Genomic DNA, 51,711 nt, shown 5'->3' with positions numbered 1-51,711 from the left:
CACCGCGTCCCACAGCGCGGCGATGCTGACCGCGCCGCCAGGGCTGGCGTCCTTGCGCAGTTGCTCGACCAGCGCCGCCTCGACCTTGTCGCGCAGGCCCGCCGATACCCCGGCGATGGTGAAGTTGACCGGCTGCGGCGTCGGGCCGGCGACATAGACCAGGGCCGTCACCGGGGCAAGGTCCCATAGGTAATCGGCCACCGTCCGCTGGTCGCCAGTCGCCGGGGTGGCGCGGGGCTCATAGCCCGACACGCCGTTGTCGCCGATCGGGAACCCGTCGTTCGCGGCGTTGGCTTCGTCCAGCATGATGTAGACGATCACGGTGCCGATGCCGGCTCCGTTGCGGCGGCACCAGGCGCGGGTGACACCGGCCACCTCCAGCGCCCAGGTGACATAGTCGTCGGCCGCACCGCCCATGGCGGAGCGCTGGTAGGCGCCCAGCATTCGGGTGCGCAGCTCGTCGTCGGTCTCGACATCAGCGCCGCCGGTCAGCACACCAGCGACGCCGGACGACTGCACACCGGCCACCGCGGCGCTGAGGGCCATGATCGCCCCGGCCACGGCATTGCCAGCCGCGCCTGCCTCGGCCGCGATCACCGGCACTGATGCCGTGCCGCCCAGCCCGATGGCGACCGCCTCGGCGGAGGTGTAGGCGACGCCGTCGGCAGCCCGGACCATGGCCGTGCCGGCGGGGATCACCGTCCCGGCCGTGCCGCGCATGACGACGGATCCGGAGGCCGCTGTCGCCGGCTTGCGGGTCACGCCCTTCAGCGCCCCCCAGCCCTCCAGAAACTCGTCGGTGCAGGTGAAGGGCACCGACTGCCGGGCGATCCAGTCCAGATAGCCGTAATGCAGGTGGGCCATGGCGGCCTGAATATCGGACAGCACCCGCAGCACCGCCCGGCGCAACAGGCCGGTCTCGGCACCCACGGAGGCGGTAACGTCCTGCGCGACCTGCGCGCGCAGCTCGGAGAGTGTCGGTCGAAGGAACGGCATGTCAGGCTCCCTGCCAAGCCCAGGCGTAGGTGAGTGCGACGGTGCGGCCGTCGGTCCGGTAGGCAGTCACGCGGGCGCCCAGCGTCGAGCGGCGGCTCCACTCGACGAAGATGTCGAAGCGGGCGACGGCGCCGTCATCGATCAGCCATTGCAGGGCCTCGGTGATGTAGTCCTTGGCCCGCTGCAGCGTCTCGGTGGTCTGCTTGGCCCGCTCCAGCAGCCAGAGGCGCGATCCCAATTCATGGTCGCCCCACCAGCCGCGCCGGTCGGTGGTGCCGTCGGGGATGATGTCGTCCTTGTTGGCCGGCCGGTCGGTGAAGAGCGACAGCAGGATGGCGTTGGCCAAGTCGTCGCCGGTATCGAGGTCGCCGCCGGGCGCAAAGGTCCAATCGCCGCGGCCATCGACCGGCGACCAGATGATGGTGATGTCGGCCATGGGCTATTCCAGTTGATTCGGGACGCTGGTGGAGCCGCTGCCTGTCTGCACGCCGCTATGGGTGTGGGTGTTGTAGACGTCGCGCATGCCCTTCATCGTGCGGGTCTGGCTGTCGCAGCGGTCGATGATGTCGCCGGTGACCTCCAGGCGGTCGGTGACCATGCGGACCTTGGGCGTGTCCTGGATCGTCACCGGCTTGCCGGCACCCTTGATGATGATGCCGGCGCGGGTGATGTGGACCATCTGCCCCTGATCGTCGTAGATGGCGACCTCGCCGGCCGCCAACACCTTGGGCCGGGCATCCTCGTTCCCGGTGGCAATGGCCACACCCATGGAGCGGTCGCCCCCCACAAAAATCACGATGGCTTCCGAGCCGACCGGCGGGACTGAGGTCAGCCCGTATTCGGCGAGCCTTGGCGTTCTGTCGCGGATCTCGTCCTTGCCAAGCTGGACCTGCAGGAGCTGCACGCCGCCAGCGTCGTCCACAAGGGTGATGCTGCCGCGGCCGATAGCCATGAGCAGCCTCGCGTAGAGACGCTCAATTGCACTGATCGCACTTTCCATCATTGCTGCTGCCCCGGTACGACGTCGGAAATGGTTGGCTGCCAGACAAACGGCTGCGGCAGGAACGCCTGAGGCGGCATCAACGTCAGGTCGGCGTGGGTTCCCGCGGTGTCCCGACGGAACGTGACATCGGCGATCAGCCAGTTCGCCTCGGCGATCTTGAGAGCCGGGATCTTGATGTTCACCAAGCGGTTGGGCGTCCACAGCATGCCGTCGCCGTCGCGCCATGTGGACGTTGTGATCTGAACACAGTAGGAGCGCCCAGCACGCCGCGCGGCTTCCCACTGGCCACGCTGCTCCGACAACTTGAAGGCGACGATCCCAGTCTCAGCGATGATTTGGCGCAGGCGGTGCCGCGGAACCTCGGCATCCTTCGCAGTTGCCTGGATGTCGCTTGTCACGTTGTAGCCCGCAGCGTCGCCCGCAGGGCTTATGGACAAAGACCGGACGACGTAATCGCTGAAGCGCAAGTCCATGCCGAACAGCGCTGTCGCCCGCTCAATGTTGATGCCCTGCTCGAATCCGGTCCGGTGCGTCTCCGTTCCCGCCCGCGCAAGAATGATACTGCCGTCCGGAGCGTCGTAGACGAGAAGCGCGCGGAACCGGGCCATGCGCTCGATGATCTGATATGGCGTCTCGCCCCAGATCAGGTTGAACTGCGGGATGGGCTCGCCAACATCGCTCAGCGCTGTGACGCCGATGCCGTATGGCTGAGCCAGCTTCTTGGATATGCTCAGAACGTCTGAGGAGCTGATCTGGTTGCTGGGCCATTCGGCGGAGCAATCAACCAAGTCCTGGCTCTTGCTCCGGCCGGTCACCCGCAGGCTGTGGCGGTGCCGGTCGACCGTGGGCAGGAACCGATCGACATAACCGGTGATCACCAGATCGTTGCCGATCAGCACCTGGCACTCGTCACCCGGCTTCACGACGACGGACTCCGCCTCGCCGGGGAAGCGCTCGGTGAACTCGATGTCGAAGTCGCTGGGCATCCGCTCGATGCCGCGGGTGACGCGCACAGCCTGCCAGCCCGACAGCTTGCGCTTGCCGGTGATCAGCGTCAGGTCGTCCATGGTCGGTTACTCCGCGAGCGCCCGGAAGCTAGTGGGCATGAAGGCGGGATGGATGGGGTTGGCGGCCTGCACCAGCTCGTCGGACCGGGTCGGGTCCTGATAGAGCCGCTGCGCCAGCACCAGGGCCGGCAGCGAGGTGGCGGAAGCGACCGGTACCAGCCGGGCCAGATCAGCACCCCGCTCGGTCAGGTCGGCAACCACCGCCGCCCGCAGCTTGCGCAGGGCCAGATAGGTGTCGTCCTGGCCGGCATCGCCGGAGCGCACGATCTCCGCATCGATGACGTCGCGGAGACGATCGCGCACCAGAACCGCCTCGTCGTAGGACCCCGGCTCCCATGCCGCAGCAGCCCGCGCCATTTCAGCGATGGCCGCGCGCCGGTAGAGTGCCGCCACATGGATGCCGGATCCGACGGTGACGCTGGCATCGGACGCCAGCGGCGCCAGCAGGCGGAGACGGTCGGCCGGCGTCGGCATGGCCGAGGCGGCGGCCGAGACATGGCCGGTGATGGCGTCGGCCGTGGCGCTGACCGTCTCGGTGCCGGTGACCGCCGCGGTGTCGGTGACCTTGATCGCCGCCAGCGAGACCCCGCCGCGCGCCGCCGCGGTGGAGGTCTTCATCGCCGCCAGCGTGGTGCCGGACCGGCTGTTGCTCGGCCGGAAGAAGCGGCCGAACTCGCCGGGAAGGTCACGGATGGCGTTGTAGAGGTTGGTCGCGTCGTTCACGAACCTCTCGACCATCCGCACATAGTAGGACACCACGCTGATGATCTGGCGTAGCGCCGCCCCGCCCTCGCGCAGAAGCTCGCCAACCGTCGACACGAAGTCGACGACGGCGGAGAGGCCCAGCGCGTCCGCGATGCCGGCGATCTCCGACGCGCGGTCGGCGGTGCTGCCCGGGTAGAGCAGCCGTCCGGCCTCGACGAACTGGAAGGCGACCTCGAACACCCGGCCCAGATCGAAGCGCTCGGCGATGCGGAAGCGGAGCAGCGCCACCGATTTCCGGCCGAGGGTCGGGTGGACCAGTTCGCCCTCCCCCTCCCCTTCGCAGGCGCGCTGCAGCTGATCGCGCTGGGTGAGGACGGAGCCGCCGCCATAGACGGCCGAGTCCTCCACCAGGAAGCCGATCAGGCTGATGCGGCGCGGCGCCCGGCCCAGGTCCTCCACCCACACGCTGTCACGATACGGGTATTCGTGGATGGCGACCCGCCGGCCGAACTGGCTGTCGGAGGACAGCACGCCGAAAGGCACCCCCCGAAAGCTGGCGCGCTGCAGCTGGCTGTACCAGGGACCGCCCCCGCTGCCGAAGCCGGCCAGATCGACGCCCAGCCGCTCGGCCGCAGACGCGACCGTCGAGATGCCGTTGGACAGGTTCCGATAGGCGCTGTTGAACGACATCAGGGCCTCGCAAAGCTGGGCATCGCATATTCGATGCGAGCGGGCACGGCGGTGCCGGCGCCGGTCTGGGCGGTGGCGGTGGTGCCTTCGGGCACGTTGCCGCCGAGGGTGACGGTGACGTTGACCTTCTGCTCGCCGCCGCCAGCCGCCGCCTGGGGCTGCTGGCGCTGCATCGCGGCGATGGAGGCGACATAGTTCTGGGTCTCGGACGGCAGGGGCTTGCCGCTGTTGATGTTCTTCTGCACCCGACCAGGGCCGGCGTTGTAGGCGGCGGCTGCCGCTTTCTCGTCGCCGAACCGCTTCATCTGCTCCGACAGGTAGGCGACGCCCGCCTCGATATTGGCATCCGGGTCGGTGATGCCGCCCTTGATGCCGTAGCGGCGCGCCATCTCGGCGTAGGTGCCGGGCATGACCTGCATCGGGCCGATGGCGCCGGCGGAACTGGTCAGCGGGTTGCCGTTCTTGTCATGGGTCCGGCCGCCGCTCTCCTGCTGCATGATCCGGCGGACGAAGTCCGGGGAGACGCCATACTTGGCCGCCATCGCCTCGATCTGCGGGTCCCAGCGCCGGACCCCAGCGCCGACTGCTGATGGCGTGGCCGCGCCACCGGAAGCCGCCTTGTCGACGGCACCCTGCCCCTTCCATACGACGCCCATGTTCGGCAGCCAGGATTGCCACCAGCTCGGCGGCTGATTGTCGGCGGCGTTCGGGCTGGGACTCGCATCGGGGCTCTTGTCTTTGTTGATGCTGACCCACGGCAGCCAGGACGGCCACCACGACTCCTCCGCCGCCTTCTTCTCCTCGGGCGTTTCCTTGCGGATCACCACCTGCTTGTTCTGCTCCGGCGCCGTGGCATAGGCGGCATAAGCCCCTGCCGCCAGGAGCCCCCATGGCCCCGCTGCCAAGCCGCTCAACCTCGCCCAGATCGATCCTTCGCCTGCGAGCTTCGCAAACAGGCCAAGGGCACCGCGAGCCGCCATGATATGGGACGAAAGCTCAATCCAGGTGGCGATGCCTTCCTTGTTCTCAGCAGTGGCTTCCGTCATCCAGTTGATGAGGCTGCCAAACCGCGTGTTGAGGCGCGCCTCCAGAGCGATGCCGACGCCGGAGGCCGCCGCCTCTAGTCGGTTGAGCGAGATCCCCAGCTCTTCCGAGCGCTTCTGGGTTTCCTCGCTGACGCTTGCCAGCCGCTCGATGTCTTTGACATATGCCTGAAATCCCGCCCGCCCCTTGCGGAGCATGGGGAGAAGCGCCTCCACCCCGAACATCTGAGCAATCTTCGCCTGGGTCTGCGGGTTGGTTTGCTTGGCAATGGCGTCGGCGATATCGCCCATCGCTCGCTCCAGGTCCCACGCGCCGCTGGCCGTCCGCTTGGCCGTGATGCCCAGGGTGCTGAGCATCGCCGCCGCCTCGTTGTTGCGGCCGAAAGCGGCGTCCTGAAGGGTGGTTGCCAGCCCGCCCAGGCTGCTGGTCATGGCGTCGGTGGACAGGCCGGCCAAGCCCGCAGCCCCTTCCAGGGTGCGCAGCCGCCCCGCAGCGATGCCAATGCCCTGAGCGGCATTGCTGGCGGCCACCGCGTTCTTGCCCCAGTAGCTGGCGAGCGCCGCCTGACCGGCGATGGAGGTGGCTCCGAAGGCCAGCCCCATCGCACCGTTCAGCATGCCGAAGTTGCGCGCCGCATCCATCGCGACGCTGGCGAGGCCCCAGACGCCTTTGCTGGCCTTCTCCAGCCCCTCCGCATCGCTGAGCTTGTCGAAAGCCGAGCGGATCTTATCGACCACGCCCGGCACCCGTCCAAGACGGGAACCGACGTTGTCGATCGTGGAGGAGGCTTCGTCCTTCGCGCCGATCAGAATGCGGAAGGCTTGAGAGGCCGGGTAGTTCGTCATGGTGTCAGTCCTGCTTGATCATGCGGATGGCCTGATCGTTCCACCACGCCAGTTCAGCCCAGGTCAGCGACCAAGCGTCGCGCGGCCCCCAGTGGTAGAACTTGGTGACCTCGGCAATGACGTCTCGCCAGTTGCCGGGCCAAGTCAGATAAAACCCATGAGGTAATCCCGCGCTTTTTTGGCATCGCGGTAGCCGATCTTTTCCACCGCCGGCTTGGGGATGCCGGAGACGAGAGCGATCAGCACGGTGTCGGACGCAATGCCGCCACCAGCCTTTTCAGCGGTCGCCACCTCGCCCAGCGTGGGCTCCCGCAGGTTCATCTCGGTGTAGACTTGGCCGGTGAATTCCACCGACTTGCGCAGGGGGATCACCAGCTCGTCCGGCTGGGTCTGGGTCCCTTTGTCCATCGCTTAAGCCTCCTCGACCTGGGCGGACTCGAACTTGACGTCGAAGGTGCCCTCCGCCGCCTTCACCTCCTGAACATCGACTGTCCAGGCGTTTCGGGCGGAGACCACCTTGCCGTTGGCCAGCTCGGCCACCACGGTGACGTTGGTCATAGCGTTGAAGGCGGCGACGCTGAGGCTGCCGGCGTCGCGCAGGGTGCCGGAGATGTAGCCGGCGACCGGCGTCTCCTTATAGCCGTGGATCCCGTCCATGCCGGTGATGGTCTCGCGCCGGACGGTGGACGGGGAATAGGCGAGGTCGGCGGACAGCATGTAGGTGGTGCCGTCGACCGTGAGATAGCAGACGCCAGCAAGGCGCCGGGTGGTGTCGGCCATGAGGCGTCTCCTTTACGACAGGCGGAACTGGGCCAGCAGCGCGAAGATGCGCAGCTGATTGATGAGCACCCCTGGCCACAAAACGTCGACCCGGTTCGGGTTGGTGCGGTTCTTCTCGACCACCAACCCGGCCTTGAAGGCGTCGCCGTTCTGGACGTAGCCGGCATATTCCAGCTCGCGGTACTTGGCGATCAGGTCGGCCTTGATGATGGCGGGCGTGACCACGTTCGCCGCCGGACCGAAGCGGGTGCCGTCGGCTGCCAGCTTCACGCGGGCATACTTGGAGGTCACCACCGACTTCAGTTCCCGCAGCACATAGGCCAGCAGGAACATCGTCTCGATCTCCAGATAGCTGTCGTCGGCGGCGCCGAAGCCGTTCTTCTGGTAGGTCGTGATGACGTTCTCCAGCCGGCAGGTGCCGTCAGCCCCGACGTTGAAGGTGCTGATGCCGTCCCACAGCAGCGTGTTGCGGCTCGACAGGTCGAAGCGCGACGCGATCGGCGGCGCCAGCATGGTCGTCAGCGCCAGCGTCTGGAGCGGCGTGCCGGGGTCGGCGCGCAGGCTCACGGCCGAGGTGCCGGCGAAATCCGCCGCCACGATCCAGGCCGGGGTCGGGCTGTCGTAGAACCCCAGGATCGAGACGTGCTGGTCGTTGCGGCTAACGCCGAAGGTGGTCAGCGCCCCGATGGTGCCGCGGTGGGCGGCGAATCCGTGGCCGTAAATCTGCCGCGCCCAGCTCCAGCGACCGGTGCTGTCGTTCAGCAGCGTCTTCAGCGCGTCCAGGCTGGTCGCGTCGGTGTAGGGGAAGACGATGAAGTCGTATGGCTCGTCCGCGAGGGCGGCGAAGCCGGACGTCAGCGTCGGCGGGGTGGCGCCGCCCGCCATGGCGGAAATGGCGACGGTCAGGCCGGCCGGGGTCGCTTCGCCGCTGGGCGAGCCGCGGTAGTTCAGCCGCAGGTCCACCTCGTTGCCGCAGGGGCCCTTGTTCTTGGCCGTCAGGGTCACCACGCCCGTGTTGGCGGTCGCCGTCACCGGCAGGGACGGCAGCGCGGTGATGGTCGCGGCAAGCGCCGTGGCGATGGCCGCCACCGCCTGGCCGGACACCACCGGCTGCGCCACCAGCACGCCGCCGACATAGAGGGACAGCGTCCCGTTGGCGGTGGGGGCGCCGGTGAAGGTGATGGTGCCGGTGGCAGCCGTGGCGCCGGCATCGTCGGCCAGCGGCAGCAGCCAGACCTCGCCGAAGCTGTCGGCGGCGCGGTAGGCCTCGTACATCAGGGCCAGCTGCGAGCCGAGACCGGCCAGCGACTGCGCCTCGCCCAGGCTGGGGCAGATGACGGGCAGGTTGGCCGTGGCCGCGCCGCTGCTGGTGATCTGGCCGACGATCAGCGTCCGCATGGTCTGCTGAGCGCTGTTGGCCTTGGAATTGTCGACCTCCGCATAGAACAGCGGCACGCGCAGGTTCTGGGGGATCTGCTTGAAGGCGACCATCGGTTATGCCTCCTCGGCGTTGGGCGGCGTGGCCGCGGGCGGGTTAGCCGGCACGACGTCGCCATAGACGTGCAGCAGGCGGGTCCAGTACGGGGTTTCGGGGACGTCCCGGCCCTCGGCGGGCAGGAAGTCCTTCAGGTCCGGGTCGCGGATCAGCAGGCCCGGAGCGGGCTTCACGAGCACGGGCGTGGCTCCTATGGGAAATCGAAGGTCAGGCGGCCTTCGTCGCGGCCGTCAGGGCCGGAGGTGCGCGGCGCCGGCTGGACGGCGTCGGGGAACGGCGGGTCGGGGTAAGTGCCGGTGGCGTCGAAGGGGGCGATCATGTCGACGTGGACGTCCACGCCCTGCAGCTCGTCCGTCACCACCGGCTCGAAGTCCTCCGGATAGGAGAAGGCGAACTCCATCCGTAGCTCGCCGACGTGCTTCTTCGTCTCCGCCGACACGGCGACTTGGCTGCGCACCGCGGCGATTTGCTCCACCTGGCGCACGATCTCGTAGGAGGTCAGCACCGCCGTCTTGATCTGGCTGCGCAGGGTGGCGAGATCCGCCTTGACCGCGACCTCGTCCACCCCCTCGACCCGACCGTCCACCGTGATGATGGCCGTGGTGTGGAGGGCCGGGAAGCCGACGGCGCCGCGGCTCCGGCTTTCCTCCCGCTCGTCCGCCACCAGCAGGCAGGGCATGTCCTTGCTGTTGACCGGCCAGTCGCGCGGGGCGAACACCCGGTCGGCAGCGAGCGTGTTGGCGTTGCGCAGGGCGGTCACCACCAGCCCGCGCAGCACCTCCGAATGGAGCACCGTCATCCCGACACCCAATTCAGCGGCAGAGTGGCCCAGCCATGGCCATCCGGGTTGACGTTGTTGACCACGTAGGTGGTGCCGGTCCGGACGATGGTGAGGCGGTCACCGGCTTCCGGCGGGCTATCCCCGAACTGCGAAAGCCGCACGCCCAGGACCGGGAACACCGACGACACCGGCGCGCCATCCAGCACCTCAACCTCGGCATAGGCCTCGTCGAAGACGCCGGAGACGGCGAAGGGCTCGCCCCCGGCCGGCTGGAAGAGCACCGGCTCGGCGAAGGCGTCCGACACGGCGGCGTGCGTCAGGGCGTCCCAGTCCAGGGCCATGCGTCAGCCCCCCGCGTTGATCACGGTGGCCGGCTCCTCGTCGGCGTCCTCGGCCTCCGGCTCGGCGAAGCCGAGAGCGCGCAGGCGCTTGGCTTCCCCCTCCTCCACCTCGACCGTCTGGCCCGGCCCATAGGACAGGGTCACCGGCTCGCCCTGCTCGTCCTTGCCGGGCAGCTGGATGGTCCGGCGCTGAGCCACGGCGATCGTGACCAGCGCCGGGGCGGCGGCCTTCTCGGCCGCCTGCTTCTCGCCCGCCATTTACAGCACCTGCACGAACATGCAGGCGTTGACACGGCTGGGAATGACGATCGGCGCGGACTGGATCATCACCAGACGCTGCGCCGGGTCCTTCTCCACCCAGGACTTCGGGGCATAGGCCAGCGGCCCATAGTTGAAGTCCGGATCCATGATCATGCCGAAGGCGCGGGTGCCCTGCATGTCCGGGCCGGACAGGGTGACCGAGCCGTCCGGCAGCATCGGCTGCTCGACGTTGTTGTCGTCGACATACCAGTCGTTGTAGAGCCAGAGGTTGAACTGCCCCCAACGACCCATGTAGACGGCGCCGCGCTGGACCTGGGTGCCAAGCTCGACGCTGTTGCCCTGCGTCGCCGGGTACCAGTTGGCGTTCTTCAGCACCGGGTCCTTCAGGAAGGCCTGCCAGGACGAGTTGGTGAAGACGGCGTCCGTCACCACGGCGCCCGACTTCTTCAGGACCTGGGCAGCCCAGGTGGTGAGGTCCGAAGTCGGCGAGACCGAGCCCGGGCTGTTGGGGGTGCCGATGTTGGCGGCCGTCCACTTGGCGCCCGAGCCCAGCGCCACCGTGAGGGAGGCGTCGCGGCCGAAATCGACGACGGTGGTCGGGAAGCCGTCGCCGGTGATGGTCACCGTGCCGGTGGTCAGCGCGGACGACGCCATCCACTCCAGGCGTCGGTTCAGCATGTCGATCTGGTCGGCCATCTCGAACATGAGGTTGGCCATCATGCGCTCTTCGCCGCTCAGCTCGCCGCCGATGCGCTCGCCGATCTGGCGGCGGACCGGGCGGCGCAGGTCGGGCGCGCGCTTGTCCTTGATGTAGGCCGGCTTGAACTTGTTGGTCTGGTACTTCCGGCCCTCGACCAGCTTGCCCTCGACCAGCGGCGACACGAACGGCGACATGCGGCGCTTGCCGACGTCGACGTCGATGGCGACCTCTTCGGTGTCGAAGGTCACGATGTTCGGGAAGAAGCGATCCAGCAGCCAGTTCTGGCTGATCTTCAGGTTCGGAACGACCTGAGCCAGGACGGCAGTCGAAAAGATGTCCATAGGGAATGCCTCCGATCAGGACGGGTCGGCGGCCGAGACGGCCGTCTTGAGGTAGATGCCGGCGTCGCGCAGCGTGTCCTTGATGGACGCGGCGGTGTGGCCGGTGCCGATGGTCAGGGCGTTGGTGTTGAACTCGCCCGCCAGATAGACGCCGGCCAGCTTGTCGCCGCCGCTGGCGTCCACGGCGTCGGCCAGGATGGCGGAGGGCACCTGGCTGCCATCGCTCGACGCCGACAGGCTCAGCGTGTACTTGCCCGATGCGGTGATCTTGCCGAGCACGGCGCCGCGCGCGAGGTTCTGGCCGGACACCAGGGTCACGGTGTCGGTCACCAGCGGGAAGCGACCGGCAATGAGCTGGTCGGGCGTGAAGACGTCCGACGTCACGCCCGGCTGGAAGGGGCTGCTGCTGTAGGTGGTCATTGGGGATCGCTCCTCACTTCTTCGTGCCGGTCAGGCGGTCGTAGACCGCGGTCATCTTCGCGGCCATGCCGGCGGGGGTGGAGGCGTCGGCCTTCTTGCCGCCGTCGTCCCCGACGTTCGGGATCGCCGTGGTGGCCATGCGGTCGGCCAGCCCGCCACGCTTGCCCTGGGGCGGGTTGGTGATGGCGACGCCGGCCATCACGGCGATGGCCTCGCTGGCGCTCAGGCTGGTGGTGAAGGCCAGCTGGGCGGCGACGTGCGGCAGGCCGGCGGCGTGCTCGCTGGCGAAGATGGCGGCGCAGCGCTTGCGCTCGTCGGCGCGGCCGGCGGCGTAGGTCTTGCCCTTGGGCTTGCCCGCCTGCGCCTTTTCCTCGTCCTTGTCGTCCTCGGCCTTCTCTTCGTCCTCCGAGTCCTCGGCCTTGGCGTCGGTGTCATCATCCTCCGCCTTCTCCTCGTTCTCGTCGTCCTCGGCCTTCTCGTCCTCGTCGCCCTCTTCGGCGCGCTTGGAATCCTTGTCCTTGCGGTCGGTCTCCTCGGCGCGCTTGCCCGAGGGACGGCGGCCCAGCAGATGGGCGAACGACGCCGCCGCGCCCGCGAAAGGCGAGTGCTTCATAATCAGTCTCCGGTGTGTGCTGTGGTTCAGCCCAGCTCGTCGAGCAGGGCCAGGAAGGCGGCGTCAGGCGCCATCACCGCATCCGCGAGGCCAAGGTCGACGCCCTGCTGCCCGAGGAAGGTTGCGGCTTGGGTTCCCCGGACCTTCGCGGCCGGGAGGTTCCGATTGCGGGCGACCGTCTCGACGAACAGGTCGCCCATCATGTCCACGTCCGCCTGGAAGCGCTTGCGCGCCTCCTTCGACAGCGGGATTTCCGGATGGCCGTCCGCCTTGCAGTCGCCGTAGGTGATGAAGGTCACCTTGATGCCATGCTCGGCGAGCGCCGCAGACCAATCGACGTGCATCCAGATCACGCCGATGGAGCCGGTGCCGCCGGTGCGGGGGACGTACACCCGGCCAGGATCGACGGCGGAAGCCAGGGCATAAGCCGCAGAATAGGCACTCTCCGAAAGGATGGCTGCCAGTGGCTTCGTGCCGCGCGCCGCATAGATCGTGTCCACCAGATCGAAGCAGCCGGCCACCTCGCCGCCGGGGCTGTCGACGTCCAGCACGATGGCGCGGACTTCCGGGTCGGCCACCGCCGTCAGGAAGCCTTGCCTGATCCAGTCGTAGCCGGTGGCCCAGGACCAGCCCCAGCCGCCCTGAAACAGGACGCCCTTGACCGGGATGATGGCGACGCCGTCGATCAGGCCATACTGCCGATCCCGCTCCGCCGACCGCCCATAGCCGAATGCCTCCGGCGCCGGAGCATCCCCGCGCAGGGCGGCGGCCAGCAGGTCGGCCTCACCCTGCACCAGCGCCAACGGTCGGTTGGACAGCCGGCGGGCGACTTCGAAAATCTGGCTCATTCCGCCTCCGGCTTCTTCGGCGGCTGGGCGGACTGCCCGGCCGGGATGTTCATGCCGGCCCAGGACGGGACCTCCAGGCCGTACTCGCGGAAGCGCTCGACCTCGATCTTGCGCTGCTGCAGCACGTCCTCCCAGTCCAGACCCTGCTCGGCGCACTCTTCCTCCAGGGTGCTGAGGCCGGCATCCATGCCGAGCACCGCGCCCTGCTTCTCGGCGACCGGATCGACCCAGCCACGCCCGGGGCCCATCCAGCGGCACCGGCTATAGGAGCCGCGGCACTCGATGTATTCGGGCACCACGCCGGACGGCAGCGGCACGTCGCCGGTTTCCATCACCTCCTCCAGCCACGCTGCGTAGATCGGCGAGGCAAAGCCGACGGCGAAGTCGGAGCGGCGGCGGGTCAGCGTCTTCCAGGCCTCCAGCAGGGCTGCGCGAGCGCTGGAATAGTTGACGTCCGACCAGTCGTTGGAGAGCTGCTGGGCGCTGATACCGATGCCGGCCGCCGCGTTCCGCAGAACCGCCGCCTCGAAGTCGGCGAAGTTGCTGGTCGGGCGCGCGGCGGTGACCGTCTTGATGTCCTCGCCGGGAAACATGATCGGCATGCGGGCGCCGTTCAGTTCGGTGCGACGCTCCTTATGGAAGGCTGCCCGCTCATCCTGATAGGCGCTCAGGTCACTCTCGCCCAGCGCTGCGCCGACCAGCGACGGGTCGAAGGGCGACTGGATGTAGGCGGCGAAGATCGCGTTGATGATCGCCGCATCCAGTTCGGTGCCGTCATACTTGATCAGCATCTTCAGACGCTGCACCACGGGCGTCAGGACGCCCGCCCCACCGCGGTGCTGGCCGGCCTGCTCGTTGTCGAAGTGGTGGACGACGATGGGCCGCCCCCAGGCGGTCTCGCGCGGCACCCGCTCCCAGGAGACGCTGTTCGCTGCGTCGTACCAGTCCGCCTGATGGGCTTTGCGGATCCAGTAGGCGACAGCCGCGCCGTGCTGGTCGATCTCGACGCCGCCGCGCAGGCTCTGCTGGTCGAACTGCATCTGCGGGTTGGACAGGCGGTCCGGGTTGATCAGCTGGACTGTGGTCGCAAAGCGCGCCCGCCCCACCCCGACCCGCTCCGGCAGGTACGGCAGGATGGCCAGGGCGTCGCCGTCCACGATCCAGTGCCGGAAGCCCATGCGCAGCATCTGGGTGGCGGTCATGCGGCGTCCGGCATCGCAGTAGCGGCCGGGATCGTCCGCCCACACACGCCAATGCGCCTCGACCGCCCGGCCGAACTCGTCGGCCCATTTGGCGTCGAAGGCGCTGTTGCCGGAGTACATCGCGAGCGCGCGGTAGTCCGGCTTGCTGATCGGACGGAAGCTGCCGCCGATGGCGTTGTCGAGGATGCGGGTGATCGCCCCCGACGCCCAGCCGTCGTTGCGGACGAGGTCCCGCACCCGCGACACGATCCGGTCGCGGTAGGTGTTGAGTTCGGTATCCGGCGACCACAGGAAGGGGCGCCACGCCTCCATGTGCTGGCCGTAGATGTCGGCCGCGTCATAGGGCGTGTTGCCGCCGCCGGCCAGGGCAGCCGCGCGTCGGGGCGCTGCCGGAAGCGGGTTGCCGTCCGGGCCGAGGATCGTGACTGCGTTCATGGGTCAGAACCGGAAGCGGATGGGGCGGCGGCCCGACGAGATGCCGAGCTTGGCCTGGATGGCGAGAATCAGCGCGTTGATCTGCGGGATCTCGGCCTTGCTGTAGGTGACCGACCGGGAGCCGTTCCCCTGGGTGTAGGCGACAGACACCGGCTTGGCGCCGACGGTCAGGTCGATCAGTGCCTTCTGCGCGGTGGCGAGCGCCGCGCGCAGGTCGGCATCCGTCATCCCGTCGAGGATGGTGGTCGGGGTCATGTCGGAACCTTCAGGCCAAGCGGTTGATCAGTCGGGTCTTGCCTGCCGCCGGCGCGGCCGGGGTTGCCGACGCCGGGGCATCCTGTTGCGGCATGAACACCAGCGAGTTGTCGTCCCAGGGAGCCGCCCAGTTCGGCGGGCGTTCCCAGTTGATGCGGTTGAGCCCGTGCAGATGCGCCAGCACATGGTTGCCGACCATGGTGTCCAGCGCCTCGTTGCGGGCCGACCGGCTCTGCTTCTCCCAGCGTCCGTTGGGCAGCCGGGTCTCGGCGACCAGCTGCTCGAACCAGGGATGGGGCGGCGCTTTCGCCCGCAGCGCCGAGGGGAAGTGGACCGCCCAGGGTCCGCCGTCCGCCTTCTGCAGCTGGCCGTTCAGATCGTCCTTGAAGCTGTTCGGGTTGAAGACCGCCACCGGTACCGTGCCGTTGGAGGCGAACTTCTTCCCCGACCCGGAGGTGTCCGGGTAGGTCACGCTGAGGCGCGGCGCCATCAGTCCGCTCGCCCCCTTGGTGGGGATGACGGTGTAGACGTCGCGCCCGGCGATGTTGCCCAGCAGCTTCGTGAGCTTGCGTTTGCGCCACCGGGTCCAGGCGTCATAGGCCTGCTGGCTCACGCCGGGCTGGCCGCCCGAGTCATAGCCGACGGCCCGGATCGACATCCGCCGGCCGGAGCCGTCGGCGAGCGGATAGCTTTTCAGCACCACCGCCTCAAGCATCTGATCCCAGTCGTCCGGGCTGGTGGCCGGGTCGCCGCCGACGCGGAACCGGTCGATTACCCAACTCTCGCCCTTCACGCCCCAGCCGCGGACCAGAACGTCGAAGTGCGCGATCTGGACGTCCCAGAACGCTGTGAGGAATCGCACCCCCTCGGGCACCATGCCCAGCTGGAGGTCCACTTCAGCCCGGTCTGCGATGTCACTGCCCAACAGCACGCCGATGGTGCGCGGCGGGGCGTAGGGCTGTCCGAACTGCTTCACCACGACCTGGCGCAGCGTCTCGTCCTCGCCGGAGACCTCGTATTCCCGCTCCGCCTTGGCCTTGGCGCGGGCAAGGGCACCGATGCCGCCCAGAACGAACGGGCTCATCAGCCCGGTGATCCAGAACCCGGCGGTGGTGCGCCGCACCAGCTCGCCCGTGATTACGCCATGCTCGGAGATCGACTGCCCCATCCCGACCCAGCGCCCGGTGAGGTTCATCTTGCGGCGCTCGCTGTCCTCGATGCGGCAGTTATTCACCGGGCAGACCAGCCGGGCTTCGGCCTGGACCTGATCGAGCGTCCCCTCGGCCGGGTAGTCCAGCACCATCACGCGGGCGGCGATGGGGCACGGCGACGACCAGGCGCCACAGTCCGGGCATTGCCAGTACCAGACCCGCCGGTCGCTGTCGGCGTACATCGCCATGATCCCGGCGGTCCAGTCCCGGTCCGGGTTCATCCCCTTCGCCTTGTCGGGGTGGCTGACCGCCAGCAGCTTGGACTGCCGGCCGAAGGTCTGGCGGCGGACGTCGAACAGCGCCTTCACGTCGCCGAGGTTGGCGGCATAGGCGTCGATCTCGTCGCCGACGATGCGCGGCGCCGACTTGTTGATCAGCGTCCGCTTGGTCGCCGGCAGGAACTCCGCCCGCATGGTGCGGAAGTTCTTGAAGTGGAGGCTGTCGTCGATCGCGCGCTTCCCCAGTCGCTGGCGCATCGCATCGTGCGTCGCGATCATCGGGTTGATGCGCTGCTTGACGTAGGCCTCGACCGCGTCGTCGGTCTGCATGAACCACAGCAGGTCCGCCGGATCGGTCGCCACCGAATGCAGCAGCCAGTTCTCGGCGATGGTGGTCTTGGCCGACTGGCCCGGCCCGACCACCGCGATGGTCTGGTAGTCCAGCGAGGTCAGGCACTCCATAGGCTCGACGACGTAGGGCACCTGATCGTTGCGCCACTTGCCGACATAGCCGCCGCCCTCGTTGGAGAGGATGCGCTTTTGTTCGGCATACTCCGCCACCGTCTGCCGCTCTGGCGGGAGCAGCGCCTCCAGCGCCTCCACGGCGAGGGTGCGGGCGGACGCGTAATCACTCCCCATCGGACAGCACCCGTCGCAGGTCCAGCACCATCTGCTTCCGCAGGTCGTCAACGATCTCGCGCAGGACCGGCAGCGTGTCGTCCGACAGCCCGAGCCGCTTGATCATCAGCACAGGGATGCCGTCGATCCCCTTGGACAGCCGAGCAAGCATGGTGGCGAGCACCGTGCGCAACTCCTCCACCTCGACCAGCTGCCCACGCTTCTGCGCCAGCTCGTCCTCGAGCATGGCGGCCTGGGCGTTGTCCTTGCGCTGCTTGGCCGTCTCCTCGCCCAGGTGCTTGACCGGGCCGGCCGGCTTCTCCGGCCCCGGCGGCAGAACCGTCGGAGTGGGCTCGGCGGCGACCGGCTTGCGGGCCGACCGCTTGGGTGCCGGCGCCGGGGCGGAGACCTTCGGTACCGGCTTGCCGTCGAGGTAGGCCCGGACGGCGGCGAGGTCGAACTGCCATCCGCCGGCACGGGTGCCGCGGGCCACGACCGGGAAGCTCGCGTCAGAGTCCAGCCGCCGATCCAGCTTCGGCCGCGTCCACCCCAGCGCCACGGCAAGCTCGGCTTTGCCGATGCAGCGGGGCTGTGTAACGCGCTTCGCCTTGGTTGTTACACCGTCGGAAGCTGAAAGCACTGAAATCACTCGCTTTCTTCGCTCAACGTCGGAGCGTGTAACGCGATATTTTTTCTGAGCGAGCCCGAAAGCCCGGGGTGCGCAATGCCCGCGTTTGCCGCCCCCCCAGGAAGGACCCATTGAGGGGGGGGTACCCCCCTCCGCCCCCTCACCCCAGGGAGACCGGAGGCGGCGGCGGTGGGCCTCTGTGGCTGGCCGGAGCATCCACCCCCTGCTCCACCGTGACGGGCATCACAAGCGATCCTGCAGGCACCTCGGGGCTGGCAGTCACCTGACCTTCGGCGACTGGATCGCGACGCTGATTACGCCGGACGATGTCGCGGCCAGCGAAGGTATCCCGAGCCCTTCGTGCCCGCTCCAATATGTCGGGCATGTGCGTCCGAGCCCCTTCGAACAGCGAGCGCAAGCCAGCTTCGTGGGGGCGGAGGTACGCCTCCCCCATTTGCTTGTAGAAGACCTTCAGGAACGCGTCCGTGCCATAGCCGGCCAGGGCTTCCAATGCCGCTGCCTCGCTCTCGTTGAGCGTGAACGGCACCTCAACGTGCAAAGTCGCTCGGGCTTCAATCTTCGCCATCACCGCCTCGTTGCTGTGGCCAGGGCCTCGCCCATGGCCTTGGTGAACTCCGCCTGCAGGGAGGCCTGCACCACGTCCTTGGCCCGCTCCCGGTAGCCCAGGCGCTGCTGGACGGGCAGCGCGTCGCCGAACCGAACCAGCAGCTTCAGCCCGGTCTTCACGCCGTCGACGGAGCCGAGCTTGCCCTTGGTGCCGTACTCGGTGCGGTACCCCCGCTTGTAGTCCGCCCTGCGCTGACCGGCCGGCGGGCGCTGCCAGATGCCGCTGATGGTCTGCCCGCTCTTGAAGGCCACGGTGCCGACGAAGACGTCCGGCTTGCCCATCAGGCGGCGGAGCTTGCCCTTGGGCAGGTTGCCGTACTGGTTCAGCGGGATGGCCTTGGGGTTGAGCAGCGTGCCGCCCCGCTTGGAGGCCGGCAGGTGATGCTTGCCCCCAAGCTCGAAGGGCTCCAGGTACTTCGCGGCGATGTCCTTCACGAACACCGTGGCCGTCAGGTCCGATTTCTTCGCCGCCTTCACGCCCACCGAGCGCTGGGTGAACAGCGTTGGCCGGTCGAAGACGTCGGCGATGGCGTCGGTCTGGGCTGCCTGGACCTTCTTCGCCACGGCGGTCAGGGCGCGGGCCGTGGCGAAGGGGATTTGCTTCTTCGCCAGATCGTCCAGGCCCGCCATCAGCGGCTTCAGGTTGGCCTGGACGTTGATGGCGAACATCAGGCCGGTTCCGTGACCGGGGCGGTCCAGCCGTCCATCGCTCCGGCGGGCATGCGGCCGGTGATGCGCTCCAGGCCCGGCCCGATCAGCTCGGTGGCGCGACGGTAGGCCTCACGCTGGGCGACGCAGTCGATCAGGTCGGCGGCGTCGGCGATGGACTGGGAGAGGGGCTTGCTCTGCCGGGTCTGCATCACGGGGCCGCCTTGTCTGGGTCGATCTTCACACCGGCCCTCTGGGCGACCGCACGCACCAGCAGCGCCAGGGCCTGCGGTCCGAGCCAGCCCAGTACCGCTGCGACAGCCCATGTCACGGACGGGGCAAGCTCGAGGTAGCTGCCGACGCCACCGCCCACGATGCCCATGCCGGCGACGGTCGGGATTTCCAGCAGCAGGAAGGGCGACAGGAAGCGCCGCTCCCCGCGTTGGACCAGTTGCGAATGGCGCATGAGTACCCCCACGAGGGCGGATAAGGCGGGGCCGATCAGGCCCGACGCGGCAACGGTGAGATCGGGCGAGGGTTCAGCCACGGCTTGGCTCCAGGCATAGAAAAACCCGCCGAGGCGGATGCCAGGGCGGGCGATTGAGGGCGGTGCTTCTATAGCTGCCGCAGTGCCGGGTGAAGCGAGGACGCCTCAGGCACCATGTGCGGGCATGGTATGTCCGCTAATCCTTTCGAAATGGTTAAATTTACCCCCATCACGCCACACTCCGGCGGTCTGAGGCGATCGGCCGAAGGTTCCTCACCGGCATCTCGACGCGGCTGGTGCGGCCGAACAGCTCGACCATGACCAGCGCCATCTGGCCCCGCCTGTCCGCCTGCAAGAACACGGCGGCGAAGTCGCGGAACGGCCCGTCGATCACCCGCAGGGCCTGCTCCGGCTCCCAAGTCACCACGGGGCGTGGCTCGCTTTCGCCCTCGGGCTCCGGCTCCGGCTCCCGCTGCCGCAGGTCGACCATGCCGCCGTCGGCATCGCAGCGCGCCTTGACCCGACGCAGGATCAGGGGCGAGACGCGCAGCGGCATCAGGTCGGCGCCCCTGACCAGGAAGCTCACGCCGATGGTGTTCAGGATCGGGCCGAACGGCTGCTCGGTGTCGTAGCCAACGAACTGGTACCGGTCGAACAGCGGGCGCACGACCGTCTCCGTCTTGCGGGCGTGGGTGCGTTCCCGCAGGCACAGCGGCAGGAAGGACCGATAGCCCTGATCCTCGAAGCGCTTGTGCACCTCCTCGTTCTTGCCGGGCTTGACCACCACGGCCATCCACTCGCAGTCCGAGAACTGGTCAGCCATTCGCGTCTCCGTGGCTCGGGATGGCGACGACCCGCAGAGCGCGGGCTTGGTGCGGCAGGCGCTCCAGGGCACCGCGAGCGACAAGCCCCTCGATCAGCCGGTGCACGCCGGACTTGCTGGCGAGGCCGATGGCGTGGGCCATCTCGTCGAAGCTGGGCGACACGCCGCGGCGTTCGCGCTGGTACCGGGCGATGAAATCCAGCAAGGCGCGCTGCTTGGGCGTCAGGCCGGCACGGCTCGGGCGCTTCGGTTCCTTGGCAGCCAGGGCAGCCTTCAGCCGCTCGACCTCCGCCTCCAGCACGATGTTCCGGGCCTGCAGGCGGCGGATCGTCCGGGCCATGGCGGCGGTGTCTTCGGGCATGGTCAGGGTTGCGGTGGTCATGCTGCGTTCCTCCCCTGCCCTGCTGCGATGGAGATTTCGATGTCATCGACGCCCAGCGCGGCCTTGAGCGATCCGGCGAACTGTCCCGCCACCCGCTCCCGGATCAGGCTGTTCGGGGCGGAGACCTTGGCCACGCCATCGGCGACGGCGATCTGGCACGGAGCGATCCAGTTCGCGAAGGTTACGCGGTCGAACTGCCCGGCGTAGGGCTCCGGCACCTCCGGCAGCGGCTTGGGCTTGCTGCCCGGCCGAGCGTTGGCGATGGCGGCACGGACGTCCCGGTCCAGCACGGCGCGCAGGCTGCGGGGTGGGCCGGCGTCCTTGCCGGCGAGCTGGCGGAACTGGCGCTGAACCTCCTCGACCACGGCGGCGGCGGTGTCGGCGGGCGACAGGCCCCGCTCGGTACCGGCGGCGATCCAGTCGGCGAACAGTTCGCCGTCGGCGGGGCTGAGCGGGCGGTCCGGCAGGTCGAACCAGCGCTCGAAGCCGTCGGCGACGCCCTGGCGGACGGCGGAAATCCCATCGTCCAGACCATCGGCCGGCCGGCCGGCTTCGTGCGCGCCCGCGGGAGGCCTGCCGCCAGCCGAGGATTCTCCGATTCTGGATCTTCCTTCCTCTTCCCTCCTACCTCCTTCCTCCTTCCTCTGCGGCGCGATTTCCCCACCGGTTCCGAACTGGTGCGGCACCGATGGAGAACCGCTGTCGCCTTGAACCGCCTTCTGTTCGGAACTCCGCGCCTTTGACGGGGTGCGAGGTTCGGAACTCGCCGCCTTTGGTGTGGCCTCCGGTTCGGAACCGTCTTCTTCTTGGTCGGCGTCCGGTTCGGAACCCTTCCCCTTCGGCCAGAGGTCCATGCGCACCCATTTCCGCAACTCGGCCGGCAGCGGGTGGACCTTGCTCGGCTTCTTCACCCGCTGGTACTGGACGAAGTTGCGGATGGCACCGTAGACCTTGCCGGCCACCTCGAACTTGACGACAAGGCGGTGAGCTTCCAGCTCGGCCAGCAGCGCGCCGACGTCGACGTTGTCCGCCGGCATCAGCCGCATCTTCAGGGTAGTCGGCTTCCACTCGAAGACGCCCTGGTCATCGGCCTCGTTGCGCAGGGCGAGGGCCAGCAGGCGGGCGAGCGGCTGGCACTCGACGAACTCTTCGTCGGTCCATTGGCCTGGGTGTGTGGAACGGATGCGGGCCATGGTTGCTACTCCGCCGCTTGGGCCGGCGCGGCTGCCGGGCTGGTAAGGAGGTCAGGTTTGGTGGTGCGGGCCTGGGCGCGGCGGGCCATGCCGTCCAACTCCTGGGCCAAGTCTTCCAGACCGATGGCGATGGCGCTGCCGCCCTTGGTGGTGGAGCGGATCAGGCGGGCACGGGATCGGGCCACGCGGGCAGCCTCCTCGAGGCCGGGGGCGATGGTCATGCTGCGGCCTCGAATTTCGTGGTCTCGTTGCCCCAGCAATCCCAGCCCGGCCGCTGCGACCGTGCGAACAGCTCGACATAGGGGCCGTCGAACATGGCCTCGATGTCGGCATGCATCTGGACGGGCTTGCGGCTGTGCTCGCGGCGCGGGGCGACGATCAGGTTTCGGATGGAGCGGGAGCGGAGGGCCGGCCGGCCGATGGTGCCGAGCAGCCAAAATTCAGCGGCGGAGCGGTAGATGTAGCCGGGCCCGAAGCCCCAGCTGGCGCCGGTCGGCGACTGCTTTGCCCAGGCGCCGGCGGATTTGAAGGTGAAGCCCCAGGCGACCAGCGTGTCGATCGCCTGCGGCAGCATCGGTGCCGTCGCCCACATGATGCAGACGCAGTCCGGTGCGGCCAGTTGCGACACCGGCAGGGCCTGGATGTTGGCGAGCGGCATGCAGCGGTAATGAGCCTGCGGGGACTTGGCCTCGCCCTTCGGGCTGCGCAGGGCGAACAGCCAAGCAGGGTCTGCCAGGATCACGCCATAGCGCAACGGGATCAGGGCGCCGAAGGGCCAGGGGGCGGCGGTCATGCGTACCTCCGCATCATGTAGCCGCGGGCGGTGATGGCGGCGCGCTCCTGCAGAACCCGCTGAACCCAGCTGCGCTTGTAGCCCTTGATCGCAGCGACCCGGTGCAGGTCCTCCTCCGTCTCGGCGAGCGGCAGGATGTCCTTGTACTTCATCGTGGCGATCCGCTCGGCGGACAGGCCGGCGATCCCGGGCATGGTGGCGAGCGCCACCTCCGGCACCGCGGCCACCGGCGGCTTGGGGTAGGCCCTGGTGCAGTGCGGGCAATGGGTCGGGCCCTTGGCGCAGACGAAGTGGCAGTAGCGGCAGCGGCGCGTCGCCGTCACCGCGCGCTCCAGCCCCTTCAAGCCACCGTCCAGCGACCACAGCCGCCGCTCGTCCGGCATGCCGTGCTTGGCGACGTTGCCGACCTGGTCGATGATGATGGCCTCGGTCTTGCCCGGATAGGTGCGCAGCACGCGACCGACCTGCTGGAGGTAGAGCCCGGTCGATTCCGTCGGACGCAGCAGGATGGCCGCGCCGACAATCGGCAGGTCGGTGCCTTCGCTGATGATGTCGCAGCTGGTCAGCACCGACAGCCGGCCGGTGGCGAGCGACCGGATCGCCCGGTCCCGCTCGGCCGTGGTCATCTCGCCGTCGATGGAAGCTGCGGCCCAGCCGCCGGCCTGGAACTGCTGGGCGACATGGCGGGCATGCTCCACCCCGGCGCAGAACACCACCGCCGGTACACCGCCGCAGATGCGGGCATAGTGACGGACCGCCGGAAGGGTCAGCTCGTCGGTGTCGACCGCCTTAGCGAGGTCGGCCGCCACATAGTCCCCTCCCCGCTTCTTCACCTTCGACAGGTCCAGGTTCGCCGGCGGGGCGAAGATGGCGGGCTTGGCGAGATAGCCGTCGCGGATCAGCTCAGCGACGCTAGGCCCCTCGATCGCCTGCCGGAAATGCTCCCCCAGCCCCTTGCCGTCATAGCGGAAGGGAGTGGCGGTGACGCCCAGGCGCAGGGCGTTGATCATCGCCTCCAGCACGCGCTGCCACTTCGACGCGACGACGTGATGCGCCTCGTCGATGATGGCGAGGCGCACCTTGGTGAGGCGGTTGCGCAAGCTGTCCAGCCGGGCCAGCAGCGTGTCGACGCTCGCGACCTGTACCGGATCCTTGGTCATTGGCTCGCCCGGAGCGATCAGCCCATGGGAAATGCCCATCGCCAGCAGGCGCTCGCTGGCTTGGCGCAGCAGCTCCCGGCGGTGGACAATGATCCAGACCTCCCAGCCCTGCCCGACCACCACCTCGGTCACCGCGGTGAAGATCGTCGTCTTGCCGCCGGCCGTCGGCAGCGCATAGAGCGGATCCACACGGCGCTGCAGGCAGGCCAGGATTTCGGCGACGCCGCGCTCCTGGTAGGGACGCAGCGTCGGCCGCTTTGGCCCCGCGTCGGTGAAAAGAGAATGCTGCCCGGAAACAATGGCGCTCATCGGCCTGCCCTTTCCTTGGCGGCGAGGTGGCCGGCGTAATCCAGGAGGGCCAGAGCGTCGGCTTCGTCGTCGGTGGCGAACTTCCACCCGCGCGCCATGCACTCGGCCTGCACTCCGTCCTTGCCGGGGCCACCGTGGCCGCAGAATGATTTCTTGACAGTGGAAGGCTGGGCGGTGCGTACCCAGCGGATGCTGAAGCGGTGCGCTAGCATCAGCATGATCGTCGCCAAGCCGTTCAGCTTCAGCACCGTGTCAGGATTGGTGTCGGCGGGCAGGATCGGCTTTTCGTAGATCAGGCCCGACGGCTGGTGTTCGGTCAGGAAGGCGCGGCCCCAGGCCTCGGCCGCGTCAGCGAACTCACCGACCGTGCAGCCGGGCCGACCGAACCGGATCCAGCCGGACAGCGGCTTGGCCGGTTTCTGGATTCGTGCCTCCATTGGGAGAAGCGGCTGCCGTGGCAGCCGCCCCAATGCCCACCCGGTGTGGGTGGCGAGGTCGAGGGCGAGGACGCCGCCGGCCATCCGCCCGCCCTCAGTGCACGGCCGCGGCGCTTGCCGCGTCGGTGCCACGGGAACGGCGCCGGCCACGCGTCTTCGGCTCCTCCTCGGCCGGCGGATCGTCACTGACCGCCTCCAGCAGATCGTCGTCGCCGTCGCCATCCTTGGCGCCCTGGACGCGGCCACGCTCCCAGATCGCATGGGAGGGCGAAGTCACCGGATGCGGGTTCATCTCCGCCCCGTGCCCCTGCCGACCGGCGGTGCGGCCGTTGGCGAAGGTGTAGCCGGCGTTGTCCAGTTCGGGGTTGACCTCTTCGGCGCCGTCATCGCCCCAGTCGGCTTCCGGGGCACCACTGGCCTCGGCCTGCTGGCCGGGCAGATCGGGCGGCGAGGCGACATCGTAGAGCGGCTTCGGACCGGCATCCTCGCCGGCATCCTCCACCATCTGGCGGACGACATCGCCCAGGGCCTGCGGCTCGTCGCCGGTGCTGGAGGTGCGCTCGATGGCCTCCTCCAGCGGCGTGGCGTCCTGTTCGAAGATGTCCGGCTGACCGCCCCAGCGCTCCGCCATCCAGCGACGCATCTGGTCGAAGCTGCGCAGCTCGTCCGCCCGCTTCACCGCGTCCATCTTGTCGAGGCGCGCGATCTGCTTGGCGGCGCGAGGGTGGATGCCCAGCGCGTCGGCCTTCTTCCAGGCGGACGCATGCTCGGTGTTGGCGTCGGCGAGGTCCTGGCGCTTGGTCGAGACCTCGTCCAGGAAGTCGAAGAACTGGTGAGACTGCAGGCCCTTGGCGCGCTCGCGGAGTTGTTCCGCCTTGCTCGCCTTGCCGGATGAACGACGACCTCTTGCCATAATGGCTCCTTACGGGGTGGGGGAAATGAAGGGGAAAGCGGCAGCCACGCCGCGCGGCAGCACCCGGTAGGCACGGGCCGCATGGTCGGGGCAGTACGAGACACCCGGCGCCGACGGCGCGAGGCACTTGCAGGAATCGTCCGGCGTCGGGTTGCCTTCGATCCACTGGCAGGTCTTGGCCGGCGCGGCGGCGAAGCCGGAGCGGATCATCTTCCGGCGCAAGGTGCGGCGGTCGACCGGCTCCGGTTGGACGCCAGCGAAGAGAGCGGCCGGCTGGCGATGGATCACGCGCTTGACGGCTTCGAAGAAAAGGATGGGGCGGTCCGATTGGCCTGAATGGTTCGCCGACGGTTGCGTGCCATCGACCTCCCGCAACGGCGGCGCTTCATCGGACCCTTGCGGACGATGCCCCGTTTCTTCCGGCTCAGCGGTTGCGGTTCCGGCACTGCGCGGCTGGTCCTCGTCAGCCGCAGGCGCCCCGGACGGCGCCGTCTCGAGGATGGCGCGCACCTCCAGCGCCTTGAGCCCATACCACTGGGCGATGGTGCCGGGCTTCACGCCCTTGGCGGCGTGCCAGCGGATCGTCTCGATTTCGGAGGAGGTCAGCGCGCCCATGGCTTCAGGCCTCCTTCGCGCCGCGGCGCCAGCGGAAGCGGCGGCGGCGTTCGGAATAGGCGACGGCCAGCCAGTGCAGGAGGCGGTCGCGCTCGCGCTCCAGCATCAGGGCGAAGCCGTCGAAGGTCGGGCCCTTGGCGAGCCAGCGGCGGGCCTGCCGATCGGTGACGGCATAGTCGTCGGCGATGCAGGCGGACGTTTTCCGTCCGTGCTTGGCCTTGAAGTAGTCGCGCAGCTCGCGGGCCAGCTTCTGCGCGGCGTCGCGGCGGGCAACGGCAATTTTCCGTCCGGCGATTGTCAGGCGGCGCCACACCTTTTTGGCTCCACCGACGCGCGTATCATCGCCATTTTGTTCGCTATGATTGTTCAGAGCCAACATCGTTCAGGCCCTCCCGGCGACGGAGGCGACGACCGCCAGCAGCAGAGCGCCGCCGGCGAAGGTGGCGAGGTGCCGACGCTCCCCGCGGCGAGCCCAGCCGAGCAGCGGCGCGAGCCAGCACAGGGCAGCCTCGATCCCGACGGCGACACCGCATACGGCGTCGTCCACATGCTGCTCCGGCTGGCCGGCCTGAACGCGCCGGTCCGCGAGGAACTGGTGACCATGGCCGCCCGCGTGGGCGAGCTGTTCGCTGTGGAGCTTTGAGAGATGCAGCATGGCTTAGGCCTCCAGCAGCAGCTGAGAAGCCAGGACGCAGGCCTGCGACCGGTTGCTGACGCCGATCTTCCGGAAGACCGCGCGCAAGTGGATCTTCACGGTATCGATGGAGAGGTTCAGATCGGCTGCGATCTGCTTGTTGGTGCCGCCGCCTGCCATGGCGCGGAACACCGACATCTCCCGCGACGTCAGCTTGTTCAGGGCTGCCGGACGCTGTGCGGCCCGGATCGACATCGCGGCATGCTCGACCGTCTGCTGCGCGCGAGGGCCAACCGGGCGTTCCGTGACCTCGACCGCATCGACCAGGGCGGCCAGCGTCGCCGCGTCGACGAGGTTCACGGCACCGAGCGGCAGGCGGAAGGTGGCAGTGACAACCGCGGTGGCGCCGCGACCCTCCATCGCCAGCTTGATGCCGCACTGGCCTTCGGCGCGGGTCAGGGCGTCGATCAGGGCGAAACGCTCGATCTCGCCGATGATCAGCGCGGAAGTGGTACGGGTGTCGCCGTTCTGCCGAATGGTAGAGGCGGCAAGCTGGCCGTTCGCGCCATGGACGCTCGCAACGTCAGCGATGTAATTCTGTGTGCAGGAATCGTGGCTCAACACTTACGGTTCTCCTTAGTTCGAAAGCCGGCGCGGGGTGGTGCTTGCGGCCGGCTTTCGTGCGTGTGGGGGTCAGCTTCTGGCGGGGACCGGGAGGGGGACGTGGACCGTGTAGTGGTCCTGGGTCTCCGCCAGGGCGGCGAAGGCATTGGCGCCGCGGCGCGTGGCCGGGGCGGACACAGAGGCCGGCTGGATCAGCGCCTTGTTGCAGGCGCAGGGAAGCGGTGCGCGCGGGCCGGCCACGGCGCGGGTTTCATCGGTCAGGTGGCAGAGGGCGCACTGGTGCATGGGCATCAGGCGGCCTCGCTTGCGCATGGAGAGGAGGGCATCGAAGCGTCAAGCGGCGCCTCAAAGTCCTTAGGCACAACCGCCTCAAATTTCCTGACGCTATCGAGCGTGAGGTTCATATCCCCGACCAGCAGCCGGTTAGCGGTACGCCAGTTGACATCAGCCGCGTCTGCTACCTGCCGGGCATTCATGCCGCGGGAGCGGAAGTAGGAGCGCAGGCGGTGCATCAGATCGTCGGAAGTCATGCAGCATGTTTGCATTTCGGTGCAAACTTAGCAAGCGAGGAGTTTGCATCGGAATGCAGTCCGTCCTTGCGCCGGAATGCGTACAATGGCCTCATGACCGAGGAGCAACGCGAGCGCGACAGGCTGAAAAAAGCTCTGGTCGCTTTCTTCACTGCAGCCAAAAGCAGCGGTGCGATCCGTAGCGTCAACGCATGGGCCACAGCGTCCAATCTCGCGCCCAATACCATCAACCCATTGATCAATGGCACGGGGAACAAGAGGCTTGATGACGAAACTTACTTCAAGCTCGCAGTAGGGGCCTCAAAACTGCTGGGGCGTGAGGTCTCAGTGGCCGAGCTTAAAGACGAAACAGAATCCGCTTCGAACGATCTCACGCCACGGCAGCAAAGGTTGCTTGCTTTGCTTGCTAGGTATCCAGAGGATCGCCAGGACGAGGAACTAGACGCTCTTGAAGCAGCTCTTGAAGCGCGCCTTGAGGCAATGATCCGGAAGACGAAACCCCCTTCTCCAAACGGCTGAACCAAGCCTCAGCCTCCGAGACGCTCAGCTGCTCCAAAATTCGCAGTGCTCGCCGTTGCCTGTCAGACAGCTCGTCGCCCATCCCAAGGCCCACCATAATCTGCCCTCGCCTTTCGACCACTTTCCGCGCCCCGAAATGAGAACATGTTAGGAACATATCCTCAATAGCCTCGGGCGCGAAATTCTCAAAAGAGTTCTCGCAGCGCTTGCTATTGCGTTGCCGCTTGTCTCCAAACTGCCCGATTTAAAAGGGTGTCAACAGGTCGGGAAGGTTGCCCGCCAGAGCATGTTCCTTATCGCCCTGGGTTTTGTTGCGCTCTGCGCAATTGGGGCATACCCCAGCATGCTTGTTGGAGATCATTGGCTCGTCTCGTGCAATAACGTCCGGTGCCGTGCGCGGCATCGGGCGGACGTGTGCGCTGTGAACCCGTAAACGTTCGGGGCGCGGTTGCTACGACGAGACTAGCCCTCTCGTGCTCTGGGGATTGCCGTCCCCATCTCCGCCCACCCCCTTCGGGGTACGGCGAACGGCACCACATTAGCGCACGAACGACCGCAATGGTAGCGGCACGTCCGTTGCTTGATTGTAACGGTTGCATACCCGGTTATGACGTTTCCGGTGCAAAATGCAAAGCCTGCCTCAGTTTGAGGCGGTTTCGGTGCAGTTTGCAAAAAGCGCGACTTGCAACATGCGACACCCCGCCGCAGGTGACGTCGCGTCACTTTGGCATGGGCAAAGGAAAGCCCGCCGGCCGGATGGCGGGCGGGCTGTAGACTGCGACCATACCCTTAGGGTGATTTCCTGGGCTCAAACTTGTAGGGAGGGAGCGTGCATATATGGGAAAAAATTTGCTGGATTAAGCTGACGTGATAGCAGGTCTCAGGACCATAACCGCGTGCCTCGGCTTCGGTGTTGTGGCAGATCACATTCAGCGTGTCGATGATCGCAGGCTCTTCAGCCTCGATCTTTAGCCGCCGTGCAAGCCACTTCCGCGCATCTTCCTCAGTAGGGCTAGGGCAACTCGCAATATCGGCTGCCAAATCACAGAACTGCTTATAAAGCGCGTCGGCTTTCCTGGCGCGCTCCGAAGGTCCGAAGGCAATGTCGAATGCGCCGGCGATGGCTACTGCCAACGTGATCCACTTGGCGGCAGTCGACTGATCCCCGGCCAAACTAGCAAGTGCAGCGCTGCCGCCTATCGCGGCGACGACCATCGACATCCGGTGCAGCATATCGAACCACGCACGCCGCTTTGCGTGATAACGCATGCTGACGTGCGTGGTGAAATCGATCTCCAGAACCTTGCTACTCACCTGCCCGGAGGCGGCTTCGTCGGCGGCGGAACGCGCGGCGACACCATCCCCCCGTTGTCCCTCCTGATCATAGGTGGGGGTTCGCGCCGCGGTGGTGGTGGCGGTGGCGGCGGTGGTGGCGGGGGAGGAGGCTTCGGGTTCGCCATTCATGTCCTCAAAAGTAAACGTTTAGAACTGATGGAGCAAGGGCACGGCGGCCGCAAACACCATCTCGGTGGCGCCGTCCCCAAGGATCAGCTGCTCGACCAGCAGTTCCAGGGCGGCCACGAGGGTGGGGGGCTGTCGGTCATTGAGTCGACCTGATATCGACCATCATAGTTTGGCCGCACGCATGTGATACCCAGGCAGTCCTTCCAGACCCACCCCTGATCTCAACGCAGACAGTCGCATAAAGCCCATCCAGATAGGCCAGTTCCAGTTTGGTTCCTTTCGGAGTCCAAATGCAGCCGCCTCGCGCCTTTACGTCCGCCTCTTCCTGCGGACTGAGCGGCGGGCCGTACCAAGATCGTTTCCCGGCCTCGACCCAGCCCCACCCGTTGCAGACGACGGTGTCGCGGGCGGCCTCGTATCTCGGTAGCTTCGCGACCGGCCACGAAGGCGTCTCTGCGTGAGCGGCGCCGCCAGCCAGGCTCAGCACCGCCATTGCGTAGAGATACGGGTTCATTTGGTGCCCGACATGCCTTCCCATGCACGCGCCTAGACGTAGGGGATGATCGCGATCCCGACAGCGACAGCCGCCGCAGCAGCCTCTTGAGGCGCTCCATTCGCCTTCGACACGCCAATGAACAGCGTGAACCCCGCGATAACCGTCGCTATAGCGGAAACCAACCAGAAGACCTTTGTCATCGCACGCCCCAATCCGAGCGCGAACGCCAACCGTTCAGCGCAACCCGATTATGGCACTACCTCTTTTTTGAGGTATTTGCATTCCGGTGCAAAAAGTTCGTTGACCTGAATTTGCATTTCGGTGCAAGGTTCTTTGCACACCACCCCGCCGGAGCCCGCCGATGCCCTCCAACCCCTTCAACTGCCCTCCCCCGGTCTACCGGTCCATGGACCGCGCCACGCCCGTCGACATGCCGGCGCTGTGGGCCGTCCGCGTTCTCGGTCCTGGCCGGGTCCAGTATGTCGGCCGTCCGCGCCGCTCCACCGATCAGGGCGTCCAGTCCTTCGACGCCAGCCCGACCAGCTGGAGCCTTGACGGCAAGCCGCACGCCACGGTCGGCGAGCTGATCGGCGCGGCCGAGGCTGTGGCCTATCCGGTGGCTGCCTGAGTTTCGCGCCCTGCGCGTCCCCCTGCCCATCCGGGCGTTCCTCCCACCTCGCCGCCGGGCGCTCCCCCAGGGGCCCGGCGGCACCTTTCCGGATCCTCTCATGTCCGCCCCCTCCCGCCTGATCGTCACCGAGACCCTGACCGCCGACGGCTTGGCCGGCGTCGACCAGCACCTCGGCTTTGCCCAGCGCACCGCAGAGCAGGCGGCGACCGAGGGCGACGAGCGCGAGGCCAGCTTCTGGCGGCAGATCGCCGACCGCTGGCACGGCAAGCGCCTGGACCTGACGGCAGGGTGACGCTCCGCCAACCCAGAACACTGGCCGGCATGGGTGATCCCAGCCGGCTTGAGGCCGTGAGAGGTCCGGCAGCGCATCCCCCATCCCCGCGCGACTGCCCCCAGTCGAGCCGGGCCTCTCGCCCCGAAACCCTGGAGACGATCCGTGGACAACCAGCACAAGCACATCAAGGGATACCGGGACCTGTCGGCGGAAGAGATCGCGCTGATGAACGAGGCGAAGGCCAAGGCAGAAGAGGTCGGCGTCCTGGTGGACAAGATCGCCGCGACGCCCGGCATCGACGGTCGCTGGGTCGCCACCGGCAAGACCGACCTGCAGAAGGGCTTCATGAGCCTGATCCGCGGCATCGCCCAACCCACGACCTTCTGAGGCAGCGGGAAGGCGTCCCGTCCCAGCGTGAGCCTGACGAGGAGCGGCGATATCCGTAGTGCCGTCACGGGGCAAGCAACAGCGCAACACCTTGGACGCCGGGTCGCTCGACCCCGTCACCAGCAGAGCCGCCGGCCGGGAGCGTCATCCCGGCACCCCAACCACCAACCGATGAAAGGACGTCTCACAGGTCAGGAGTTTGGATGCCGGCGACCTTGGCCGGAGACCGGCATCCCCCCACCAGCCCCTTACCCAGCGATGGGTGGGGCTTGGGGCCGTAGAGAGGCGCCGCGGCGTGTCAGCGAGCCGGGACCCCGCCCAGGGCGGAACCAGTGGCGAGCATGTGGCCGGCACCGGCGCGGAGGATGGAAGCCGGCGCCTCTCCCCCCATTCGGCGCACAGACGCCACCGATGATGGAGACCTCCATGCCCCGCCCCTCGCTCTCCACCAATCGCCGCCTCGTGGACCTGTGGAACCTCTGCGTCGATACCGGCGCCGACGTGACCTTCCGCCCCGGCATCGGTCGCCCGCTCGTCACCCGCACCGCCAGCCGGGCGCACATGGTCGGCTCCGAGGCCTTCGTGTTCGTCATGGGCGCCGGCCGCGTGCCGCTCGACCGCGTGGTGCCGGCATGACGGTCATCAAGCCCCCGATCAGGTCGAGCCTCGAAACGAACGACCGACACATCATCCAGCGCGGGTTCTGGTGCGCAATCCCCATGCCGAAGGGGACGGCGGACTGCCTGATGGAGGCGGCCGACGCGGTGGTTGACATCTACCTGAACGACGTTGCGGCGCTTAGGGAGCGTCACCAGACGCTGGCTGGCGGCGCCGAATGGGACAACCGCCGCCGACGGGTGCGCTGATGCCCCGCCACGTCACCACCGCCCAGCTGGACGACCTGCACGCCCGCGGCCTGACCGACCGGCAGTTCCGGCGCTCGGTCTACGCCCTGGAGCACGGCGCCGATGCGCTGCAGCTGCTGGACCTCCGGACCCGGCGTGACGTGACGGCCAAGCTCTACGAGCAGGCGCTCGACGCCGCCCTGCTGCGGCTGCGCGACGGGAGCCTCCAGCCCTACCAGCTCCGGACGCTCGTCCAGGCCTTCGCCTCCTGGCAGGCCGCCGTGTCGGAGCTTCTCGATTTCGAAACCCGCCGGCACGTGCCGGCCGCTGCGGAGTGATCGTTATGCCGATCAGCCCTGAAAAGCGCGCTCTCTATCCGAAGGACTGGAAGGCCATCAGCCTCCGCATCCGCAAGGACCGGGCGCAGGACCGGTGCGAGTTCTGCCAGATCGCCGTCAACGGTCAGCCGCATCCGGTCACCCGAAGCAAGGTGGTCCTGACGGTCGCCCACCTCGACCACGACCCGACCAACAACCCCGACGATGGCAGCAACCACGCCGCCATGTGCCAGCGGTGTCACCTGACCTACGACGCGCCGCTGCACCGGGAGAACGCCGCCCGCACCCGTCGGGCCAAGGCACCACAACTCGACCTCGTCGACATGCTGGGAGCATGACCATGGCAAACGCCCTCAACGCCACCGTCATCGGCCGGGACGACTGGTCGACCGCCACCTTCGGGATCCGCACCAGCCAGGGCCTGCAGAACGTCACCGGCTCCGTCCGGCTGTGGTTCGGCGTCCATCGCGACAAGGCCACCCGCCGCTGGGTGCTGACCCACCTCCCCACCGGCGCGATGATCGGCGACGCCGACACCGAGGGGCAGCCCATCCGCGCTGTCGCCACGATCCGCAGCCTGATCGACTGGAGCTTCACCGACCGCGACGGACTGGCCCGCCAGGACCAGACGATGGTGCATGCCGCCTTGCGGTCCCACGGCATCAGCGCGCCCGACGACCCGAAGCGCCTCTGGCGCGGTGGCGACCAGGGGCTGCAAGCCGAGCGGGCCGCCTGACATGGCCGGCCCTTACACCATCACCCCGTCGGACCAGACCGCCCTCGGCACCCTGATCCACCTGCATGGCCGCGTGCTGCTGATCACCGGCATCTCCTCCGATTCCGCCGCCCAACACAACCGCCTCGCCGAGCTGATGGTCGGCGTGCTGGCCCGCCTCACCCTGGCCGAACAGGCCGAACTCGAAGCGATCGTCGGCGCGCATGAGACGCGCTGGACCCAGGAGACGCCCGCACAATGAAGACGCTGCTCTTCTACGACACCGAGACCACTGGTCTGCCCGATTTCAAGGCTCCTTCAGATGCCGCGCACCAGCCGCACATCACCCAGATCGCGGCCCTCCTGACCGATGAAGCCGGCAACAAGCTCGCCAGCCTCGACCTGCTGGTCCGCCCCGATGGCTGGACCATCCCGCCGGAGCTGCAGGAGCTGACCGGCATCACCATGGAACGGGCCGAGGCCGGCGGAGTGCCGGAGCTGGTGGCGCTGTCCGCATTCGAAGCCCTCTGGCGCCGTGCCTCCGTGCGCATCGCCCACAACGAGAGCTTCGACGCTCGCATCCTGCGGATCGGATTCAAGCGCTTCGCCGGCATCTGCGATCCGGAAGAATGGAAGGCAGGCCCGGCGAAATGCACCCAGGTGCTGTCCACGCCGATCCTGAAGCTGCCGCCGACCGAGAAGATGAAGGCGGCCGGTCGGAATCACCACAAGAGCGCCAACCTCCGCGAGGCCTACGAGTTCTTCACCGGCAAGCCGCTGTCGGGCGCCCACAACGCGATGATCGACGTCATGGGCGTGAAGGCGGTGTGGTTCGCCATCCAGGAGCGCAGTGCACCGTCGGTCCCGGCCAGGGCCACCGCTGACCTGTCGGAGGCGATCTGATGAACGCCCCCTCCCGCGCGCCCACCGTCGTCCGCTCCTCCTCGCTGTCCGGCTATCCCGATTGCCCGCGCCGCGCCGCCGCCAAGCTGTTCCTCCGCGAGATTGAAGCCGCCGGCTTCGAATTGCGCGACCTGCCCTCCAACGTCGGCGCCGCCGTCGGCACCGGGGTGCATGCCGCCGCCGCGCTGATCCTGAAGGAGAAGGCCGCCACCGGCAGCCTGCCGCCGGTCGACGTCGCGACCGATGCCGCCATCGAGGAGCTGCGCCGCGCCGCCGAGCCGGGCATCACCTATGACCGCGAGACGCCGGCACTGAACGAGGCCGAGCAGCAGGCCCGGCGCATGGTGCTGGTCTACCGGCACCAGATCGCCCCCGACGTTCAGCCCCTGATCGTGGAGGAGCGGCTGGAGGCGCAGGTCACGCCCGACATCATCCTGTCCGGCCAGTCCGACGTCATCGCCCGAGAGCCCGGCCGCATCCGCGACCTGAAGGGCGGCAAGACGATGGGCTGCCACAAGCCGCAGATCGGCTCCTACAGCCTGCTCGCACGCTCCAACGGGATCGATGTGACGGAAGCCTGTGTCGACTGGATTCAGCGCGTGCCGCTGAAGAAGGCGCAGCCTGACGCGGAGGTCCACCCCTACGACGTCGCCGCCGCCGAGACGGCCGCGGTCAACGTGCTGCGCCACATCGAGGGCGACCTGACCACCTTCCGCCACGGCGATCCGGAGCGGCACCTGTTGCCGGGCGACCCGTGGGCGTTCGTCGCCAACCCCTCTTCCAAACTCTGCAGTCAGAAATGGTGTGGGGCGTGGGGCACTGCGTTTTGCCGGGAGCATTCCGCCGATGAGTAGGGAAGTGCCCTTGGCTGGAGGCGGTGCCGCGTTGGTCGACGATCAGGACTTCCACTGGATCAGCCAGAGGAGCTGGTACCGGAACGCCGACGGGTACGCGATGTGCGATTTGTGGGGGCGTCGCGGCGGCATGAAAGTGCTGATGCACCGCCTGATCCTATTGGCCCCTGATACAGCGACCGTCGATCACGCTAACGGCATCATCCTCGACAATCAGCGCAAGAATCTGCGCCTTGCGTCCATGTCGGAGCAAAACGCGAACAAGCCGAAATTCCACGGCGGTAGCAGGTTCAAGGGCGTCCACAGACGCTGGGACGGCAAGAAATGGGTCGCCCAGATCAAAGCCAACGGTGAGCACCTCCATCTCGGCAGCTTTGAAACTGAAGAGGCAGCGGCCCGCGCCTACAACGCCGCCGCTCTCAAGCATCACGGCGCCTTCGCGCGCCTGAACGACATTCCCAAGGAGTGAACCATACCATGGCCGGAACCCCCGCCACCGCGCAACGCCGCCCGCCGCTGGTCCACCCGACCGGTCAGGAGCCGTCCCGCATTCAGGACCTGCTCCAGTCTCCGAAGACGGTTCAGCGTTTCCAGCAGCTCGTGCCGCGCCACCTGAACCCGGAACGCATGCTCCGCGTCATGGCGCAGGCGGTCTACAAAACCCCGAAGCTGGCCGAATGCGAACCCATGACGCTGCTCGGCTCGATGATGGCTTGCGCATCCTTCGGGCTGGAGCCGAACACGCCGCTGGGCCACGCCTACCTAATCCCGTTCGAGAAGAGGAGGAAGCAGGGCAATCAGTGGGTGACCGAGCGGGTCGACGTCAACCTGATCATCGGCTACCGCGGTTTTATCGACCTGGCGCGCCGCTCCGGCAATCTCGTCTCAATCCACGCCGATGTTGTCTACGGCGCGTATGGGGACATGCCGGCTGACGAGTTCAGCTTCGAGTACGGCAGCAACATGCACCTGCGGCATGTCCCAATCGGCGACAATCAGGGCCGTCCGCCGCTCTGGGCTTATGCACACGCCAGCCTGAAGGATGGGCAAGCTTTCGAGGCCCTGCCCTACGCCCGTGTCCTGCGTATCCGCGACAACTCCCAGGGCTATCAGGCCGCGCTCTCGGCCAAGCAAGAAGCGGAGCGGAATCCGAGCCAGAGCGGGTGGAAAATGCGCTCGTTCGACTCGTCGCCCTGGGTAGCCCACGAACACGAGATGGCGGCAAAGACCATGATCCGCCGGCTGTCGAAGGCCCTGCCGATGTCGATCGAATTCGCCAATGCCGTCCAGCTCGACGCCATGAGCGACACGGGTGGGGTGAACTACGCGGCGTTCACCGACGAAGGAGGGCGGCCCATCGACGTGCGCATCGACGATGTCTCGGCGGCAATCGACCACCGGCCCGAAGAGGCGATGGAGCCCGTGAGCGAAGGGCGCGAAGAGGCGCTGGTCGAGGCCGGACACGATCCGGAAACTGGTGAGGTTCATGAGCCGCCCCGCCAGGAGAAGCCGGCCGCCGCGAAAGCCAGCCGCAAGCAGGCACCGCCGCCGGCTGAAGACGACGAACTGTTCACCGCCACCTGACCGCCAGCCCATCGGAGGATTTCCCCATGCAGATCAGGATCCGTGATTTCCAGGTGGTCGAGCGCGCCGATCTCCTCGCCGGAGGGCTGGTGCTGGTCACCGGCAAGAACGCACAGGGCAAGTCGAGCGTGCTGAAGGCGACCGCCGCCGCCATGACCGGCCAGCTGCAGTTCGGCCTGCCGAAGAAGGACGCCAAGGCGCTGGTGCGGGCCGGCGCCAGCACTGCCACCGCCGCGGTGCAGGGCACCGACTGGACCGCCGGCGCCGCTTGGCCAAAGTGCGAGGGCAACACCACCGGCCAGCCGCCGAAGGTGACGCCCATCGCCGCCGGCTTGGCCAGCCTGCTCGACCTGTCCGCCAAGGACCGCGCGAAGCTGCTGGCCGAGCTGCTGAAGACGGCGCCCGACCGCGCCGACTTCGTCGCCGCCTGCACCGACGCCTCGATCAGCGAGGCCATCGCCGCCCAGGTCTGGACCGACATCGAAGGCAAGGGCTGGGACGCCAAGGCCACCGAGGTTGCGGACAAGGGCACCAAGCTGAAGGGGCAGTGGGAGCAGGCGACTGGCCAGCGGTTCGGCACCGAGAAGGTGCGGACGTGGCGGCCGGAGGGCTGGACCGACGACCTCGCCGATGCCTCGCTGGACGACCTGCAGGCCGAGGTCGGCGAGGCGCAACAGAAGCTGGAGCGCGCCGTCGCCGCGGCGGCCGTCGGACAGGCGGAACTGGACCGGCTGACCGCCGCGTGCGCCGACATCGACGAACTAAAGGAACAGTCGATCGAGGCGCAAATGGTCGCGACCAAGGCGAACTCGGCCTACGGCACCGCCCAGCGGGAGCGGGACGCCCTGCCGCCGGCGGCCCAGGCGAAGGGCCTCACCTGCCCCTGCTGCAACGCCGCCCTCCAGTTGTCCCACAACATGGGCGCCGACCAGAAGCTCGTGCAGGCCGAGCAGATCGGCGACGACGAACTGAAGAAGCGGCGCGATGCCATCGCGACGGCCGACGGCAAGCTGTCCCGGCTGAAGGGTGAGCGGGACACCGCCGAGCGGAAAGCGACCGAGGCGCAGCGCGCCTATCAGGCGGCGCAGCAGGCGGAGCGGCAGTTGGCCGAGCTGCGGAAGAAGGCGTCCGGCGGCCAGCCGGGCGACGACGTCGAGACCCTCCGCGCTCGCGTCTCCACTGCCGAGGCGCGCCACCGCGCGCTGAAGGCGAAGGAGGATGCCGAGCGGGTCGCCAGCCTGCTGGCGGTGAACCTCGCTATGCAGGCGATCATGGCGCCGGGCGGCCTGCGGCAGGCCAAGCTGGTGAAGGTGCTGGACACCTTCAACGGCGGTCCGCTGCGCAGCTTGTGCGAGGCGGCCGGCTGGGGCGATGTCCGGATCGAGCCGGACATGGGCGTCACCTATGGCGGCCGTCCCTACGAGCAGTTGGCCGGGCTGGGGCCGCAGCTGTCCTCCGATCAGTTTCGGGTCTACGCCACCCTGCAGGTCGCTCTCGCCCAGGTGCAGGGCTGCGCGCTGGTGATCCTCGATGGCGCCGACGTGCTCGACCAGAAGGGCCGCGGCGGGCTGCTGAAGATGCTCCGCGGCACCGGCATGGACGCGCTGATCGGCATGACCTTCAGCGCTCCCGACGTGGTTCCGGACCTGGAGGCGCGCGGCATGGGCCGGGCTTACTGGATCGACGGCGGCATCGCCCGGCCGCTGACCGAGGTGATGGCCGAGAAGAACCGGAAGGAGGCCGCGTGATGGCCCGCCGCAGCCGCAGCTACCAGCGCCGCCAGGAGCGGCGCGCCACCATCGGCCGAAAGGAGGCGGGCCTCAGCGCCCGCGAGGCCCTGGAGGCTGCCGACGCTCTCGATCTGCCGGACGGCGCGACCTTTGCGCTCGCCGCCGAGATGGCCGGCCTGGATCAAGACGAGTTCTTCGACCAGCTGGCCGCCAGCCGATGAACAGCCTGGTCGAAGGGTGGCGGATGGTGACCGAGGGGCGCGAGGCCGTGCTCCTCGATCCGCGCGGCGTCGAGGTGCTGCGGCACTGGTACGCCCCCTTCGTCCGTCGCTGCGCCCGGCGGCTCGGCAGCCGCAAGGGCCTCAACACCGAACTGGTGCGCGGCATCTGCAGATCCGAGGCGTATTTCCGCTTCGAGTTCAGCGCCGCTTACCGCGACGACTTCGATCAAGCGGCAAAGGCCGCGGAGTGAACCATGGTCGCCTACAGCTTCAAGAAGCGCTTCGCCGCGCCGATCATCGCCGGCCTTCAGCCGGGTCCGCTGGTCGACGGCATGAAGCGCCAGACTGTCCGTGCGGACCGGAAGCGCCATGCACGGCCGGGCGAAGAGCTGCAGCTTTACACCGGCATGCGCACTCGTTCGTGCCATTTGCTGGGCCGGGCGGTCTGCACCAGCGTGCTGCCGATCCGCCTCATGCTCGGCCCGTCGCCGGCTGTGGAGATCGGAGACGAGCCGGGGATCACTGACGCGGCCGGGCTCGACCTGTTCGCCCGCTTCGACGGTTTCTCGGATTGGCCGGACCTGTGCGCCTTTTGGGCTGCCGAGCATGAGGCACTGACGGACTTCAGCGGGGTGATGATCCGGTGGGAGCCGCGTTCATGAGCCGCGCGCAACCCACTCTCTTCGAGGACATGCGGACCACTCTGCCCGAGGCCATCGACCTCACCGTCCAGAGCCTCCAGGCCTATGGTCCGCAGCACGAGCACTGGGCCATCGCCTACAGCGGCGGCAAAGACTCCACCGCCACGCTGACCCTCATCATGCACCTGATCGAGACCGGCCGGGTGCCGGCGCCGAAGTCGCTGACGGTCTGCTACGCCGACACCCGCATGGAGCTGATCCCGCTGGCCTTCGCCGCTTCGCGGATCATGGAGCAACTGCGAGCCCGCGGCGTCGACGTCAGGGTCGCCGTGGCGCCGATGGACCTGCGCATGATGGTCTACATGCTGGGCCGGGGCGTGCCGCCGCCCTCCAACTCCTTCCGCTGGTGCACGCGCCAGATCAAGGTGGAGCCGATGCAGGCGGTGCTGGCTGACAAGCTCCATCAACTCGACATGGATGGCAATGAGGCGCTTTTCCGTGCCTTGGAAGCGAAAGCGCGTGGCGCTGGGAACGGCTGGCAAGCCGGCAGGATGATTGAGCGGATCAGCTGGCAGCCTTCGACCGTGCTGATGATCACGGGAGTCCGGATCGGCGAGTCCGCCGCGCGCGACGCCCGCATCGCCGTCAGCTGCGGCAAGGACGGCGCCGAATGCGGCCAGGGCTGGTACCAGGAGGTGCTGCCCGACGCCGCCGGCATCCGCGGCCGCATCGCCACCCTCGCGCCGATCCTGCACTGGAGAGTCTGTCAGGTTTGGGATTGGTTGATGTTCGAAGCCCCGGCGCTGGGCTGGGCAACGGCCGACGTGGCGGACGCCTATGGCGGGGACGAGGCCGAGGAGGTGAATGCCCGGACCGGCTGCATCGGCTGCCCGCTGGCCAGCCGCGATCTAGCGCTGGAGACGGTGCTGCGCTCTCCGCGCTGGTCCTATCTCCGGCCGCTGGCCGACTTGAAGCCGCTCGTCTATCGCGAACTGCGCAAGCCGAAGTGGCGGCTCCGCAAGACTGGGATGGACGAGACTGGCAACATCGCCGCCGGCAAGAACAAGCAGCGCATGGGGCCGGTCACGCTGGACGGCCGGCGGATGGCGTTGGAGCGGGTGCTCGACATTCAGCGCCGGTGCAACGACGCCGCCGCCGGTCTCGGTCGCCCAACTGTCGACCTGCTGAACGCGGAGGAAGAGACCCGCATCCGCGAACTGATCGCCGCCGAGACTTGGCCCCAGGGCTGGGATGGCGACGAGCCGACCGGCGACGTGCCTCTCGACTTGGTCTATCGCGACGGGCTGGTGCAGCCCCTGCTGGTGAGGTGATCCATGCCCAAGGCCCTGCGCATCACCATGCCCGACGGCAGCCAGTGGGACGTGCCCCTGGAGATCATCGCTCGCAGCCGAGCCGCCCATTATGCGGACGAGTTCGGCGGCGATGCCCAGCGGTCCCTTGCCGAGGATACCTTGCCGCTATTCGAGGAGTATCCGGACGAGGCCATCGACTGGGCCTCCAACAACATGAACTGGTCGGAAGTCGCCGCCCACGCGGTGCAGTCGGTTCCGCCGCGCCCGCTGACCGACCGGGACAAGCAGACGGGCTGGATGACCGGAGATCGGGAAATCGTGGAGCTGGGAGGCTGAGGATGGACAAGCTGCTGACGCTGGAGGAATGGGCCGCAACGGTGTTCGGCGCCCACCCGCCCCACATTGCGACCCTTCGCCGCTGGGCGCGGGAGAGCCGTATCTTCCCGGCGCCCCAGCTCCATGGGCGCTCCTACTATGTCCTGGCCACCGCCCGCTACATCGACCCCACCAAGCCCATCGCTCCGCAGGCTGCCCAGGCCGCACCGCGCCGTGGATCGTTGGCCGACAGAATCATGAAGGAGCGCGGTCTTGGGAAGACGGCGTAGCCGGCAGACCCGGAGCCTGCCCGCGAACCTGTACGAGCGCTCCGGCTATTACTCGTGGCGCGATCCGCAGACCGGCAAGGAGCATGGCCTCGGTCGCGACCGGCGCAGCGCCGTTGAACAGGCCATTGAGGCGAACCTCGTGGTCGAGGGGCTGCAGAACAAGCGCCGGCTGGTCGATCGGCTGAACACCGGCCCCAACAACAGCGTCGGCGCGTTCTGCGACCTCTATTCCGGCATCGTCGACAGCCGCAAGGAAGCCGGCCGGATCAAGAAGGCCACCCACGAGCATCTGTCGCAGCGGATCCGGCATCTCAGGGCAGCGCTGGGCGAACGCCGCATGGACGCCATCACCACCCGCGACATCGCCGACTATCTCACCACCTGGGAGGAGCGCGGCAAGCTGCGGATGGCGCAGTCGGTCCGCGCCTTCCTGCTGGACCTGTTCACCGTCGCCAAGTCGAAGGGGTGGGTGACGCTCAACCCGGTCACCGACACGAAGGTGGCGCCGGCGGAGGTGCAGCGCGCCCGCCTGACCCTGGACGACTTCCGCGCCATCCATGCCGTCGCGGTGAAGGACTATGCGCCGTGGCTGGCCAGGGTGATGGAGCTGGCGCTCGTCACCGGCCAGCGGCGCGAGGACCTCGCCACCATGGGGCCGCGCGACGTCCGCGACGGCAAGCTCTGGATCATCCCGAAGAAGACCGAGAGGCACGGCATGCGCATCTGCATCCCGCTCGACCTGCGCCTGCAGGCCGTCAACTGGTCCGTCGGCGAGGTGATCGCCCGATGCCGGGACAAGGTGCTGAGCCCGCGCTTCATCCACCACAGCGGCTTTGCCGGCCGGGCGAAGCCGGGTGACGGCATCCGCCCGCACACGATCAGCATGTGGTTCGCCGAGGCGCGCGACAAGACCGGCCGGACCTGGGCTGACGGCAGCACGCCGCCGAGCTTCCACGAGATCCGCTCGCTGGCCGCCCGGCTGTATCACGAGCAGGGGATCAATGCGCAGTCGCTGCTTGGACACAAATCCGCCGACATGACGGCCCTGTACCGGGACGTCCGAGGCGCCGAGTGGATCGAAGTAAAAGCGACGTAGATGCTTGGGCGGCCGTTTCGAAATCGGTCGCTAAGCATTTGATTCCGTTGTTACGTGTTGCGCCATTTCCTACCGTGCCAGTGCCACGCCAAAGCTCAGCTAACGCGTTGATCTGGTGGCGGAAACTCGGTGTCGCCGCGCCTTAGATGGTCTGTACGGTTCACTGAAAACCTAATCCGAACAGACCATTGGCTGATAATTCTCAAGTTCTGGCTCAAGGGAGCGGTCAGGAAGCGATGAACGCCGCGTAGGACATGACGCCGACGAACATCAGAAGTGAAACCATGCGTGCCATTTGAACCTCCATTGGACAGGAGATGCCCCGTCCTGCTGGAAGAGATCTAATCCTGCGCGGACCCAGGATAAACGCACGGATCCCGTTTTCACCGTTCGCCCAGCGCGAACAATCCAATCCACTCTCTGCGGCAACTGCGCAGCCAGACTGGCAACAAACTTGCCACTTTCCGCGCATGCTGTAATGTTGATGTCCACAATCGCTGCTATATCGAGCGATGGATGCGAAAATGTGCAATCCGATCAATGACCTGACCGAACCATCAATCCTGGCATGGAACTTGTACGAACGAAGGATCGGCGGCAGGGCGCCGCTCCATCGGACAGAGGCCGGGGCACGGGAATGGATTTGGCGGGAGACGAAAGCAGTCGCGGAACGGCGCGGATCCTAGTGTTGGGCATCGGCAATATCCTGTGGGCCGACGAAGGCTTCGGTGTCCGCACGGTGGAGCGTCTGGCGGCCGATTGGCGCTTTCCCGACAGCGTCACCCTGATGGATGGCGGGACCCAAGGTCTGTACCTTCTGCCGCATCTGGAAAATGCCGACGCGCTGATCGTGGTCGATGCCATCGACTACGGCCTGCCGCCCGGCACCCGCCGGGTCTTCCATGGCGAAGACGTGCCGGCCTTCCTGGGCGCCAAGAAGATGAGCCTTCACCAGACCGGCTTCCAGGAGGTGCTGGCGAGCGCCATGTTCCTTGGCCGCTGCCCGCAGAAACTGGTTTTGGTCGGCGTCCAGCCGGAATGCCTGGAGGATTACGGCGGCGGCCTGACCGACACCGTCGCTGCGCAGGTCGTCCCGACCATTGAGGTCATCCTGACCCTTCTGCGCGACGAGTTCGGCGTGGAGGGCACGCCCCGTGACGCTGCCGCCGACATTGCCGCCCCGGCCATCGCTCGCGACGCCTACGAGGGTGGGCGCCCGAGTGCCGAGGACGCCTGCCGCATCGGCGATCCCCGCATTCTGGCGGCGCTGTCCGCCACCGAGACCTGAGGGGAGCGCCCGGCCATGTGCATCGGCATTCCCCTCCGCCTGACCGGCGTCGACGGCGTCGCCGGACGGACGGAGGATGGCTCGCTCATCGACCTGTCGCTGGTCCCCGATGCCGGTCCCGGTGACTGGGTGCTCGGCTTCCTCGGCGCGGCGCGCCGCCTGCTGGACCCGGAGGAGGCCGCCCAAATCCTGGACGCCCTTGCCGCGATGGCCGCGGCGCTGGACGGGGAACGGCTCGACAGCGCCTTCGCCGATCTGACCGACCGCGAACCGACCCTTCCCCCCCACCTGGAGGCGGCCCGCGCGGCCGGCCTGACGGAGGCCTGACGCCCATGACCGACCTTGCCACCCTTCCCGCCAAGCCGCGGCTGCCCTTGCCGCCGCTGGTCGATCTGCTGACCGACGTGCATGGTTATCTGCGGCTCGACCATGCCGACGACCGGCCCTGGCTGGACGATTTGGGCAAGGATTGGCCGGGCAAGGATTGGGTGGTCTTCCTGCCCGGCCATGGCAAGGGCAATGCCGAGACCGCCGACGTCGCCGTCATCCTGCCGGAACTGGTCCGCGCCCTGCACCCGCGCCTGACCCCGGCGGTGGCCGGCGAAGCGGCGGAGCGGGCGATCCTGGCGCTGACCGGCATGATGAGCCTGCCGGCGCTGGTCTTCCTGCGCGGCGACCGGCTGCTGGGCAGCATACCCCGCGTGCGCGACTGGGACGATTACCTGCAGCGGATCGGTGAGATTCTGGAAGGCGCTTCGGAAGGCGGTGCGGCATGAGTTCCCTGTTCGGCATGACCCATCCGCCGGTCGGCTTCGGCCCCGGCAGCCAGCCCGACGCGACCGAGGAAGGGCTGGAATATTTGCCGATGCCGTCGGGCATGCGCGTCTATGAACCGCACCTGCCGGAGGTCGCCGATCCCGCCCGCGCCGCCGCCGCCCGTGCCGTGCTGACCCGCATCCACGAGGGGCTGGTCAACTGGACCGCCGGCGAGGAAATCCGCATCCCGGTCGATGATCTCGACGCCCCGGTGCTGGCCCTGGTCGACGAGGCGCTGGGTGAGGGCGAAGTCGCAGTCAAGATGGAGCGGGCCGGCGACCGGCTGGAGATTCAGGAGGCGTCGCTGGCCGGGGTATGGCGCGTGCGTGGCTTCGGTGACGGTGCCGTGCGCGAAAGCCTGCTGGTCGGCGCTTTCCCGCGGGTGGCGCTGAACCGCGCCTTCACCGCCGTGACGCCAGTGGCAGCCGGGCCGGCGCCGGCCGGGCTAATGAACGGCCTGCCGATCCTGACCGAACTGCTCGACCGCAGCGCCGCCTGGCGCCGCGGCGACGCACCCCACGCGGTGAATTTCAGCCTGCTGCCCCACACGCCGGAGGATTTGGCCTTCATCGAGCAAAGGTTGGGCGTGGGCGCCACCACCATCCTGTCGCGCGGCTACGGCAATTGCCGCGTCACCGCCACCGCGACGCCGAACGTGTGGTGGGTGCGCTATTACAACTCGGTCGATACGCTGATCCTCGACACGGTGGAGATCGTCGACGTGCCGGCGGTGGTCTGCGCCGCGGCGGAGGACATTGCCGACAGCGCCGAACGGCTGGCCGAAATCCTCGACGCGCTGGCGACCGATCTGGAGCGGGTGCGATGAGCGCCGCCGCTTCCCGTTTCGAAGGCTCCTATCTCGGCGACGCCACGCGCATTGGTGCGGCGACGCGGATGGAATGCAAGATCTGCTGGCATGTCTACGACCCGGCGGAAGGATGCGAGCATTGGCAGGTGCCGCCCGGCACGGGCTTCGCCGCCCTGCCCGACCATTGGCGCTGCCCGGTCTGCGACGGCGCCCGCGACCAGTTCATGGCGCTGGACGGCGAGCCGGTGACGGCCGAAGCGGCGGCGACCGTTCCCTCGGTCGATGCCGGCCCTGCCCTGCCGACCGGGTCCATCGCACGGCTGGAAGCCGCTTTCTGCGAGATCCACACCGCGCAGATGCGCGGCCTGCCCATCGTCAACGACGCGCTGGCGGTGAAGGCCGTGGGCTTCCGCCGCCATGGCGAACGCTGGCTGGGCGCGCTGGTCACGCCCTGGTTCCTCAACATCGTCCTGCTGCCGGGCGAGGGCGACGACTGGTCGGGTCTGGTGCCGGGGGCCAAGGAACTGATCGAGTTCCCGTCCGGCCGCTACGAGTTCGTCCATGCCAACCGCAAGGGCGTCGGCGCCTACAAGGCCTGCTCGCTGTTCTCGCCGATGTTCGAGTTCGCCTCCATGCTCCAGGCGACCGAAACGGCCTCGGCGGCTCTGGTCTCCCTCTTCGATCCCTCCATCCGCGAAGACGGCGCCCAGACCGCCGAGATCCGCCGCCGGCGCGAGGAGGAACTCGCCCCGTCGCCCGAACCCGCTCCGGCCCCGGTCGAACCGGTTCGCCCGTCGCGCCGAGTGCTGCTCGGCATGGGGTCTGCAGAGGCTGCCGATGCATGAGATGGCGCTCTGCGAAAGCCTGCTCCAGGCGATGGAGGAGGCCGGGCGGGCGAACGGCTTCAGCCGCGTGACCAAGGTCCGGCTGGAGATCGGCCGCTTCGCCGGGGTGGAGGTGGGGGCGCTGCGCTTCGGCTTCGACGTGGTGACGCGCGGTTCCCTGGCCGACGGGGCGGAGCTGGTGGTGCTGGAGGTGCCGGGCCGCGGCTGGTGCTTCGACTGCAACGACACGGTGGATCTGGACGACCGGCTGTCGCCCTGCCCACACTGCGGCGGCAGCCGGCTGCATCCCAACGGCGGCACCGAGATGACGATCAAGGATCTCGAGGTCGAATGAAAAAGGAGTCCGCGCGATGACCGACACCGCCCGCCCCGGCATCCTGGTGGTGGATGACGAGCCGCGCTCCGTCGAGGTCATCGCCCGCCTGCTGGACGAGGAGTTCGAGGTCTTCACCGCCCTGTCGGCGGAAGACGCCCTGCGCCTGCTGGAAACCGAATGGATCCAGGTGGTCTTCTCCGACCAGCGGATGCCGGAGGTCAGCGGCGTGGAGTTCCTGACCCAGGTGCGCGAACGCTGGCCCGAGGTGGTGCGCATCGTCATCACCGGCTACATCGACCCCGAGGACATCATCGGCGCCATCAACACCGCCGGCATCCACCAGTTCATCACCAAGCCATGGCACCCCGACCATCTGCTGCTGACGGCCCGCAATGCGGCGAAGATGTACCAGTTGCAGCGCGAGCATGACCGGCTGACCAGCGAGTTGAAGCTGCTGCCGCCGCTGGCCGAAACCCGCGTGGCGACCAAGCGGGAGCGGGTGCGCCAGTCCTACCGCTTCGACGGCCTGATCCGTGCCGAGGGCAGCCCGGTGGAGGAGGTCTGCCGTCAGGCGGAGCGGGTGGCGGGCTTCAACGTCCCGGTCCTGGTGTTGGGCGAGACCGGCACCGGCAAGGAACTGCTGGCCCGCGCCATCCATTACGGCAGCCCGCGCTCCGACCAGCCCTTCTACTGCGAGAATTGCGGCGCCATCCCGGACGAACTGTTGGAAAGCGAACTGTTCGGGCATAAAAAGGGCGCCTTCACCGGTGCCCACTCCAGCCGCGTCGGGCTGCTGGAGCAGGCGGACGGCGGCACCATCTTCCTCGACGAGATCGGCGACATCAGCCCGGCCTTCCAGGTCCGGCTTCTGCGCTTCCTGCAGGAGGGCGAGATCCGGCCGGTGGGGTCGAACGAGACGCGGCGTGTCGATGTCCGCGTCGTCGCCGCCACCCACCGCGACCTGACCGCCGAGGTGAAGGCCGGCCGTTTCCGCGAGGATCTCTATTACCGGCTCAGCACCATGACGCTGACCATGCCGCCGCTGCGTGACCGGCCCGACGACATCCCGGTGCTGGCCCGTCACATCCTCGACCGGCTGTCGGCCGCCCATGGCAAGCCTGTTGCCGGCTTCGCCCCCGACACCATGGCCTGCCTGGAAGCCTATGGCTGGCCCGGCAACGTGCGTGAGCTGCAGAACGAGATCATGCGCATGCTGGTGCTGTGCGAGGGCGACACGCTGGGTGCCGACCTGCTGTCCGACCCTGTGCTGCGCGGCGCGGCGCTGAACACCCGCCCGGCCTCGCCTGAGGACGGTCCGCTGCCGCCGCTCGACCTGATCGGCCAGGGCGGGCCGCTGAAATCGCGGATCGAGCGGGTGGAGGCCGGCATCCTGATGGAGACGCTGGTCCGCTGCCGCTGGAACAAGAGCAAGGCCGCCGACGAGCTGGGCCTGTCGCGCATGGGCCTGCGCGCCAAGCTGGAACGCTACGGCATCGAGCGCGGGCCGGCGCAGCGGCATTGATGCCGCGCTTTCCCAATCACCAAAACCACAAGACCCCCGAGGAGCCGTTCGATATGTCGAAGATCACTCGCCTTGCCATCCTCTCTGCGGCCATCGCGCTTGCCGCCACCCCTGCTGTCGCCCATCCCGGCCATCTCGCCGGGGCCGGCTTCCTCGACGGCGCCGCGCACCCGCTGGGCGGGCTCGACCACCTGATCGCCATGGTCACCGTCGGCGTCTATGGCGCCACCATCGGCGGGCGCGCCGTGCTGGCGGTACCGGGGGCGTTTCTGGCCGCCATGCTGGCTGGCGGACTGTTCGCGCTGACCGGCGGCGAGCTGCCGCTGGTCGAGCCGACCATCTATGCCTCCACCGTCGTACTGGCCCTGCTGTGCGTCATGCCGATGTCGCGCAACGGCCTGATCGGCGTCGTCTTCGCCGCCGGCTTCGGCCTGTTCCACGGCTTCGCCCATGGGGCGGAGATGCCGGCCGACGCCGCGGCTCTGGGCTATGCCGCCGGCTTCCTCGCCAGCACCGCCGGGCTGCATGCGGCCGGCGTGGCGATCGGTTACGCGATCCACCGCCTGATCGGCCGGCCGGAAGAGGAAAGCCGGACGGCCTGACCCCACCGGCAACTCTCCTTCCACCCCGGCCGTCGTTTCGGCCGGGGAGTTGCCAGCGGCAAAGGCCCCTGTCCCTTTGTGACCGTTGGTTTGCCCAATGTTCGTACTACGGCACGATTGTTGCCTATGCCCGACAGAGAAGCGCACCGGACCCTCGCACGCCGGTGCCGCCCGACGGGAGAAAACAAACCGATGGCAACGCTGGAAACCTTCTACGAGGTGATGCGGCGGCAGGGGATCACACGCCGTTCGTTCCTGAAATACTGTTCGCTCACCGCCGCGGCCCTCGGGCTGGGGCCGGAACTGGTGCCGCAGATCGTCCACGCCATGGAAACCAAGCCGCGCACCCCGGTGCTGTGGCTGCACGGGCTGGAATGCACCTGCTGCTCCGAATCCTTCATCCGCTCGGCGCACCCGCTGGTGAAGGACGTGGTGCTGTCGATGATCTCGCTGGATTACGACGACACGCTGATGGCGTCGGCCGGCCATCAGGCCGAGGCGATCCTCGACGAGGTGATGGAGAAGTACAAGGGCAACTACATCCTGGCGGTGGAGGGCAATCCGCCGCTGAACCAGGACGGCATGTCCTGCATCGTCGGCGGCAAGCCCTTCACCGACCAGCTGCGCAAGGTCGCCAAGGATGCCAAGGCGATCATCTCCTGGGGTTCCTGCGCCTCCTTCGGCTGCGTCCAGGCGGCGCGCCCTAACCCGACCCGCGCCACCCCGGTGCATGAGGTCATCACCGACAAGCCGATCATCAAGGTGCCCGGCTGCCCGCCGATCGCCGAAGTGATGACCGGCGTCATCACCTACATGCTGACCTTCGACCGCATCCCGGAACTGGACCGTCAGGGCCGGCCGAAGATGTTCTACAGCCAGCGCATCCACGACAAATGCTATCGACGCCCGCATTTCGACGCAGGCCAGTTCGTGGAGTCCTTCGACGACGAGGGCGCGCGCAAGGGCTATTGCCTCTACAAGGTCGGCTGCAAGGGCCCGACCACCTACAACGCCTGCTCCACCGTCCGCTGGAACGAGGGCACCAGCTTCCCCATCCAGTCCGGCCACGGCTGCATCGGCTGCTCGGAGGACGGCTTCTGGGACAAGGGGTCCTGGTACGCCCGCCAGTCCGATATCCTCCAGTTCGGGATCGAGGCCAACGCCGACGAGATCGGCACCACCGCCGCCATCGGCGTCGGCAGCATCATCGCCGCCCACGCGGCGGTCAGCGCCCTGAAGCGCGCACAGCACAAGGGAGACGTCTGACCATGGGCATCGTCCAGACCCCGAACGGCTTCTCGCTCGACAACGGCGGCAAGCGCATCGTCGTCGATCCGGTCACCCGCATCGAAGGCCACATGCGCTGCGAGGTGAATGTCGACAGCAACAACGTCATCCGCAACGCGGTGTCGACCGGCACGATGTGGCGTGGCCTTGAAGTCATCCTGAAGGGCCGCGACCCGCGTGACGCCTGGGCCTTCGTCGAGCGCATCTGCGGCGTCTGCACCGGCTGCCACGCGCTGACCTCGGTCCGCGCGGTGGAGGATGCGCTGCAGATCCGCATCCCGAAGAACGCCCACCTGATCCGCGAGATCATGGCGAAGACGCTGCAGGTCCATGACCACATCGTCCATTTCTATCACCTGCACGCGCTAGACTGGGTCAACCCGGTCAACGCGCTGAAGGCCGATCCGCAGGCGACCTCGGCTCTGCAGCAGGCGGTGTCGCCGCGCCATGCCAAGTCCAGCCCCGGCTATTTCCGCGATGTCCAGACACGCCTGAAGAAGTTCGTGGAAAGCGGCCAACTCGGCATCTTCAAGAACGGCTATTGGGACAACCCGGCCTACAAGCTGTCGCCGGAAGCCGACCTGATGGCGGTGACCCATTACCTGGAGGCGCTCGACCTCCAGAAGGACATCGTCAAGATCCACACCATCCTGGGCGGCAAGAACCCGCACCCGAACTACATGGTCGGCGGCGTTCCCTGCGCCATCAACATGGATGGTACCGGGTCGTCGGGCGCGCCGCTGAACATGGAGCGGCTGAACTTCATCCGCGCCCGCATCCAGGAGGCCACGGCCTTCGTCGAAAACGTCTATCTGCCGGACGTGCTCGCCATCGCCAGCTTCTACAAGGACTGGCTCTATGGCGGCGGGCTGGCGGCGACCAACGTCATGGACTACGGCGATTACGAAAAGGTGCCGTACGACCATTCGACCTGCCAGCTGCCGGGCGGCGTCATCCTGAACGGCAACTGGAACGAGGTCCATCCCATCGACCCGCGCGACCCGGCCCAGGTGCAGGAGTTCGTCGCCCACAGCTGGTACCATTATGAGGACGAGAGCAAGGGCCTGCACCCGTGGGACGGCGTGACCCAAGCCAAGTTCGAACTCGGCGCCAACACCAAGGGCACCCGCACCGACATCAAGGAGCTGGACGAGGCCGCCAAGTACTCCTGGATCAAGGCGCCGCGCTGGCGCGGTCATGCGGTGGAGGTCGGCCCCCTGCCCCGCTACATCCTGGCCTATGCCCAGGGCGTCGGTTACGTGAAGGACCAGATCACCGAATCGCTGGGCGCCTTCAACAAGCTGGCCGGCACGAATTTCACGCCGCAGCAGGCGCTGCCGACCACAATCGGCCGTACGCTGGCCCGTGCGCTGGAATGCCAGTATTGCTGCACCATGATGATGGACGATTGGAACGCCCTGATCGCCAACATCAAGGCCGGCGACACCGCCACCGCCAATGTCGAGAAGTGGGACCCGAAGACCTGGCCGAAGGAGGCCAAGGGCGTCGGCACCGTCGCCGCCCCGCGCGGCGGTCTCGGCCACTGGATCAAGATCAAGGACGGCAAGATCGACAACTACCAGTGCGTCGTGCCGACGACCTGGAACGGGAGTCCGCGCGATCCCAAGGGCAACATCGGGGCGTTCGAGGCCTCGCTGCTGAACACGCCGATGGCCCGCCCGGACGAGCCGGTGGAGATCCTGCGCACCCTGCACAGCTTCGACCCGTGCCTTGCCTGCTCCACCCACGTCATGGCGCCGGACGGCGCCGAACTGGCCCGCGTCACCGTGCGCTGACCGGCAACCGAGGAGGATTACGTCATGGCTCCTCTCGACGATGTGAAGCCGGTCGCGACACCGGATGAGGAGGGGACGGCCGCTCCGGCGGCCGGCCGCTTCCTGAAGGCGATCTATGTGTACGAGGTGCCGGTGCGGGTCTG

General features: G+C 67.8%; 72 protein-coding genes and 1 pseudogene (1 of these 73 only partly in view). 33 read left to right on the top strand and 40 right to left on the bottom strand.

Annotated features, from left to right (window positions below):
- The 39 genes and pseudogenes from B9N97_RS08890 to B9N97_RS35925 all read right to left on the bottom strand — a co-directional run.
- Positions 1-996, bottom strand: partial view of a baseplate J/gp47 family protein gene (locus B9N97_RS08890; RefSeq protein ID WP_085085498.1) — the 5' portion only. The gene continues 102 nt to the left of window position 1, outside the view; the window shows 996 of its 1,098 coding nt (coding positions 1-996); its start codon is at positions 994-996; the stop codon falls past the left edge of the window.
- A 1-nt stretch (position 997) separates the two neighbouring features.
- Positions 998-1,432 carry a phage GP46 family protein gene (locus tag B9N97_RS08885; protein ID WP_085085496.1) on the bottom strand — a complete coding sequence of 145 codons (435 nt, stop codon included), beginning with the start codon at positions 1,430-1,432 and terminating at the stop codon, positions 998-1,000.
- A 3-nt stretch (positions 1,433-1,435) separates the two neighbouring features.
- Entirely contained in the window at positions 1,436-1,948 is a 513-nt protein-coding gene (locus B9N97_RS08880) for a phage baseplate assembly protein V (protein WP_208621186.1), read from the bottom strand.
- Between the two features lie 47 nt (positions 1,949-1,995).
- Positions 1,996-3,066, bottom strand: a complete 1,071-nt coding sequence (locus B9N97_RS08875; RefSeq protein WP_085085491.1) for a phage baseplate assembly protein — start codon at positions 3,064-3,066, stop codon at positions 1,996-1,998.
- Positions 3,067-3,072: 6 nt separating this feature from the next.
- On the bottom strand, positions 3,073-4,461 hold the full coding sequence (locus tag B9N97_RS08870; protein ID WP_085085489.1) for a DNA circularization protein: 1,389 nt from the start codon (positions 4,459-4,461) through the stop codon (positions 3,073-3,075).
- Positions 4,461-6,350 carry a transglycosylase SLT domain-containing protein gene (locus B9N97_RS08865; protein WP_085085487.1) on the bottom strand — a complete coding sequence of 630 codons (1,890 nt, stop codon included), beginning with the start codon at positions 6,348-6,350 and terminating at the stop codon, positions 4,461-4,463. The genes B9N97_RS08870 and B9N97_RS08865 overlap by 1 nt, the downstream gene beginning before the upstream one ends.
- 144 nt (positions 6,351-6,494) lie before the next feature.
- Entirely contained in the window at positions 6,495-6,758 is a 264-nt protein-coding gene (locus B9N97_RS08860) for a phage tail assembly protein (RefSeq protein ID WP_085085485.1), read from the bottom strand.
- A 3-nt stretch (positions 6,759-6,761) separates the two neighbouring features.
- Positions 6,762-7,130, bottom strand: coding sequence for a phage tail tube protein (locus B9N97_RS08855; protein WP_085085483.1), 369 nt, complete (start codon positions 7,128-7,130; stop codon positions 6,762-6,764).
- Between the two features lie 12 nt (positions 7,131-7,142).
- Positions 7,143-8,621, bottom strand: coding sequence for a phage tail sheath subtilisin-like domain-containing protein (locus B9N97_RS08850; RefSeq protein ID WP_085085481.1), 1,479 nt, complete (start codon positions 8,619-8,621; stop codon positions 7,143-7,145).
- A gap of 3 nt (positions 8,622-8,624) precedes the next feature.
- A complete protein-coding gene (locus B9N97_RS08845; RefSeq protein ID WP_085085480.1) occupies positions 8,625-8,804 on the bottom strand; it encodes a DUF2635 domain-containing protein in 180 nt (59 codons plus the stop codon).
- Between the two features lie 11 nt (positions 8,805-8,815).
- Entirely contained in the window at positions 8,816-9,424 is a 609-nt protein-coding gene (locus B9N97_RS08840) for a hypothetical protein (protein WP_085085478.1), read from the bottom strand.
- A complete protein-coding gene (locus B9N97_RS08835; protein WP_085085476.1) occupies positions 9,421-9,747 on the bottom strand; it encodes a head-tail joining protein in 327 nt (108 codons plus the stop codon). The genes B9N97_RS08840 and B9N97_RS08835 overlap by 4 nt, the downstream gene beginning before the upstream one ends.
- Before the next feature lie 3 nt (positions 9,748-9,750).
- On the bottom strand, positions 9,751-10,005 hold the full coding sequence (locus B9N97_RS08830; RefSeq protein WP_085085474.1) for a hypothetical protein: 255 nt from the start codon (positions 10,003-10,005) through the stop codon (positions 9,751-9,753).
- On the bottom strand, positions 10,006-11,049 hold the full coding sequence (locus B9N97_RS08825; RefSeq protein ID WP_085085472.1) for a major capsid protein: 1,044 nt from the start codon (positions 11,047-11,049) through the stop codon (positions 10,006-10,008).
- Positions 11,050-11,064: 15 nt separating this feature from the next.
- A complete protein-coding gene (locus B9N97_RS08820; RefSeq protein WP_085085470.1) occupies positions 11,065-11,469 on the bottom strand; it encodes a head decoration protein in 405 nt (134 codons plus the stop codon).
- A gap of 13 nt (positions 11,470-11,482) precedes the next feature.
- Positions 11,483-12,082 (bottom strand): hypothetical protein, encoded by a 600-nt coding sequence (locus B9N97_RS08815; protein WP_085085468.1) that lies wholly within the window; start codon positions 12,080-12,082, stop codon positions 11,483-11,485.
- A 26-nt stretch (positions 12,083-12,108) separates the two neighbouring features.
- Positions 12,109-12,930: a S49 family peptidase gene (locus B9N97_RS08810; RefSeq protein ID WP_085085467.1), complete on the bottom strand. Its 822-nt coding sequence runs from the start codon at positions 12,928-12,930 to the stop codon at positions 12,109-12,111.
- A complete protein-coding gene (locus B9N97_RS08805) occupies positions 12,927-14,567 on the bottom strand; it encodes a phage portal protein (protein WP_085085465.1) in 1,641 nt (546 codons plus the stop codon). The genes B9N97_RS08810 and B9N97_RS08805 overlap by 4 nt, the downstream gene beginning before the upstream one ends.
- A gap of 3 nt (positions 14,568-14,570) precedes the next feature.
- Entirely contained in the window at positions 14,571-14,822 is a 252-nt protein-coding gene (gene gpW / locus B9N97_RS08800; protein WP_085085463.1) for a gpW family head-tail joining protein, read from the bottom strand.
- A 10-nt stretch (positions 14,823-14,832) separates the two neighbouring features.
- Entirely contained in the window at positions 14,833-16,890 is a 2,058-nt protein-coding gene (locus tag B9N97_RS08795) for a terminase gpA endonuclease subunit (RefSeq protein WP_085085461.1), read from the bottom strand.
- Positions 16,880-17,509 (bottom strand): hypothetical protein, encoded by a 630-nt coding sequence (locus B9N97_RS08790; RefSeq protein WP_143266562.1) that lies wholly within the window; start codon positions 17,507-17,509, stop codon positions 16,880-16,882. The genes B9N97_RS08795 and B9N97_RS08790 overlap by 11 nt, the downstream gene beginning before the upstream one ends.
- Before the next feature lie 148 nt (positions 17,510-17,657).
- Complete coding sequence (locus B9N97_RS35930) at positions 17,658-18,083, bottom strand: hypothetical protein (RefSeq protein ID WP_208621185.1); 426 nt, start codon at positions 18,081-18,083, stop codon at positions 17,658-17,660.
- Positions 18,083-18,793, bottom strand: a complete 711-nt coding sequence (locus B9N97_RS08780) for a hypothetical protein (RefSeq protein ID WP_208621184.1) — start codon at positions 18,791-18,793, stop codon at positions 18,083-18,085. Before B9N97_RS08780 ends, B9N97_RS35930 begins: the two co-directional genes overlap by 1 nt.
- Positions 18,793-18,984, bottom strand: coding sequence for a hypothetical protein (locus B9N97_RS08775; protein ID WP_085085457.1), 192 nt, complete (start codon positions 18,982-18,984; stop codon positions 18,793-18,795). The genes B9N97_RS08780 and B9N97_RS08775 overlap by 1 nt, the downstream gene beginning before the upstream one ends.
- Entirely contained in the window at positions 18,984-19,319 is a 336-nt protein-coding gene (locus B9N97_RS08770) for a phage holin family protein (protein WP_143266560.1), read from the bottom strand. The genes B9N97_RS08775 and B9N97_RS08770 overlap by 1 nt, the downstream gene beginning before the upstream one ends.
- Positions 19,320-19,488: 169 nt before the next feature.
- Entirely contained in the window at positions 19,489-20,082 is a 594-nt protein-coding gene (gene nusG, locus B9N97_RS08765) for a transcription termination/antitermination protein NusG (protein ID WP_085085453.1), read from the bottom strand.
- A gap of 16 nt (positions 20,083-20,098) precedes the next feature.
- Positions 20,099-20,308, bottom strand: a pseudogene (locus B9N97_RS36200) (LexA family protein); the annotation flags it as partial.
- Between the two features lie 152 nt (positions 20,309-20,460).
- Positions 20,461-21,657, bottom strand: a complete 1,197-nt coding sequence (locus B9N97_RS08755) for a hypothetical protein (protein ID WP_085085451.1) — start codon at positions 21,655-21,657, stop codon at positions 20,461-20,463.
- Between the two features lie 5 nt (positions 21,658-21,662).
- On the bottom strand, positions 21,663-21,878 hold the full coding sequence (locus tag B9N97_RS08750; RefSeq protein ID WP_085085449.1) for a hypothetical protein: 216 nt from the start codon (positions 21,876-21,878) through the stop codon (positions 21,663-21,665).
- Positions 21,875-22,450: an MT-A70 family methyltransferase gene (locus B9N97_RS08745; protein ID WP_085085447.1), complete on the bottom strand. Its 576-nt coding sequence runs from the start codon at positions 22,448-22,450 to the stop codon at positions 21,875-21,877. Before B9N97_RS08745 ends, B9N97_RS08750 begins: the two co-directional genes overlap by 4 nt.
- Entirely contained in the window at positions 22,447-23,919 is a 1,473-nt protein-coding gene (locus tag B9N97_RS08740; protein ID WP_085085445.1) for a DEAD/DEAH box helicase, read from the bottom strand. Before B9N97_RS08740 ends, B9N97_RS08745 begins: the two co-directional genes overlap by 4 nt.
- The gene (locus B9N97_RS08735; protein WP_143266558.1) at positions 23,916-24,440 is read right to left on the bottom strand and encodes a hypothetical protein; all 525 of its coding nucleotides are present in this window, start codon (positions 24,438-24,440) and stop codon (positions 23,916-23,918) included. The genes B9N97_RS08740 and B9N97_RS08735 overlap by 4 nt, the downstream gene beginning before the upstream one ends.
- Before the next feature lie 10 nt (positions 24,441-24,450).
- Complete coding sequence (locus B9N97_RS08730; protein WP_085085441.1) at positions 24,451-25,269, bottom strand: hypothetical protein; 819 nt, start codon at positions 25,267-25,269, stop codon at positions 24,451-24,453.
- A 9-nt stretch (positions 25,270-25,278) separates the two neighbouring features.
- On the bottom strand, positions 25,279-25,884 hold the full coding sequence (locus B9N97_RS08725) for a GcrA family cell cycle regulator (protein ID WP_085085439.1): 606 nt from the start codon (positions 25,882-25,884) through the stop codon (positions 25,279-25,281).
- Between the two features lie 4 nt (positions 25,885-25,888).
- A complete protein-coding gene (locus tag B9N97_RS08720; RefSeq protein ID WP_143266556.1) occupies positions 25,889-26,197 on the bottom strand; it encodes a hypothetical protein in 309 nt (102 codons plus the stop codon).
- 69 nt (positions 26,198-26,266) lie between these two features.
- Positions 26,267-26,431 carry a hypothetical protein gene (locus tag B9N97_RS35565; protein WP_167393260.1) on the bottom strand — a complete coding sequence of 55 codons (165 nt, stop codon included), beginning with the start codon at positions 26,429-26,431 and terminating at the stop codon, positions 26,267-26,269.
- 111 nt (positions 26,432-26,542) lie between these two features.
- The gene (locus B9N97_RS08715) at positions 26,543-27,139 is read right to left on the bottom strand and encodes a helix-turn-helix transcriptional regulator (protein ID WP_085085435.1); all 597 of its coding nucleotides are present in this window, start codon (positions 27,137-27,139) and stop codon (positions 26,543-26,545) included.
- Positions 27,140-27,211: 72 nt separating this feature from the next.
- On the bottom strand, positions 27,212-27,433 hold the full coding sequence (locus tag B9N97_RS08710) for a hypothetical protein (protein WP_143266554.1): 222 nt from the start codon (positions 27,431-27,433) through the stop codon (positions 27,212-27,214).
- Positions 27,433-27,672, bottom strand: coding sequence for a helix-turn-helix domain-containing protein (locus tag B9N97_RS35925; RefSeq protein ID WP_085085431.1), 240 nt, complete (start codon positions 27,670-27,672; stop codon positions 27,433-27,435). Before B9N97_RS35925 ends, B9N97_RS08710 begins: the two co-directional genes overlap by 1 nt.
- Positions 27,673-27,765: 93 nt before the next feature.
- On the opposite strand from B9N97_RS35925, the gene B9N97_RS34875 reads away from it, so the two are divergent.
- Complete coding sequence (locus tag B9N97_RS34875) at positions 27,766-28,191, top strand: hypothetical protein (RefSeq protein WP_208621183.1); 426 nt, start codon at positions 27,766-27,768, stop codon at positions 28,189-28,191.
- A 789-nt stretch (positions 28,192-28,980) separates the two neighbouring features.
- Here the strand turns inward: B9N97_RS34875 and B9N97_RS08700 are convergent.
- A complete protein-coding gene (locus tag B9N97_RS08700) occupies positions 28,981-29,655 on the bottom strand; it encodes a hypothetical protein (protein ID WP_167393259.1) in 675 nt (224 codons plus the stop codon).
- A 27-nt stretch (positions 29,656-29,682) separates the two neighbouring features.
- Between B9N97_RS08700 and B9N97_RS36700 the strand changes: the two genes are divergently transcribed.
- The 32 genes from B9N97_RS36700 to B9N97_RS08545 all read left to right on the top strand — a co-directional run bounded on the left by B9N97_RS36700 (position 29,683) and on the right by B9N97_RS08545 (position 51,568).
- Positions 29,683-29,808 carry a hypothetical protein gene (locus B9N97_RS36700; protein WP_280174752.1) on the top strand — a complete coding sequence of 42 codons (126 nt, stop codon included), beginning with the start codon at positions 29,683-29,685 and terminating at the stop codon, positions 29,806-29,808.
- A gap of 704 nt (positions 29,809-30,512) precedes the next feature.
- On the top strand, positions 30,513-30,779 hold the full coding sequence (locus B9N97_RS08695; RefSeq protein ID WP_085085427.1) for a hypothetical protein: 267 nt from the start codon (positions 30,513-30,515) through the stop codon (positions 30,777-30,779).
- Positions 30,780-30,879: 100 nt separating this feature from the next.
- Positions 30,880-31,074, top strand: coding sequence for a hypothetical protein (locus B9N97_RS08690; protein WP_085085425.1), 195 nt, complete (start codon positions 30,880-30,882; stop codon positions 31,072-31,074).
- A gap of 144 nt (positions 31,075-31,218) precedes the next feature.
- Positions 31,219-31,443, top strand: a complete 225-nt coding sequence (locus B9N97_RS08685; RefSeq protein ID WP_085085423.1) for an Acb2/Tad1 domain-containing protein — start codon at positions 31,219-31,221, stop codon at positions 31,441-31,443.
- A 426-nt stretch (positions 31,444-31,869) separates the two neighbouring features.
- Positions 31,870-32,079 (top strand): hypothetical protein, encoded by a 210-nt coding sequence (locus tag B9N97_RS08680; protein WP_143266550.1) that lies wholly within the window; start codon positions 31,870-31,872, stop codon positions 32,077-32,079.
- On the top strand, positions 32,076-32,309 hold the full coding sequence (locus B9N97_RS08675) for a hypothetical protein (protein ID WP_085085419.1): 234 nt from the start codon (positions 32,076-32,078) through the stop codon (positions 32,307-32,309). Before B9N97_RS08680 ends, B9N97_RS08675 begins: the two co-directional genes overlap by 4 nt.
- Entirely contained in the window at positions 32,309-32,626 is a 318-nt protein-coding gene (locus tag B9N97_RS08670; RefSeq protein WP_085085417.1) for a hypothetical protein, read from the top strand. Before B9N97_RS08675 ends, B9N97_RS08670 begins: the two co-directional genes overlap by 1 nt.
- A 5-nt stretch (positions 32,627-32,631) precedes the next feature.
- Positions 32,632-32,964 (top strand): HNH endonuclease family protein, encoded by a 333-nt coding sequence (locus B9N97_RS08665; protein WP_085085415.1) that lies wholly within the window; start codon positions 32,632-32,634, stop codon positions 32,962-32,964.
- Between the two features lie 2 nt (positions 32,965-32,966).
- On the top strand, positions 32,967-33,362 hold the full coding sequence (locus tag B9N97_RS08660) for a hypothetical protein (protein WP_085085413.1): 396 nt from the start codon (positions 32,967-32,969) through the stop codon (positions 33,360-33,362).
- 1 nt (position 33,363) lies between these two features.
- Positions 33,364-33,603: a hypothetical protein gene (locus B9N97_RS08655; protein ID WP_085085411.1), complete on the top strand. Its 240-nt coding sequence runs from the start codon at positions 33,364-33,366 to the stop codon at positions 33,601-33,603.
- The gene (locus tag B9N97_RS08650; RefSeq protein WP_085085409.1) at positions 33,600-34,244 is read left to right on the top strand and encodes a 3'-5' exonuclease; all 645 of its coding nucleotides are present in this window, start codon (positions 33,600-33,602) and stop codon (positions 34,242-34,244) included. Before B9N97_RS08655 ends, B9N97_RS08650 begins: the two co-directional genes overlap by 4 nt.
- Positions 34,244-35,098, top strand: coding sequence for a PD-(D/E)XK nuclease family protein (locus B9N97_RS08645; RefSeq protein WP_085085407.1), 855 nt, complete (start codon positions 34,244-34,246; stop codon positions 35,096-35,098). Before B9N97_RS08650 ends, B9N97_RS08645 begins: the two co-directional genes overlap by 1 nt.
- A gap of 31 nt (positions 35,099-35,129) precedes the next feature.
- Positions 35,130-35,567, top strand: coding sequence for an AP2/ERF family transcription factor (locus B9N97_RS08640; protein WP_167393258.1), 438 nt, complete (start codon positions 35,130-35,132; stop codon positions 35,565-35,567).
- 8 nt (positions 35,568-35,575) lie between these two features.
- Entirely contained in the window at positions 35,576-36,682 is a 1,107-nt protein-coding gene (locus B9N97_RS08635) for a recombinase RecT (protein ID WP_085085403.1), read from the top strand.
- 26 nt (positions 36,683-36,708) lie between these two features.
- Positions 36,709-38,430, top strand: a complete 1,722-nt coding sequence (locus B9N97_RS08630; RefSeq protein ID WP_085085401.1) for a hypothetical protein — start codon at positions 36,709-36,711, stop codon at positions 38,428-38,430.
- Positions 38,430-38,633: a hypothetical protein gene (locus tag B9N97_RS08625; RefSeq protein WP_085085388.1), complete on the top strand. Its 204-nt coding sequence runs from the start codon at positions 38,430-38,432 to the stop codon at positions 38,631-38,633. The genes B9N97_RS08630 and B9N97_RS08625 overlap by 1 nt, the downstream gene beginning before the upstream one ends.
- Positions 38,630-38,884: a hypothetical protein gene (locus B9N97_RS08620; RefSeq protein WP_085085386.1), complete on the top strand. Its 255-nt coding sequence runs from the start codon at positions 38,630-38,632 to the stop codon at positions 38,882-38,884. Before B9N97_RS08625 ends, B9N97_RS08620 begins: the two co-directional genes overlap by 4 nt.
- A gap of 3 nt (positions 38,885-38,887) precedes the next feature.
- Positions 38,888-39,295, top strand: coding sequence for an ASCH domain-containing protein (locus B9N97_RS08615; RefSeq protein WP_085085384.1), 408 nt, complete (start codon positions 38,888-38,890; stop codon positions 39,293-39,295).
- Positions 39,292-40,605, top strand: coding sequence for a phosphoadenosine phosphosulfate reductase domain-containing protein (locus B9N97_RS08610; RefSeq protein WP_085085382.1), 1,314 nt, complete (start codon positions 39,292-39,294; stop codon positions 40,603-40,605). The genes B9N97_RS08615 and B9N97_RS08610 overlap by 4 nt, the downstream gene beginning before the upstream one ends.
- A gap of 3 nt (positions 40,606-40,608) precedes the next feature.
- Positions 40,609-40,923, top strand: a complete 315-nt coding sequence (locus B9N97_RS08605; protein WP_143266549.1) for a hypothetical protein — start codon at positions 40,609-40,611, stop codon at positions 40,921-40,923.
- A gap of 2 nt (positions 40,924-40,925) precedes the next feature.
- The gene (locus tag B9N97_RS08600) at positions 40,926-41,192 is read left to right on the top strand and encodes an excisionase (protein WP_085085380.1); all 267 of its coding nucleotides are present in this window, start codon (positions 40,926-40,928) and stop codon (positions 41,190-41,192) included.
- Entirely contained in the window at positions 41,176-42,288 is a 1,113-nt protein-coding gene (locus B9N97_RS08595; protein WP_085085378.1) for a phage integrase Arm DNA-binding domain-containing protein, read from the top strand. The genes B9N97_RS08600 and B9N97_RS08595 overlap by 17 nt, the downstream gene beginning before the upstream one ends.
- A 685-nt stretch (positions 42,289-42,973) precedes the next feature.
- Positions 42,974-43,576, top strand: a complete 603-nt coding sequence (locus tag B9N97_RS08590; protein WP_244560689.1) for a HyaD/HybD family hydrogenase maturation endopeptidase — start codon at positions 42,974-42,976, stop codon at positions 43,574-43,576.
- Positions 43,577-43,591: 15 nt separating this feature from the next.
- Positions 43,592-43,903: a HypC/HybG/HupF family hydrogenase formation chaperone gene (locus tag B9N97_RS08585; protein ID WP_085085374.1), complete on the top strand. Its 312-nt coding sequence runs from the start codon at positions 43,592-43,594 to the stop codon at positions 43,901-43,903.
- Between the two features lie 5 nt (positions 43,904-43,908).
- A complete protein-coding gene (locus B9N97_RS08580; RefSeq protein WP_085085372.1) occupies positions 43,909-44,352 on the top strand; it encodes a thioredoxin domain-containing protein in 444 nt (147 codons plus the stop codon).
- Positions 44,349-45,218 (top strand): hydrogenase expression/formation protein, encoded by an 870-nt coding sequence (locus tag B9N97_RS08575; RefSeq protein WP_085085370.1) that lies wholly within the window; start codon positions 44,349-44,351, stop codon positions 45,216-45,218. The genes B9N97_RS08580 and B9N97_RS08575 overlap by 4 nt, the downstream gene beginning before the upstream one ends.
- Positions 45,215-46,045 (top strand): [NiFe]-hydrogenase assembly chaperone HybE, encoded by an 831-nt coding sequence (locus tag B9N97_RS08570; RefSeq protein ID WP_085085368.1) that lies wholly within the window; start codon positions 45,215-45,217, stop codon positions 46,043-46,045. The genes B9N97_RS08575 and B9N97_RS08570 overlap by 4 nt, the downstream gene beginning before the upstream one ends.
- Positions 46,038-46,379 (top strand): hydrogenase maturation nickel metallochaperone HypA, encoded by a 342-nt coding sequence (gene hypA / locus B9N97_RS08565; RefSeq protein WP_085085366.1) that lies wholly within the window; start codon positions 46,038-46,040, stop codon positions 46,377-46,379. Before B9N97_RS08570 ends, hypA begins: the two co-directional genes overlap by 8 nt.
- Positions 46,380-46,395: 16 nt before the next feature.
- Positions 46,396-47,883: a sigma-54-dependent transcriptional regulator gene (locus B9N97_RS08560; RefSeq protein WP_085085364.1), complete on the top strand. Its 1,488-nt coding sequence runs from the start codon at positions 46,396-46,398 to the stop codon at positions 47,881-47,883.
- 53 nt (positions 47,884-47,936) lie between these two features.
- Positions 47,937-48,485 carry a HupE/UreJ family protein gene (locus tag B9N97_RS08555; RefSeq protein ID WP_085086645.1) on the top strand — a complete coding sequence of 183 codons (549 nt, stop codon included), beginning with the start codon at positions 47,937-47,939 and terminating at the stop codon, positions 48,483-48,485.
- Between the two features lie 192 nt (positions 48,486-48,677).
- The gene (locus B9N97_RS08550; protein ID WP_014249364.1) at positions 48,678-49,751 is read left to right on the top strand and encodes a hydrogenase small subunit; all 1,074 of its coding nucleotides are present in this window, start codon (positions 48,678-48,680) and stop codon (positions 49,749-49,751) included.
- 2 nt (positions 49,752-49,753) lie between these two features.
- A complete protein-coding gene (locus B9N97_RS08545; RefSeq protein ID WP_085085362.1) occupies positions 49,754-51,568 on the top strand; it encodes a nickel-dependent hydrogenase large subunit in 1,815 nt (604 codons plus the stop codon).
- The last annotated feature ends 143 nt before the right edge of the window (positions 51,569-51,711 follow it).

It is taken from the genome of Azospirillum oryzae (assembly GCF_900177515.1).
In the GTDB taxonomy this organism is placed as follows: Bacteria; Pseudomonadota; Alphaproteobacteria; order Azospirillales; family Azospirillaceae; genus Azospirillum; species Azospirillum oryzae_A.
This window is presented reverse-complemented; position numbering and strand designations above follow the sequence as displayed.

Coding starts and splice junctions, on each gene's coding strand:
- B9N97_RS08885 (WP_085085496.1), bottom strand. CDS start 1,432: ATGGCCGACATCACCATCATCTGGTCGCCGGTCGATGGCCGCGGCGAT.
- B9N97_RS08880 (WP_208621186.1), bottom strand. CDS start 1,948: ATGGCTATCGGCCGCGGCAGCATCACCCTTGTGGACGACGCTGGCGGC.
- B9N97_RS08875 (WP_085085491.1), bottom strand. CDS start 3,066: ATGGACGACCTGACGCTGATCACCGGCAAGCGCAAGCTGTCGGGCTGG.
- B9N97_RS08870 (WP_085085489.1), bottom strand. CDS start 4,461: ATGTCGTTCAACAGCGCCTATCGGAACCTGTCCAACGGCATCTCGACG.
- B9N97_RS08865 (WP_085085487.1), bottom strand. CDS start 6,350: ATGACGAACTACCCGGCCTCTCAAGCCTTCCGCATTCTGATCGGCGCG.
- B9N97_RS08860 (WP_085085485.1), bottom strand. CDS start 6,758: ATGGACAAAGGGACCCAGACCCAGCCGGACGAGCTGGTGATCCCCCTG.
- B9N97_RS08855 (WP_085085483.1), bottom strand. CDS start 7,130: ATGGCCGACACCACCCGGCGCCTTGCTGGCGTCTGCTATCTCACGGTC.
- B9N97_RS08850 (WP_085085481.1), bottom strand. CDS start 8,621: ATGGTCGCCTTCAAGCAGATCCCCCAGAACCTGCGCGTGCCGCTGTTC.
- B9N97_RS08840 (WP_085085478.1), bottom strand. CDS start 9,424: ATGACGGTGCTCCATTCGGAGGTGCTGCGCGGGCTGGTGGTGACCGCC.
- B9N97_RS08835 (WP_085085476.1), bottom strand. CDS start 9,747: ATGGCCCTGGACTGGGACGCCCTGACGCACGCCGCCGTGTCGGACGCC.
- B9N97_RS08830 (WP_085085474.1), bottom strand. CDS start 10,005: ATGGCGGGCGAGAAGCAGGCGGCCGAGAAGGCCGCCGCCCCGGCGCTG.
- B9N97_RS08825 (WP_085085472.1), bottom strand. CDS start 11,049: ATGGACATCTTTTCGACTGCCGTCCTGGCTCAGGTCGTTCCGAACCTG.
- B9N97_RS08820 (WP_085085470.1), bottom strand. CDS start 11,469: ATGACCACCTACAGCAGCAGCCCCTTCCAGCCGGGCGTGACGTCGGAC.
- B9N97_RS08815 (WP_085085468.1), bottom strand. CDS start 12,082: ATGAAGCACTCGCCTTTCGCGGGCGCGGCGGCGTCGTTCGCCCATCTG.
- B9N97_RS08810 (WP_085085467.1), bottom strand. CDS start 12,930: ATGAGCCAGATTTTCGAAGTCGCCCGCCGGCTGTCCAACCGACCGTTG.
- B9N97_RS08805 (WP_085085465.1), bottom strand. CDS start 14,567: ATGAACGCAGTCACGATCCTCGGCCCGGACGGCAACCCGCTTCCGGCA.
- gpW (WP_085085463.1), bottom strand. CDS start 14,822: ATGACCCCGACCACCATCCTCGACGGGATGACGGATGCCGACCTGCGC.
- B9N97_RS08795 (WP_085085461.1), bottom strand. CDS start 16,890: ATGGGGAGTGATTACGCGTCCGCCCGCACCCTCGCCGTGGAGGCGCTG.
- B9N97_RS35930 (WP_208621185.1), bottom strand. CDS start 18,083: ATGGCGAAGATTGAAGCCCGAGCGACTTTGCACGTTGAGGTGCCGTTC.
- B9N97_RS08780 (WP_208621184.1), bottom strand. CDS start 18,793: ATGTTCGCCATCAACGTCCAGGCCAACCTGAAGCCGCTGATGGCGGGC.
- B9N97_RS08775 (WP_085085457.1), bottom strand. CDS start 18,984: ATGCAGACCCGGCAGAGCAAGCCCCTCTCCCAGTCCATCGCCGACGCC.
- nusG (WP_085085453.1), bottom strand. CDS start 20,082: ATGGCTGACCAGTTCTCGGACTGCGAGTGGATGGCCGTGGTGGTCAAG.
- B9N97_RS08755 (WP_085085451.1), bottom strand. CDS start 21,657: ATGGCCCGCATCCGTTCCACACACCCAGGCCAATGGACCGACGAAGAG.
- B9N97_RS08750 (WP_085085449.1), bottom strand. CDS start 21,878: ATGACCATCGCCCCCGGCCTCGAGGAGGCTGCCCGCGTGGCCCGATCC.
- B9N97_RS08745 (WP_085085447.1), bottom strand. CDS start 22,450: ATGACCGCCGCCCCCTGGCCCTTCGGCGCCCTGATCCCGTTGCGCTAT.
- B9N97_RS08740 (WP_085085445.1), bottom strand. CDS start 23,919: ATGAGCGCCATTGTTTCCGGGCAGCATTCTCTTTTCACCGACGCGGGG.
- B9N97_RS08735 (WP_143266558.1), bottom strand. CDS start 24,440: ATGGCCGGCGGCGTCCTCGCCCTCGACCTCGCCACCCACACCGGGTGG.
- B9N97_RS08730 (WP_085085441.1), bottom strand. CDS start 25,269: ATGGCAAGAGGTCGTCGTTCATCCGGCAAGGCGAGCAAGGCGGAACAA.
- B9N97_RS08725 (WP_085085439.1), bottom strand. CDS start 25,884: ATGGGCGCGCTGACCTCCTCCGAAATCGAGACGATCCGCTGGCACGCC.
- B9N97_RS08710 (WP_143266554.1), bottom strand. CDS start 27,433: ATGCCCATGCACCAGTGCGCCCTCTGCCACCTGACCGATGAAACCCGC.
- B9N97_RS35925 (WP_085085431.1), bottom strand. CDS start 27,672: ATGACTTCCGACGATCTGATGCACCGCCTGCGCTCCTACTTCCGCTCC.
- B9N97_RS34875 (WP_208621183.1), top strand. CDS start 27,766: ATGACCGAGGAGCAACGCGAGCGCGACAGGCTGAAAAAAGCTCTGGTC.
- B9N97_RS08700 (WP_167393259.1), bottom strand. CDS start 29,655: ATGAATGGCGAACCCGAAGCCTCCTCCCCCGCCACCACCGCCGCCACC.
- B9N97_RS36700 (WP_280174752.1), top strand. CDS start 29,683: ATGGAGCAAGGGCACGGCGGCCGCAAACACCATCTCGGTGGCGCCGTC.
- B9N97_RS08695 (WP_085085427.1), top strand. CDS start 30,513: ATGCCCTCCAACCCCTTCAACTGCCCTCCCCCGGTCTACCGGTCCATG.
- B9N97_RS08690 (WP_085085425.1), top strand. CDS start 30,880: ATGTCCGCCCCCTCCCGCCTGATCGTCACCGAGACCCTGACCGCCGAC.
- B9N97_RS08680 (WP_143266550.1), top strand. CDS start 31,870: ATGCCCCGCCCCTCGCTCTCCACCAATCGCCGCCTCGTGGACCTGTGG.
- B9N97_RS08675 (WP_085085419.1), top strand. CDS start 32,076: ATGACGGTCATCAAGCCCCCGATCAGGTCGAGCCTCGAAACGAACGAC.
- B9N97_RS08670 (WP_085085417.1), top strand. CDS start 32,309: ATGCCCCGCCACGTCACCACCGCCCAGCTGGACGACCTGCACGCCCGC.
- B9N97_RS08665 (WP_085085415.1), top strand. CDS start 32,632: ATGCCGATCAGCCCTGAAAAGCGCGCTCTCTATCCGAAGGACTGGAAG.
- B9N97_RS08660 (WP_085085413.1), top strand. CDS start 32,967: ATGGCAAACGCCCTCAACGCCACCGTCATCGGCCGGGACGACTGGTCG.
- B9N97_RS08655 (WP_085085411.1), top strand. CDS start 33,364: ATGGCCGGCCCTTACACCATCACCCCGTCGGACCAGACCGCCCTCGGC.
- B9N97_RS08650 (WP_085085409.1), top strand. CDS start 33,600: ATGAAGACGCTGCTCTTCTACGACACCGAGACCACTGGTCTGCCCGAT.
- B9N97_RS08645 (WP_085085407.1), top strand. CDS start 34,244: ATGAACGCCCCCTCCCGCGCGCCCACCGTCGTCCGCTCCTCCTCGCTG.
- B9N97_RS08635 (WP_085085403.1), top strand. CDS start 35,576: ATGGCCGGAACCCCCGCCACCGCGCAACGCCGCCCGCCGCTGGTCCAC.
- B9N97_RS08630 (WP_085085401.1), top strand. CDS start 36,709: ATGCAGATCAGGATCCGTGATTTCCAGGTGGTCGAGCGCGCCGATCTC.
- B9N97_RS08625 (WP_085085388.1), top strand. CDS start 38,430: ATGGCCCGCCGCAGCCGCAGCTACCAGCGCCGCCAGGAGCGGCGCGCC.
- B9N97_RS08620 (WP_085085386.1), top strand. CDS start 38,630: ATGAACAGCCTGGTCGAAGGGTGGCGGATGGTGACCGAGGGGCGCGAG.
- B9N97_RS08615 (WP_085085384.1), top strand. CDS start 38,888: ATGGTCGCCTACAGCTTCAAGAAGCGCTTCGCCGCGCCGATCATCGCC.
- B9N97_RS08610 (WP_085085382.1), top strand. CDS start 39,292: ATGAGCCGCGCGCAACCCACTCTCTTCGAGGACATGCGGACCACTCTG.
- B9N97_RS08605 (WP_143266549.1), top strand. CDS start 40,609: ATGCCCAAGGCCCTGCGCATCACCATGCCCGACGGCAGCCAGTGGGAC.
- B9N97_RS08600 (WP_085085380.1), top strand. CDS start 40,926: ATGGACAAGCTGCTGACGCTGGAGGAATGGGCCGCAACGGTGTTCGGC.
- B9N97_RS08585 (WP_085085374.1), top strand. CDS start 43,592: ATGTGCATCGGCATTCCCCTCCGCCTGACCGGCGTCGACGGCGTCGCC.
- B9N97_RS08580 (WP_085085372.1), top strand. CDS start 43,909: ATGACCGACCTTGCCACCCTTCCCGCCAAGCCGCGGCTGCCCTTGCCG.
- B9N97_RS08575 (WP_085085370.1), top strand. CDS start 44,349: ATGAGTTCCCTGTTCGGCATGACCCATCCGCCGGTCGGCTTCGGCCCC.
- B9N97_RS08570 (WP_085085368.1), top strand. CDS start 45,215: ATGAGCGCCGCCGCTTCCCGTTTCGAAGGCTCCTATCTCGGCGACGCC.
- hypA (WP_085085366.1), top strand. CDS start 46,038: ATGCATGAGATGGCGCTCTGCGAAAGCCTGCTCCAGGCGATGGAGGAG.
- B9N97_RS08560 (WP_085085364.1), top strand. CDS start 46,396: ATGACCGACACCGCCCGCCCCGGCATCCTGGTGGTGGATGACGAGCCG.
- B9N97_RS08555 (WP_085086645.1), top strand. CDS start 47,937: ATGTCGAAGATCACTCGCCTTGCCATCCTCTCTGCGGCCATCGCGCTT.
- B9N97_RS08550 (WP_014249364.1), top strand. CDS start 48,678: ATGGCAACGCTGGAAACCTTCTACGAGGTGATGCGGCGGCAGGGGATC.
- B9N97_RS08545 (WP_085085362.1), top strand. CDS start 49,754: ATGGGCATCGTCCAGACCCCGAACGGCTTCTCGCTCGACAACGGCGGC.